The following is a 46,103-nucleotide window of genomic DNA, read 5'->3' as shown; positions in this document are numbered from 1 at the left end:
AAGCAGAGGCAAACTTCTACGCCGCTCTGGAAACTGAAGACATGGCCGCGTAACTCACCGAAATCAGCCTCCGGCAAACCCGGTGCGGTTCAGGCCACGATGCCGCCCGCGCCGATGTGTTCGACGACATCGAGCGCTTCTACAATCCGAAGCGACGCCAATCCAAGCCGGGCTGCCCAAGTCCTATGGCGTTCGAGGACCGAGCTATGCGAACCTAACCTGTTGTCCACGAAACCGCCAGCAGGCCAGCCACAGAACTCACACCGTGTTTGCGGCACACGTCGGCTGTTGCCATGTCGGCTTCCTCTTCCTTCAGAATACCGATGATCTGTTCTTCGCTGAACCTTGATCGCTTCATCGTCCGTCTCCTTGTTGGAGCGGACTCTACCTCAAACTGGAGGAGGATGCGGGGCTCAGGTCAGAAGCCTCGTTTTTCCGGAGAACCGGCAGGTTCAGTCAAGCGTTCCTCTTGGAACGCTGCACGAGCCTTGCGCTTGTCCAACTTCTTTCATTCCATCGCCCGGTGGTCGCGGCTCTGGAACACGGCAATCGCTAATGTCGCTAGTGTTCCACGCGGGACATAATCTCCCGAAGCCTAAATCTGGAGCGGGCGATGAGATTCGAACTCACGACCCTTACCTTGGCAAGGTAATGCTCTACCCCTGAGCTACGCCCGCATCCATTGGGTGAGCCGTGATTTATAAACTCCGTCGGGGGGCTGCAAGCGGAAAATTCCGCTTGCAGGAATTTTTGCGCGGGGTCCGACTTTGCGCGGGGTCCGACATGGTCGACTGACATGAACCATGGCAGGTCTGCCACCGTGCCCCCTATTCGAACTCGATCAGTAGATCCTTGGCGTCGATCTGGGCGCCCGGTGTGACGTGAACGGCCTTGACCGTGCCATCACGCTCGGCATGAAGGCCGGTTTCCATCTTCATTGCCTCGATGGTCAAAAGCAGGTCGCCCGTCTTGACCTCCTGGCCCACGCTGACCGCCACGGTGGCCACCGCGCCCGGCATAGGCGCGCCGACATGGGCGGGGTTGCCCAGTTCCACCTTGGGCCGCTTGGCGACAGTGGCCTTGGCCTTGCGGTCCGGTACACGGATCACCCGCGGCTGGCCGTTCAACTCGAAGAAGACGCGCACGTCGCCCTCTTCGGTGGTCTCGCCGATGGCCGACAGCCGGATCTCCAGCGTCTTGCCCGGGTCGATCTCGGCGGTGATCTCCTCGCCCGGCTCCATCCCGTAGAAGAAGGTGCGCGTGGGCAGGGTGCGAACCGGGCCATACATCTGGTGCCGCGCCGTGTAGTCGGTGAAGACCTTGGGATACATCAGGTATCCGTTCAGGTCCTCGTCGTCGAAGTCGAGATCCTCGAACTGCGCCTTCAGGTCGGCGCGCAGCTTGTCCAGATCGGCGGGCGGAACCTTGGCGCCGGGCCGTTCGGTCAGGGGTTTCTCGTCCTTCAGCACCTTCCTGACGATGGCCTCGGGGAAGCCGCCCGGCGGCTGGCCCAGATTGCCGCGCATCATGTCGATCACGGAATCGGGGAAGGCCACATCCTTGTCCGGATTCTCGACATCGGCGCGGCTCAGTCCTTGGCTGACCATCATCAGCGCCATGTCGCCCACCACCTTGGAACTGGGCGTGACCTTGACGATGTCGCCGAACATCCGGTTCACGTCGGCATAGGTCCGGGCAACCTCGGACCAGCGGTCTTCCAGCCCCAGGCTGCGGGCCTGCGCCTTGAGGTTGGTGAACTGGCCCCCCGGCATCTCGTGCAGGTAGACCTCGGAGGCGGGCGCCATCAGCCCCGATTCGAAGGCGGCGTATTGCGTGCGCACCTGGCCCCAGTAATCCGAGATCTCGCGCACCGCCTCGATCTCGATCCCGGTATCGCGCGGCGTATTGCGCAATGCCTCGACGATGGACCCCAGGCAGGGCTGCGAGGTGCCGCCCGAGAAAGCGTCCATCGCCGCGTCCACCGCATCCACGCCCGCCTCGGCCGCGGCCAGGATCGTGGCGCCCGCGATGCCGCTGGTGTCATGGGTGTGGAAATGGATCGGCAGCCCGATTTCCTCTTTCAGCGCCTTGAACAGCACCGTGGCGGATGCGGGTTTCAGCAGGCCCGCCATGTCCTTGAGGCCGAGGATATGGCAGCCCGCCGCCTTCAGCGCCCTGGCCATCTCGACGTAGTACTTGAGGTCGTATTTCGCCCGGTCCGGGTCGAGGATGTCGCCGGTATAGCAGATCGCGCCTTCCAGCACCTTGCCGCTGTCCAGCACCGCATCCATCGCGACGCGCATGTTCTCGACCCAGTTCAGGCTGTCGAACACGCGGAACACGTCGACGCCCGTTTCGGCGGCCTGTTTCACGAAGCTCTGCACCACGTTGTCGGGATAGGTGGTGTAGCCCACCCCGTTCGCGCCCCGCAGCAGCATCTGGGTCATCAGGTTGGGCATCCGCGCGCGGATGTCCCTGAGCCGCTGCCAGGGACATTCCTGCAGGAACCGGTAGGCCACGTCGAAGGTGGCGCCGCCCCAGCATTCCACGCTGAAGAGCTGCGGCAGGTTGTGGGCATAGGCGGGCGCGACGCGCACCATGTCGATCGACCGCATCCGGGTGGCTAGCAGCGACTGGTGGCCGTCGCGCATCGTCGTGTCGGTCAGCAACAGCCGTTTCTGCGCGGCCATCCAGTCGGCGACCGCCTGCGGCCCCTGTTCATCCAGGATCTGCCGCGTGCCGGGCAGGAAGCTTTCGTGCCGGTTCTCGGGCGGGCGGGGGGTGCGGATATCGGCGGGCGGGCGCGGGCGGCCCTCGGTCTCGGGGTTTCCGTTGACCGTGACATCGGCGACGAAGGTCAGAAGCCGCGTCGCGCGGTCGCGCCGCTTCTCGAACTGGAACAGCTCGGGCGTCTGGTCGATGAACTTGGTGTGGTACTCGTTGTTCAGGAAGGTCGGGTGCTTGAGCAGGTTCTCGACGAAGGCGATGTTGGTGCTGACCCCGCGGATGCGGAACTCGCGCAGCGCCCGGTCCATCCGCGCGATGGCGGCCTCGGGGGTGGGCGCCCAGGCGGTGACCTTTTCCAGCAGCGAATCATAATAGCGCGTGATGACCGCGCCGGAATAGGCCGTTCCGCCATCCAGCCGGATCCCCATGCCCGTCGCGCCCCGATAGGCGGTGATGCGGCCGTAATCGGGGATGAAGTTGTTCAGCGGATCCTCGGTTGTGATCCGGCATTGCAGCGCGTGGCCGGTCAGTTCCACGTCATACTGGCTGGCGATGCCGGTCGCCTCGACCAGGCTCTTGCCCTCGGCGATCAGGATCTGCGCGCGCACGATGTCGATGCCGGTCACCTCTTCGGTGACGGTGTGTTCGACCTGGATGCGGGGGTTCACCTCGATGAAGTAGAATTCGCCCGATTCCATGTCCATCAGGAACTCGACGGTGCCCGCGCATTCGTAGTTCACGGCTTCCGCGATCTTCTTGCCCAGATTGCACAGGTGTTCGCGCTGGGTGGGGGACAGGTAGGGGGCAGGGGCGCGTTCGACGACCTTCTGGTTGCGCCGCTGCACCGAACAGTCGCGCTCCCACAGGTGATAGATGTTGCCGTGCTGGTCGCCGAGGATCTGCACCTCGACATGACGGGCGCGCAGGATCATCTTTTCCAGATAGCCCTCGCCGTTGCCGAAGGCGGCCTCGGCCTCGCGCCGGCCCTCGCGCACCTTTTCCTCCAGTTCGTCCGGGCCGTTGATCGGGCGCATGCCGCGCCCGCCGCCGCCCCAACTGGCCTTGAGCATCAGCGGATAGCCGATCTCGGCGGCCTCGGCGCGGATCGCGTCCATGTCCTCGCCCAGCACCTCGGTCGCGGGGATCACCGGCACGCCTGCGGCAATCGCCACCTTGCGCGCCGAGGCCTTGTCGCCCAGCGCCCGCATGGTCTCGGCCTTCGGCCCGATGAAGGCGATGCCCGCCGCGTCGCAGGCCGCGACGAAGGCGGGATTCTCGGACAGCAGGCCATAGCCCGGGTGGATCGCGTCCGCGCCGCACATCTTCGCCACGCGGATGATCTCGTCGATGGCCAGATAGGCCTGCACGGGGCCCAGCCCCTCGCCGATCTTGTAGGCCTCGTCCGCCTTGAAGCGGTGCAGCCCCAGCTTGTCCTCCTCGGCATAGACCGCGACCGTGCGCTTGCCCATTTCATTGGCGGCACGCATGACGCGGATGGCGATTTCACCGCGGTTCGCGACGAGGATTTTCTTGAATTCGGTCAAGGGCAGGGCCTCCTTCGGGACGTCCTTGCTGCGCATGCGAGACGCGCGCCTGTGCTATCGGTATACGGTCGTGCGCCGGGCTGGCAAGTAGGAGCTTGGTCCAGGGCCGCCGTGTTTCGCGGCGAGGCTTGGGATTGCGCGCGCCACGAAACTCGGGGGCTGGTCCGCTTGGGACAATCTCGCAGGGCCTTTCGGGAACATTATGAGAACTCGCCTTTCCCTTCCTTCGTCCGCGCGCTAGGATCGCAGTATGGATCCCATCGACGACTCCGACGCCTTCGAGGCCGCCGCCCGAACGACGCTCAGCCAGCGCGCCCTGGCGGCGCGGCCTGCGCCCTATCTGGATGGCCTGAACCCCGCTCAGCGGCTGGCGGTGGAAACGCTGGACGGCCCGGTGCTGATGCTGGCGGGCGCGGGCACCGGAAAGACCCGCGCGCTGACCGCCCGGATCGCGCATCTGCTGAACACGGGCGCCGCCCGGCCGAACGAGATCCTCGCCGTCACCTTCACCAACAAGGCCGCCCGAGAGATGAAGGAGCGCGTCGGCCGTCTGATGGGCCACGCGGTCGAGGGCATGCCGTGGCTGGGCACCTTCCACGCGATCTGCGTGAAACTGCTGCGCCGCCATGCCGAACTGGCCGGGTTGAAATCGAATTTCACCATCCTGGATCGTGATGATCAGCTTCGTTTGATAAAGCAGGTTTTGACCGCCGAACAAATCGATCAGAAAAAATGGACTGATCGTTGGTTCGCTGGAAAAATAGAAGTCTACAAAAATGAAGCCAGAACGGCCGAGAGCGTCGGGCTTGGCGGCGGACAGACTGTGGATCGGATTCCGGATGCTGCTCGCGACCGAACGGGTTGCCAGAGGACAGTCGGGGACGTTTACGTCCAATACCAAGACCGCCTGCGCACCCTGAACGCCGTCGATTTCGGCGATCTCTTGCTGCACATGGTCACGATCTTCCAGACCCATGACGACGTGCTGGACCAATATCGCCGCTGGTTCCGCTATATCCTGGTGGACGAATACCAGGACACCAACGTCGCCCAGTACCTGTGGCTGCGCCTGCTGGCCGGGGGGCATCGCAACATCTGTTGCGTGGGCGACGACGACCAGTCGATCTATGGCTGGCGCGGCGCCGAGGTGGGCAATATCCTGCGCTTCGAAAAGGATTTCCCCGGCGCGCAGGTGATCCGGCTGGAACAGAACTACCGCTCGACCCCCCACATCCTCGCCGCCGCCTCCGGCCTGATTGCGGCCAACAAGGGCCGTCTGGGCAAGACGCTCTGGACCGAGGCCGATGAGGGCGAAAAGGTTCGCCTGATCGGCCACTGGGACGGCGAGGAAGAGGCCCGCTGGATCGGCGAGGAGGCCGAGGCGATGACGCGGGGCACCCGCGGGCTGCGCCCCTATTCCCTTGACGACATGGCGATCCTCGTGCGCGCCTCCCACCAGATGCGCGCCTTCGAGGACCGGTTCCTGACCATCGGCCTGCCCTATCGCGTGATCGGCGGCCCCCGCTTCTACGAGCGGATGGAGATCCGCGACGCGATGGCCTATTTCCGCCTCGCCGTCAGCCCCGCGGACGATCTGGCGTTCGAGCGGATCGTGAACACGCCGAAACGCGGCCTTGGCGACAAGGCGCAGCAGAGCATCCAGCAGATGGCGCGGGCCAACGACGTGTCGCTGGTCGAGGGCGCGCGGCTCTTGCTGGAAACGGGCGGCTTGGGCGGCAAGGGCGCCAAGGAACTGGCCAGCCTGTTGCAGGGCATCGGCCGCTGGCACGGTGCCGCGCTGGACGCCCGCGTGAACCATGTCGAACTGGCCGAACGCATCCTCGATGAGTCCGGCTACACCGCGCATTGGCAGAACGACAAGACGCCCGAGGGGCCGGGCCGGCTGGAAAACCTCAAGGAACTGGTCAAGGCGCTGGAGGAGTTCGAGAACCTGCAAGGCTTCCTCGAACATGTCGCCCTCATCATGGACAACGAGACCGAAGGTGAGGGCGCCAAGATCACCATCATGACGCTGCATGCCGCCAAAGGGCTGGAATTCCCCGTGGTCTTCCTGCCGGGATGGGAAGACGGGCTGTTCCCCTCGCAACGCTCGATGGACGAAAGCGGGTTGAAGGGGCTGGAGGAGGAGCGCCGCCTCGCCTATGTCGGCCTCACCCGCGCCGAGGAGTTGTGCACGATCTCCTTTGCCGCCAACCGCCGCGTCTACGGGCAATGGCAATCGCAAATGCCCTCGCGCTTCATCGACGAACTGCCCGAGGATCATGTCGAGGTGCTGACGCCCCCCGGCCTTTACGGCGGGGGCGCGGCGCCCGTGCGGTCCACCATCGAAGAGGCTGCCAGCCGCGCCGATGTCTACGCCTCGCCCGGATGGAAGCGGCTTCAGTCCCGCAGCCCCCAGCGCCCGATGGCCCAGCCGCGCGAAAGCCGCAGCCTCATCATCGACGCCGAGGCGGTGGCGGCCTTCGAGCCGGGCGACCGCGTCTTCCACCAGAAGTTCGGCTACGGCACGGTGACAGGGATTGAGAGCAACAAGCTCGATATCGTGTTCGACAAGGCGGGCGAAAAGAAGGTTGTGGCGCGATTTGTCGTGGGCTCCGACGACGTGCCGTTCTGAGATCGTGATCCCGGGCATGCGGCTGTGTCGGGAGAGGAGCAGGGCTCCTTCGCCCGTTTTCTGCTCTTTGCGTCGTGATGGAAACCCGTTGCGGTGCTATTCCCGATCGCGAGAAAAGCCCCGACCCAGAGGAGCCGTTCGACGCTGCCCTGCTGGTCCTGCGCGCGTTGCCTATGGCTCTCCCCGCGCGCTTTGGTCGGATTCCGAGGGCACAGTCCTCACCGGCGGATGGCCATATTCGGCCAGATTTGGTCGGGCGGCATTGCCCGGTTTAGTCCTGAATGCTGATCGACAAAAAAACGGCGACGCCAGGGAGGAGAGGCGTCGCCGTTCTCGTCAACGGCGGTGTCAGGGAGGAGGACAACACGCACCGTATCCGGTGGAACCCAAAGGCTCCTAAAGGGTGCGGCGGCACCAGGGAGGAGGAGGTGCCGCCGCCAGACAAGGAAACCCAGGGAGGAGGAGGGGTTTCCAAGTGCCGTTCGGCATGCCGGGCGCCTTGATCTGCCCGACCGCGACATGTGCCGCGCGCCGTTGAGATCAAAGATACGGCAATGCTGCGCATGCACAATAGTTCCCGGGTGAAATGCCGCCATGCAGAAAGTGCATAAGTTATGCTGACGTAATTCCGGGCATGCGCCCTCTCACTGCCGCGGAAATGGGCAGAACGTAAACGCCCTTGCTCTTCTGGTCCGTCCGGACAAGTTAAGGGGTGGGGGCGCCCCCCCCGAATGCCCGAAAGGAAGACAGCCATGCCCACCACGCGCGATGCCGTCCTCGAAACCCTGTCCCGAATCGTACTGCCCGATGGCGGCGATCTGGTCTCGCGTGACATGGTTCGCGCGCTGTCGGTCGAGGATGACACCGTGCGCTTCGTGATCGAAACGCACGATCCTGGCCGGGCCGCGGAACTGGAGCCGGTGCGCGCCGCCGCCCAGGCCGCCGTCGAGGCGCTGGCGGGGGTGACGCGCGCCTCGGTTGTGCTGACCGCCCATGGCCCCGCCCCCAAGGCCCCGTCCGGAGAGGGGCTTAAGATCGGCCGCCACCCGACACCGCAGGCGGGCCCGGAGAATCCGGCCGGAATCGACCGCATCCTTGCCGTCGGCTCGGGCAAGGGCGGCGTGGGCAAGTCCACCGTGGCCTCGAACCTCGCCGTGGCGCTGGCCCGGCGGGGGCGCCGGGTGGGGCTGCTGGATGCCGATATCTACGGTCCCTCGCAGCCGCGCATGATGGGCGTCACCCGCCGCGCCGCCTCGCCCGACGGCAAGACCATCGAGCCGGTGGTGGCCCATGGCGTCACCATGATGTCGATCGGCCTGATGCTGGACGAGGGGCAGGCGGTGGTCTGGCGCGGGCCGATGCTGATGGGGGCGTTGCAACAATTGCTGTCCCAGGTGAACTGGGGGCCGCTTGACGTGCTGGTGGTCGACCTGCCGCCGGGCACGGGCGACATTCAGCTGACGCTGTGCCAGCGCACGCGCCTGACCGGGGCCATCGTTGTCTCGACACCGCAGGATGTGGCGCTGATCGACGCGCGCAAGGCCATCGACATGTTCGGCAAGCTTGGCACCCCCGTCCTGGGCCTGATCGAGAACATGTCCACCTATGTCTGCCCCAATTGCGGGCACGAGGCGCATATCTTCGGCCATGGCGGCGTCGCCGCCGAGGCCGAGGCGCTGGGCGTTCCGCTGCTGGGGGCGCTGCCGCTGGCGCTGGATGTGCGGCTGGCGGGCGATGCGGGTCAGCCGGTGGCGCTGGGCGAGGGGCCGCAGGCCGAAGCCTATGCCCATATCGCCGCCCGTCTGGTCGGCGGCGGGATGGCCTGATCGGCCACGGGAATTCATGGGCGCGGCCCGCGTCGCGTCCGTTCTCACTGCGAATCACCCGCGCGTGAGGCTGCGTCAGGGGCGTTTTCGGGGCCAAATCCGGGCTGCGACCGCCTCTGGCGGCAGAACCGGGCAGATCTTTCGGGAAATCACGGGAAAAACCCTGCCAACTGGATACGCTACTGCATCTGGTGGGCGGCGCGCGTTCATTCGCTACATGATGCGGGTTTGTCGGCTGTTTTGCACCGAAATCCCACAGGGATGCGGGAAATCGGCCCGTCTGGTGCCGTGGATGGCCATAGAAAAACATTGAATACCATGAAGTGGCATAGTATGCCTGAAACATCCGATGAGGATGGGCAGACACAGGGGCATCAAGACCCCGCGAGGCACCAGGTTTCATACAGGCACCCAGCTTCATCGAAAAACACAGATCCGGCGCGCGGGCGAGCAGAACATCCCCCCAGGTGGCGCGCGCAGCCGGGCATCCCGAAGCGGGACGAGGGCGGCGGATCGGGCAGTGGCAGCAGCTCGGTCCGCCGTTTTCGTACCAGCCCGACGGTGAAGCGGAAGGAGCGGTCGTCCGGTGGCGCGCAGGTTCAGAGGCGAGAGCCGCCACAAGGTGGATGCGAAGGGCCGGGTGTCGATCCCGTCCACGTTCCGCCGCGTGCTCGAAGCCGGGGATCCCGACTGTACCGACGGCCAGCGTCCCCAGCTTGTCATCGTCTATGGCGACCATCGCCGCAAATACCTTGAATGCTACACGATGGAAGCGATGGAGGAGATCGACCGCAAGATCGCGGCCAAGCCGCGCGGCTCGATCGAGCGCCAGATCCTCGAGCTGACCTATAACGGCCAGTCCCACACCACCGAGGTCGACAATGACGGCCGACTGGTGCTGCCCCAGAAGCTGCGCGAAAAGATCGAACTGGGCGACGAGGCGTATTTCATCGGCCACGGCGACACGTTCCGTATCTGGAACCCCGATACCTTCGAGACCGAGGAAATGGCCAGGGCGCGCGCGCGGCTCGACGACCTGCCGCCCGATTTCGACGTCGCCTCGCTGCTCGACGGTTCGCTGGAGGGCTAGGGGATGGCCGCCGCGGAACGCCTTGACCCCTCCGAACCGCCCCACATCCCCGTCCTACTGCGGCCCCTGCTCGAAGCAGTCTCGCCAGTCGGGGGGGTGTGGCTTGACGGCACGTTCGGGGCGGGCGGCTATGCCCGCGGCCTGCTCGAGGCCGGGGCGGATCGCGTGATCGGGGTGGATCGCGACCCCAGCGTGTTCGAGATGGCGCAAGGATGGGCAGCGGAATATGGCGAGAGGCTACGGTTGGTGCAGGGCACGTTCTCGCGGCTTGATTCCTATTCGGACGGGCCGCTTGATGGAGTGGTGCTGGATCTCGGAGTCTCCTCGATGCAGCTTGACCGGGCCGAGCGGGGCTTTTCCTTCCAGAAGGACGGCCCGCTGGACATGCGGATGGGCGATAGCGGGCCTTCGGCGGCCGATCTGGTGAATTCCGCGCCCGAGGCGGCGTTGGCCGACATCCTGTTCCATTACGGCGAGGAACGTGCGTCCCGCCGAATCGCGCGGGCCATCGTCGCGGCCCGCGCCATTGCGCCTCTTGTCACCACCGCGCAACTGGCCGAGGTGATTGCCCGCTGCCTGCCACGAGCGCAGCCGGGCCAGATCCACCCCGCGACGCGCAGTTTTCAGGCAATCCGCATCGCGGTGAACGACGAACTGGGCGAACTGGTGGCGGGGCTAGAGGCGGCCGAACGCGCGCTGAAACCCGGCGGCAGGCTGGCGGTCGTGACCTTCCATTCGCTAGAGGATCGGATCGTCAAACGTTTCCTGCAATTGCGTGCGGGCCAGGCGGGCGGGGGCAGCCGTCACGCGCCCGAGATCCCGATCGAAGCGCCGAGGTTTCATATCCTGACCCGCAAGGCCGTCGGACCCGATGATGCGGAACTTGCCGCCAACCCGCGCGCGCGGTCGGCAAAGCTGCGCGTTGCCGAACGCACCGACGCGCCTGCGGGGCCTGTGGATCGCGCCCAACTGGGTTTGCCTGCGATCATGGAAGGGGCATAGATGCGCGGTCTTTTCTACGTTCTGACGGCGCTGGCGGTGATGGGGCTTGCCGTCTGGGCCTATCGCGAGAACTACGCCACCCAGCAGGTGATCGCCGAGGTCGAGCGGCTGAACCGCGATATCGGTCTGTTGCGTGAACGCCGCGCGATCCTGAATGCCGAATGGGCCTATCTGAACCGGCCCGACCGGTTGCGCGCGCTGGCCAATCTGAATTTCGAGAGGCTGGAACTGCTGCCGCTTGCGCCCGAGCAGTTCGCCGGGATCGACCAGGTTGCCTATCCGACCTTCGAACTGCCCGAGATCGTGATCCCGATCGAGCTTCTGGGCAGCCTTCTTGCCGATGAGGACCTGGAGTCTCAGCCATGATTCGCACGCCGCTGCGCCCGCTCGCCCGCATCCTCGAGGCCCGCGCCCGGGGCGAGAACCCCGCTGCCATCGAGCGCGAGAACCTGCGGTTGCGCCACGAAAGGATGCGCGACACCGCCCGCAGCCGCGCCGAGGGGCGGTTGTTGATGCTGGGCGTGATGTTCTGCGCGGCCTTCCTGGTGGTGGGCGTGCGCATGGGCACGCTTGCCGCCGCGGTTCCCTCAGAGCCGCGCGCCGCGGCCTCGGGCGCGGCCATCGTCGCGCAGCGCGCCGATATCGTGGACCGCAACGGCAATATCCTGGCCACCAACCTTGCCACACACGCGCTTTACGCCCAGCCACCCCACATGATCGAACCCGCCCGCGTCGCCCGGGAACTGGCGCAGATCTTCCCCGATCTCGACGAGCAACGCCTGCTTGCCGATTTCACCGGCGAGCGCAAGTTCCTGTGGATCAAGCGCCGCCTCAGCCCCGAGCAGATGCAGAAGGTGCATGACATCGGCGATCCCGGCCTGCTGTTCGGCCCGCGCGAGATGCGGCTTTACCCCAATGGTCGGCTGGCCGCGCATGTGCTGGGCGGGTCCGGCTTCGGGCGCGAGGGCGTATCCTCGGCCGAGGTGGTGGGGCGCGCGGGCGTCGAACAGGCCTTCGACGGCTGGCTGCGCGACCCGGCGAATGGCGGCGCGCCGCTGCGGCTGTCGCTCGATCTGACCGTGCAGGCTGCGGTCGAGCGTGTGCTGGCAGGCGGCATGCGGCTGATGAACGCCAAGGGCGCGACGGCGATCCTTATGGACGTGAATACGGGCGAGGTGATCTCGATGGTCTCGCTGCCCGATTTCGATCCCAACGAACGTCCGCGCCTTCCGACCCAGGGCGATCCGTCCGACAGCCCGCTGTTCAATCGCGCGGTGCAGGGGGTCTACGAGCTTGGCTCGACCTTCAAGACCTTTACCATCGCGCAGGCGCTGGAAGAGGGGATCGTCTCGCCGAAGACCGTTATCGACACAAAGGGGCCGATGGTCTGGGGCCGCTACCGCATCCGCGATTTCCGTAATTACGGCCCCGAACTGTCGGTGACCGACGTTCTGGTGAAAAGCTCGAATATCGGCACCGCGCGTCTTGCCCAGCGGATCGGCGCGGAACGACAGCGCGCCTTTCTTGACCGGCTCGGTTTTCTGGAGACGGTGCCGCTGGAACTGGTCGAGGCGCCGACCGGCAAGCCGCTCTTGCCGCCACGCTGGACCGATATCTCGATGCTGACGATATCCTATGGCCACGGGCTCTCGGCCAGCCCGATGCACCTGGCCGCGGGCTATGCGACGCTTGCCAATGGCGGCTTCCGGGTGACGCCGACGCTGCTTGCCGGTGGGGGGAAGCCGGGCGAGCGGGTGGTGTCCGCAGAGACATCCGCGGCGATCCGTTCGATGCTGCGCGAGGTCGTCTCTCACGGAACGGCGACCCTGGCCGATGTCGAGGGCTATTCGGTCGGCGGCAAGACCGGCACCGCGGACAAGCCCAAGCGCACCGGAGGCTATCACAAGGACAAGGTGCTTGCGACCTTCGCCGCCATCTTTCCGTCCGACGCGCCGCGCTATGTGCTGGTGGTCACGCTCGACGAGCCCGAAGACACCTCCGGCTCGGAGCCGCGCCGGACGGCAGGCTGGACCGCCGCGCCGGTTGCAGGCGAGATCATCCGTCGCGCGGCGCCTTTGCTGGGGCTGCGGCCGGAGATTGAAACGGCCCAGGGCTTCGGGGTAACACTGGCCGCGAATTGATGGGCGCGGGGATCATGGCGGACCGCTCGGAGAAATCGCTCGCCGCGCTCGGCCTCAGGGCAAGGGGCGGGCGCGAGGCGCGCATCGCGGGGCTTGCCATAGACAGCCGCGCGGTCCGCCCCGGCTTCCTGTTTGCGGCCTTCCCCGGCAGCCGCGCCCATGGCTCGGCCTTCATCCCGCAGGCGCTGGCCGGGGGAGCGGTGGCCATCCTGACCGATGCCGAAGGCGCCGGGATCGCGGCCGAGGCGCTGTCCGCCAGTCAGGCCGCGTTGATCGTGGCCGAAGACCCGCGCGCCGCCTTTGCCGGGGCAGCCGCGCTCTGGTTCGCGGCCCAGCCCGCCACCATGGCCGCGGTGACCGGGACCAATGGCAAGACCTCTGTCGCCCAGTTCACCCGCCAGATCTGGACGCTTTTGGGCCATCAGGCCGCAAGCCTCGGCACCACCGGGGTCGAGGGCGCGTTCCAGGCGCCACTTGCCCATACCACGCCCGACGCGCTGACGCTGCATCGCCTGCTGGCCGAGATGGCCGGGGCGGGGGTCAGCCATGCCGTGATGGAGGCGTCAAGCCATGGCCTTGCCCAGTCCCGGCTTGATGGCGTGGTGCTGCGCGCGGCGGGATTCACCAATTTCACCCAGGACCACCTCGATTACCACGAGACCTTCGACGCCTATTTCGCCGCCAAGGCGGGGCTCTTTGGCCGCGTGCTGCCCGAGGATGGCACGGCGGTTGTCAATATCGACGATCCCAAGGGCGCGTCCGTGACGGCCATCGCCGAGGCGCGCGGGCAGCAGGTGCTGACCGTCGGCTCCAACCCGGCCGCCGATTTGCGGATCGCCGCGCAACGCTTCGATGCGACGGGGCAGGAGGTGCGGCTCGACTGGCAGGGCCGGGCGCGGCAGGTGCGGCTTGGCCTGATCGGCGGGTTTCAGGCGCATAACGTCGCTCTCGCCGCAGGGCTGGCGATTGCCTGTGGCGACGAACCGGGCCAGGTCTTCGACACGTTGTCCGATCTTGTCGGCGTGCGCGGGCGGATGCAACTGGCGGCGCGGCGGGCGAACGGCGCGGCGGTCTTTGTCGATTATGCCCACACCCCCGACGCCATCGCCACCGCGCTCAAGGCGCTGCGCCCGCATGTGATGGGCCGCATCGTCATCGTCTTCGGCGCGGGCGGCGACCGCGACCGGGGCAAGCGCCCGCTGATGGGCGCGGCGGCGGCCGAACATTCCGATGTTGCATATGTGACAGACGACAACCCCAGATCCGAGGATCCCGCATTGATCCGTGCAGAAATACTGAAAGCTTGCCCCGACGCCATCGAGGTCGGCGACCGGGCCGAGGCGATCCTGCGCGGGGTCGATGCACTGGAACCGGGCGACGCGCTGCTGATCGCGGGCAAGGGGCATGAGACCGGCCAGATCGTCGGCGACGCCATCTTCCCCTTCGACGATGTCGAACAGGCCAGCGTCGCGGTCGCAGCACTTGACGGGCGGCTGGCATGAGTGCGCTCTGGACGGCTGCCGACGCCGCCGCCGCGACGGGCGGGCAGGCCACCTGCGACTGGCGTGCAACGGGCGTGTCGATCGACACCCGCAGCCTTGCCCCCGGCGATCTGTTCGTCGCGCTGACCGACCAGCGCGACGGGCATGATTTCGTTGCCGATGCGCTGGCACGGGGGGCGGCCGCGGCGATGGTGTCGCGCATCCCCCAGGGCCTTGCCCCCGACGCGCCGCTCCTGATCGTGCCCGATGTGCTGGAGGCGCTGGTCGCGCTGGGGCAGGCGGGGCGGGCGCGGGCGCGGGCGCGGGTCGTGGCGGTGACGGGCTCGGTCGGCAAGACCTCGACCAAGGAGATGCTGCGCGCCGTCCTTGCCGGGCAGGGCCGGGTTCACGCCGCCGAGGCGAGCTTCAACAACCATTGGGGCGTGCCGCTGACGCTGGCGCGGCTGCCCGCCGAGGCCAATTTCGCGGTGATCGAGATCGGCATGAACCATCCCGGCGAGATCGCGCCGCTGGCCCGCATGGCGCGGCCCCATGTTGCGCTGATCACCACGGTCGCCCCCGCCCATCTGGCCGCTTTCGACGATCTGGCAGGCATCGCGCGCGAGAAGGCGGCGATCTTCGAGGGGCTGGAGCCGGGCGGCATCGCGGTCTTTCCCGACGATCTGGACGTAAGCCCGATCCTGGAAAGCGCCGCCCGCTCCGTCGGAAAGCTCACCTTCGGCGCAACGAAATCTTCCGAATTCAGGCTGACGAAGGCGCAGCTTCATCCGGACTCGACGGTGGTCGAGGCAAAGGCGCAGGGCGAGAAGCTCTTGTTCAAGATCCGCGCGCCGGGTCGGCATTTCGCGATGAACGCGCTGGGCGTGCTGGCCGTGGCCGAGGCGCTGGGCATCGACCGCGCGGTGGCGGCCTGCGATCTGGGCAGCTGGCTGCCGCCCGGTGGGCGCGGCGCACGACACAGGATCGCGCTCGACCCGATTGACCGCGACATCGCGATCGAGGTGATCGACGACGCCTTCAACGCCAACCCCGCCTCGATGGCGGCCGCGCTCGAGGTGCTGGCCGCCGCCGCGCCGCGCGACGGGGTGGGGCGCGTGGCCCGGGGCCGCCGCATCGCGATCCTCGGCGACATGCTGGAGCTTGGCGAGCAGGAGCAGGCGCTGCATGCGGGCCTGGCCGATCTGCCCGCCATGGCCCGCGTCGATCTGGTGCATTGCGTCGGACCGCGAATGCGGGCGCTGTATTTTGCGTTGCCGTTGAAGCACCGCGGCCAATGGTTCGACGAGGCCGAACCGCTGGCGGCCAGGGTGCACGGGCTCGTCGATGCGGGCGATGTCGTGCTGGTCAAGGGCTCCAAGGGCAGCCATGTCTCGATCGTCGTTGACGCGCTGGGCAAACTGGGCCAAGCGGTCCGCGAAACCGACGAGGACCTTGAGTAATGCTGTTCTGGCTGGCCGATCTTTCCGACGGGGGCGGCGCGTTCAACCTCTTCCGCTACATCACCTTCCGTGCCGGCGCAGCCTTTTTCACCGCGCTGCTGTTCGGCTTCCTGTTCGGTCGGCCGCTGATCAACCTGTTGCGCAAGCGCCAGAGGAACGGCCAGCCGATCCGGGCGGACGGCCCGGCCAGCCATCTGGAAACCAAGGCCGGAACGCCGACGATGGGCGGCGTGCTGATCCTTGGCGGGCTGATCGTTTCGACGCTTCTGTGGGCGCGGCTCGACAATCCGTATATCTGGATGGTGCTGTTCGTGACCCTGTCCTTCGGCGCCATCGGCTTTGCCGACGACTATGCCAAGGTGTCGAAGAACAACGTCAAGGGCGTGCCCGGCCGGGTGCGCTTCGGGCTGGGGCTGCTGATCGCGGCGGTCGCCGGGTACTGGGCGGCGAGCGTGCATCCCGAGGCGCTGACCAACCAGCTTGCGGTGCCGGTCTTCAAGAACACGCTTTTCAATCTGGGTATCCTTTTCGTTCCCTTCGCGATGATCGTGATCGTGGGCGCGGCGAATGCGGTGAACCTGACCGACGGGCTGGACGGGCTGGCAATCATGCCGGTGATGATTGCCGCAGCCGCGCTGGGCGTGATTGCCTATGCCGTGGGCCGGGTCGATTTCACCACCTATCTGGATGTCCACTATGTGCCCGGCACCGGCGAGGTCCTGGTCTTTTGCGCCGGGCTCATCGGCGCGGGGCTGGGGTTCCTGTGGTATAATGCCCCACCGGCGGCAGTGTTCATGGGAGATACCGGCTCGCTGGCGCTGGGCGGCGCGCTGGGCGCGATCGCGGTCGCCACCAAGCACGAGATCGTTCTGGCCATTGTTGGCGGGCTTTTCGTGGTCGAGGCGCTGTCCGTCATCATCCAGGTCGCCTATTTCAAGACTACCGGAAAACGTGTGTTCCTTATGGCACCCATCCACCACCATTTCGAGAAGAAGGGATGGGCGGAACCGCAGATCGTGATACGGTTCTGGATCATCAGCCTGATCCTTGCGCTGATCGGGCTGGCGACCCTCAAGGTGCGTTGATGCCTTGAGGAACAGGAGGATGAGAGCATGGAATACAAGATCGTGGACGAAGTATTCGTCCAGGAAGTTCGTCCAAGCCCCAAACGCGACCGGCGTGCGTTCTGGGCTGCCCCCCGGCTTCACGCTGTAACCCCCGATGTTAGGCTTAGTCACTGGGACGGCGTACCGCCCTATGCGGTCGTGGCCTTCATCGGCTACCTGATCGCGCTGGTGGTGGTCTTCTCCAACCAGATCATGCCCTACTGCATCGAGAACTTTGCCAATCCGCAGAATTGCGCGCCGATCTTCGATCGCATCCTGCCGATCGCGCTGGCTGCGATCGTGGTTGCCCCGGCGATCAGCGGCGCGGTGCGGCGGATGGGCGGCAACCGCACGGCGGGCTTCCTGTTCGCGCTGACCGCCGTTGCGATGCCGCCGCTGATGCTGGGCTGGCACTACCTGGTCTGAGGATCGGACGGCCCCGGCTTCCCTTCGTCTCGGTCTCTGGTAGTCTTTCCGGGGTTTGAGCGAGGGGTCTGGTCGTGCAGGAGCTTCTGGACTGGTGGCAGGCACTCGTCGGCCTTGTGGCCGTTATCGGGGTGGCGATAACGTGGCTTCAGGTCCGCAGGCCGCGCGTGGATACGACCAACGTGGCGTCTAACGCGCGGCGGGTCAGGCAGACCGGTGGGCCGGGCGTCACCCGGAACGAGGCCACCAGCAGCGAAGACGTGGACCAGTCGGGCTGAATGGTCGGGGGCCGCACGCATAACAGGGTCGAGGGATCGACCGGCGTCCAGCAGGCCGGGCGCGACATTCACGGCATCTCGGCCGCCGAGCATCGGCAGATGCTGCGCGAGGCGCTCGACGCTCTGCGTGACGACCTCGAAGCGAAATTCGCCGAGACCCGCCGGGCCGACGCCGCCGAGCACCGGCTTGCGATTGCCGAACTCCAGATCAGGATCGCCGAATACCAACGCCGCCTCGCCGACCCCGAAGCGTCCTTTGCCGAGTATCAGGCCAGGATCGCCGAACTCGAAAGGCTGCTCGCGGACGCCACGATCGGGATCGGCGAGAACCGCATCCGCGACGCGCAGGCCGCGCTGGAGGCGGGCGATTTCTCCAAGGCCGACGCCATCTTCGCCGAGGTCGAGGCGAAGGAGCTAAACGCCGTCAAGCGCGCCGCCGAGGCGGCCTTCGGCCGCGGCCTGATCGCCGAGGAACAGGTGCGCTGGCCAGAGGCCGCCGACCATTTCGCCAAGGCAGCCCGGCTTGAACCGACCTTTGTGACTCTGCTGAAGGCGGGTCATTTGCTCTGGCGGGCAGGGCGGCACCGTGAAGCGATCCGCCTCAATGAAGATCTTCTCGACCTCAGCCGCATTGAATTTGGTCCAGTGGATCCCCGAACTGCCACGGCCATGAACAACCTTGCTTCAAGTTTGCATGGCGCAGGCGAGTTCACTCTGGCTGAAACGCTTTGCCGTGAGGCGTTGGCGATCAGGGGAGATGCTCTGGGCAAGGCGCATCCGGATTATGCCACAACTCTATCCAACCTTGCCGGGGTACTCCAGTCAACCGAACGGTTCATTGAAGCAGAGTCTCTTCTTCGAAAGGTGCTGACAATCCGAGAGAAGGTTCTGGGCGAGACGCATCCGGACTATGCCGTGTCGCTCAACAACCTCGCCGGGTTGCTTCACGAAACCGGGCGCTTCGCAGAGGCGGAACCGTTGCTCTGGGAGTCGCTTGCGATCCGGGAGCAGGCTCTGGGCAAGGCGCATCCGGATTATGCCCTATCTCTCAATAACATCGCTGGGTTGCTCTATGAAACCCGGCGGTTCCAGGAAGCCGAGCCGTTCCTCCGAGAGGCGCTGGCGGTTACGTCGCGGGCGCTGGGCAAGGCCCATCCGAGATATGCGTGCTGTCTCAACAACCTCGCCGAGGTGCTCGACAATACTGACCGTTCCGACGAGGCCGAACCGTTTTTCCGCGAAGCACTGGAAGTCGTCGAGGCTGCCCTCGGCTCTGACCATCCGACCAGCCGGATCGCGCGCGATAAGCTGAACGCTTTCCTTGCCAGTCGCCCCAAAGGCTGAGCCTGCTTGCGCCTGCAAGCGGGCGGGGGCATCGTCGGCGCGCTTGTCTGACGGGGTGAGGCATGATTCCGGTACGCGGGTTTGACGGGGCGCGGGTCGCCGTTCTGGGGCTGGGGCGGTCGGGCCTGTCGGCGGCGCGGGCGCTGCGGGCGGGCGGGGCCGAGGTGCTGGTCTGGGACGACAACGAGGCCGCCCGCGCCGCCGCCATGGCCGAGGGGTTCGCCCCCGTCGACCTGACGCGTGCGGGCGCCCTGGAGGGTGCCGCCGCGCTGATCCTGAGCCCGGGTATCCCCCACCTCTACCCCCTGCCCAACCCCGTTGTCGCTGCCGCCTGGGCGGTCGGGGTGCCGGTCGACAACGATATCGGGCTGTTCTTCCGCTCGCTTGCCACCGAGGATTGGGAAGGGTTCGACAGCCCGCCCCGCGTGATCGCGGTGACCGGATCGAACGGCAAGTCCACCACCTCGGCGCTGATCCATCATGTGCTGAGCGCGGCGGGCCGCGACAGCCAACTTGCGGGCAATATCGGACGCGGCGTGCTGGATATCGACCCGCCGGGCGAGGGCGGGGTGGTGGTGCTGGAACTGTCCTCCTACCAGACCGAACTGGCCCGCGCGCTAACCCCCGATATCGCGGTCTTCACCAACCTTTCGCCCGACCATCTGGACCGCCATGGCGGGCCGGGGGGGTATTTTGCCGCCAAGCGGCGCCTGTTCGCCGAGGGCGGGCCGGACCGGGCGATCATCGGCGTGGACGAGGACGAGGGGCGGTTTCTGGCAAACCAGATGGCCGAGGGGGCTGCGGATGACCGGGTGATCCGCATCTCGGCGGCGAGCAAGCTGACCGGGCCGGGCTGGTCGGTCTTTGCGCGCAAGGGGTTTCTGGCGGAATGGCGCAAGGGCCGACAGGTGGCCAGCATCGACCTGCGCGTCATCCCCGGCCTGCCCGGCGCGCATAACCACCAGAACGCCTGCGCGGCCTATGCCGCCGCCCGCTGCCTTGGCATCGCGCCAAGGGAGATCGAGCGCGCCTTTCACGACTTCGCGGGTCTGCCGCATCGCAGCCAGCTTGTGGCCGAGGTGGGGGGCGTGCGTTTCGTCAACGACTCCAAGGCCACCAATGCCGCCTCGGCCGCGCGTGCGCTGGCCGCCTTTGGGCGTATCCGCTGGATCTGTGGCGGGCTCGAGAAAGAGGGCGGGCTGGCCGAGCTTGTCCCCCATCTGGGCAATGTCGCCAAGGCCTATGTGATCGGGCGTGAGGCGGCGGCCTTTGCGCTGCATCTGCGCGACATCCCGCACGAAATCTGCACCACGATGAAGGCTGCCGTCGCCCGCGCCGCCGCCGAGGCCGAACCGGGCGATGTCGTCCTGCTTGCGCCCGCTGCGGCCAGTTTCGACCAGTATGACAATTTCGAACGCCGCGGCGAGGATTTCGTCGCCGAACTGGACCGCTTGCTTGAAGCGCGGGGCCGCGCGGGATCGTGAGATGCGCGCGCGGCCCCCTGCGCCTATGATCTCGGAAAAGGAGATCCGCAATGAACCGACGCAGCATCCTTCTGGGCGGCGCAGCAGTTGCGCTGACATCCCGCGCCGCTCGCGCCAGCATGTTCGAGATCACCCGAAGCGAGGCCGAATGGCGCGCGATGCTCGATGATCTGGAATACCGCGTGATGCGGCAGGAGGGCACCGAACGCGCCTTCACCAGCCCGCTCAACGACGAGAAACGCCCCGGTCTCTATCACTGCCGGGGATGCGAATTGCCGCTCTATGACGCCGCGACCAAGTTCGACAGCGGCACCGGCTGGCCCAGCTTCTGGCAGGCGTTGCCCGACGCGGTCGGAACCAAGCCTGATCGCAAGTTCCTCATGCTGCGCACCGAGGTTCATTGCCGCCGCTGCGGCAGCCATCTGGGCCATATCTTCGACGATGGCCCGCCCCCCACCGACAAGCGCCACTGCATCAACGGCGTAAGCCTGCTGTTCCGCCCCGCAGAAGGCGCCTGAGCCCGCGCGGTCGGCTATGCGACGCGGAACAGCGTCAACCCTTCGAGCACGGCATGGGCGGTGCGCACCGCACGGTTGAGATAGGCGCGGATCCGCGGATCGCCGGGCGCAAGGCGCGGCATCGTCCAGCCGACCGAGGCCAGCGTGCGCAACATCACGAAGACCGGCAGCATCGCAAGATCCTGCTCGGTCAGCGGGCGCAGCGTGGCGTAGCCCTCGATCAGCCCCGTCGCGATCGCGTCCAGCGCAGGCTCCTCGAGGTTTTGCGCCAGCGCCGTGCCCAAATCGTACAACCGGAAACCGAAACCGCTGTCGTCGAAGTCGATCAGCCTTGCATGGTGGCCGTCATGCAGGATGTTCTCGCGCAACAGGTCGGCATGGATCAGCCCCTGATCGGCGCCGCGGGCGGCATAGTGCGACAACCGCTCGCGGGCATAGCGGCGGGCCTCTTGCAGCAGGATCGCCTCGGCCTCGCTGGCGGCGGGGTGGTCCCAGAACCGGCTCCAGAAGGGCGCGGGCCCCAGCAGGCCGTCAATGTCCCAATGGGGTCGGCTGAACCAGAGCGGCAGCGTGATCCGGTCGGTGGCGACATGCAGTTGCGCGACGGCCCGGCCGACGCTGGCATAGCGGCGCATCTGCTCGTCGGGCGTGCCGTCAAGCGGCTCGCCGCCCGTGCCGATGGGCTGTCCCTCGACCCAGCTCAGCACCGAGGCGATGCGCCCGTCGGCAAGCTGCGCCATCAGCGCGCCATCCACCGTGCGCTGGGGCCGCGGCACGCCCAGCCCGACCTCGGCCAGCGCATCCATCCACCACAGTTCCGAGCGGATCGCCTCTTCGGTCTGATAGCTGCGGCGGTGCAGCCGCAGCACACCCCGGCAGGCATCGGGCAGGTTCACCGCAAAGACCGCGTTCTCGCGATGCGAGATCGGGCGCGGATCGGCGCAGCCGGTCCAGTGGCCCGTGGCCTCTCGGGCCAGCGTCAGGACTTCGGCATCGTTCATGCGGGTTCCTCCGTCCGTGCCAGCAGATCGTCGAGCGTCTCGACGAGAAGATCGGCATTCTCGCGCGAAAAGGGCAAGGGGGGGCGGATCTTCAGCGTGTTCATGTACCGCCCGATGCGGCCGGTCAGGATACCGCGCAGGCGCAGCCCCTCGACCAGCCGTTCGGCGAAACCGGTGGCGGGGGAGCCGTCCGGGTGGACGAATTCGGCCCCCAGGAACAGCCCCGCGCCGCGCACCTCTGCCAGAAGCGGATGGCGCAGCGCGCGTAGCCGGGACAGCAGATGCGCCCCGACATCGCGCGCATTCGCGACCAGCCCTTCCTCCTCCAGCACATCAAGCGTGGCCAGCGCCGCCGCAGACGAGACCGGGTTGCCGCCGAAGGTGTTGAAATAGCCGAAGGCGGTGCGGAAATCGGCCATGATGTCGGGCCGCGTCACCACCGCGCCGACCGGGTGGCCGTTTGCCATCGGCTTGCCCAGCGTCACCACATCGGGCGCAAACCCCAGAAGCTCATGGCCCCAGAACGCATCGCCCAGCCGCCCGAACCCCGGCTGCACCTCGTCGGCCAGGATCAGCCCCCCCGCGCGCCGGATCACCGCGACCGTGGGATCCAGAAACCCGCGGGGCAGCGTCGGGAACCCCTCGTTCGCGAAGAACGGACACAGCATGAACCCGGCAAAGCCCTGGCCCGTCTCCTCCAGCTCGGCGATGGCACGGGCGACGTTGGCGGCAAAGGCAGCGGCCTGCGCTTCGGGGTTGCCGCCCAGCGGGGTCAGGCTTTCGGGGGCGGGGACAAGGCGGACATGGGCGGGGTAGCCGCCGATGGGCGGGCGGCGCGTCGAGAGCTGGCTGACCGCGGCGGTGTTGCCGTGATAGGTGTTGTCGGTCGCGATCAGCCCGCGCGCGCCGGTCGCCGCCTGCGCCATGCGCAGCGCAACGTCATTCGCCTCGGACCCGGTGCAGACCATGATCGCCTGGCTCAGCCCATGGCCCAGCGTCGCAGTCAGCCGCTCGATATAGTCCAGGATGGCGCTGTGCAGATAGCGCGTATGGGTGTTCAGCGTGGCCGCCTGCCGGGCGATGGCCTCGACCACGCGCGGGTGGCAATGGCCCACATGGGGAACGTTGTTATAGGCGTCGAGATAGCGCCGCCCCTCGGCATCCCAGAGCCAGACGCCAGCCCCCCGCACCAGATGGACCGGCTCGGCATGAAAGGTGGGCACACTCGGCCCCATCAGCCGGGCGCGGCGCTCGATCAGGGTTTCGCTCATGGCCTCCTCACCCGGCTTGCACCCCAGTCTGGAACCCGGCCGCGGGCCTTGCAAGAGCGAGTTCAGCCGAAACCGGGCGCCAGCCGGATTTCTCCGGTCACGATCCCGCGCCAGTTCCGGATCGGCCCGCCCAGCCGCCGAAGTGCCGCCGGGTGGGCGGGGTCAAGCACGCCCAGCCGGATCAGGAGTCCCGCGATGGCGGCCTCGGCGGCGCGGGTGGCGCCGTCCTCGATCTTGACCGCGATGCCAAGGTCCCGCTCTGGCAGGATCGCGACAAAGACCCCCTCGGCCCCGGTCTTGACCGCAACGCGGCCATCCATGGCGCGCATCAACTCCGTGCAGGCCCGCCCCTCGCCCGCCACCAGATCGGGATGGGCCAGCATCGCCCCTGTCAGCCGCGCGGCGGCGCGGGCGCGGGGTGTGGCGGCATCGGGCCGGGCGGTTGCAAAGAATGCCATGGCGCGGGCAAGGCCGTGCATGGTCGTCGCGAAATTGGGGGCGGAACAACCGTCGATCCCGAAGCGCGGACTTGCCTGCCCCGTCACGTCCTCGAACGCGGCGCGGATGGCGCGTTGCACCGGATGGTCGGGGTTGTTGTAATCGCCCCCAGCCCCCAGATGGCGCGCCAGCGTCAGGAACCCCGCATGCTTGCCCGAGCAGTTGTTGTGCAATTGGTTTGGCGCCTCGTTCGCGATCAGCATCCGCTTGCGTTCCGCGCTGTCGCGGCTGGGCTGCGCGCCGCAAAGCAGATCGGCCTCGGACAGGCCCAACCGGTCAAGCCAGGCGGCGACAAGCGCCACATGAACCGGCGCCCCTTCGTGCGAGGCGCAGGCTAGCGCCAGGTCCGCATCGTCCAGCCTCGCTGCCTCGGCCGCGCCGCTTTCGACCAGCGGCAGCGCTTGGATCATCTTGACCGAGGAGCGCGGATAGATCACCGCGCCCGGATCGCCCCAGGCGGCGATTGCGCCCGAGCCGTCGCAGATCACCGCATGCCCGCGATGGCGCGATTCGACCATATCGCCGCGCCAGAGCTCGACCAGTGCGACCGTCTCGGCCATGATCCGCCTCCCCTTCAAGCCCACGCGAATTTGTGCGATGAGGGATTTCACATCCCTGCGCGGCTACGGTAGGTTGCGCAGATCGAGTTGCAAACCGTCCCGCCACAGGAAATCCGGCCGAGCGAGGGGCCGATCCGGCGGACAGCGAGGCAAGCACGGCTGGAGGCCTGTATCGACGATGAACTCCCTCATGCGAACGGCCCTTGCGGGCGGAATGATGGCGATCTGGGCATTGGCCGCCCAGGCGCAGCAGGAATCGACCAACAATGTCGCGGTCAAGACCGACTGGAACGTCTTCGTCGAGACGAACCCGCGCGAATGCTGGGGCGTCTCGCCGCCGAAGGAGACGGTGAACACTCGCGACGGTCGGGTGGTCGCGGTGAACCGGGGCGAGATCCTTCTGTTCGTGACCTTCCGTCCCGGCGCAGGCGCGGCGGGTGAGGTATCGTTCACCGGTGGATACCCGTTTGCCGATGGCTCGACCGTTTCGGTCCAGATTGGCAACGAGACCTACGAACTGTTTACCGAGAACCAGTGGGCCTGGCCTGCCTCGAAGGAGAACGATGCCCGGCTGCTGGCCGCGATGAAACGCGGGGCCGAGGCGGTGGTGACCGGACGATCCTCGCGCGGGACGCAGACCAAGGACACCTTCTCGCTGATGGGCTTTACCGCCGCGATGGAGGAGGCCGAGCGCCGCTGCGCCGGCAACTGACCCCGGCCCGGGGCCGGTGACGGACATCCCGCATGCGGCTGCCGCCTGCGGGATGTTTCATTTTGCGGGCCGATCCCATATAAGGAGCGCCCACCCGAAGGAGACGCGCCAGATGACCGCGAGCCCGCCGATCACGCCCGAGGTGCTGCCGATTCCGCGCAAGCCGCCCGAGGCCGCGCGCCTGAACCTGGTGGGCCTGACCCGGCCCCAGCTGCGGGCCGCCCTTGTCGCGGCGGGCACGCCCGAAGCGCAGGCGAAGATGCGCGAGAACCAGCTTTGGCAATGGATCTACCACAAGGGCGTGCGCAGCTTCGACGCGATGACCAACCTTGCCAAGGACTACCGCGCGCTGCTGGCCGGGCATTTCACGATCGAACTGCCGGAAATGGTTGCGCGCACCGTCTCGGCTGACGGCACGCGGAAATACCTGGTCCGCATCGCGGGCGGCCACGAGGTCGAGGTGGTCTATATCCCCGAGGACGGGCGCGGCACGCTCTGCATTTCGTCCCAGGTGGGCTGCACGCTGACCTGCACCTTCTGCCATACCGGCACGCAACGGCTGGTGCGCAACCTGACCGCGGCCGAGATCGTCGGCCAGATCATGCTGGCCCGCGACGATCTGGGCGAATGGCCGGCGCAGGGTCGTGCGCCCAAGGACGAGACGCGGCTGATCTCGAACCTCGTGCTGATGGGGATGGGCGAGCCGCTTTACAATTTCGATGCGGTCCGCGACGCGATGAAGATCGCGATGGATAACGAGGGCATTTCTCTGAGCCGCCGCCGGATCACGCTGTCGACCAGCGGCATCGTGCCCGAGATCGCGCGCGCGGGCACCGAGATCGGCTGCATGCTGGCGGTGTCGCTGCATGCCACCACCGACGAATTGCGCAACCAGCTGGTTCCGATCAACCGGAAATATCCGCTGACGCAACTGCTCGACGCGCTGCGCGCCTATCCGAAACTGTCGAATTCCGAGCGGATCACCTTTGAATACGTGATGCTCAAGGGCGTGAACGACAGCGACGCGGATGCGCGTCGGCTGGTCAGGCTGATTGCCGGGATCCCCGCCAAGATCAACCTGATACCGTTCAACGAATGGCCCGGCGCACCCTATCAGCGGTCCGCCTGGGAGCGGATCGAGGCCTTTGCCGACATCGTGCACAAGGCGGGCTATGCCAGCCCCATCCGCACGCCGCGCGGCGAGGATATCATGGCAGCCTGCGGGCAGTTGAAATCCGCCACCGAGCGCGCGCGGAAAAGCCGCTTCGAGATCGCCGCCGAGGCCGGCCTGCCCCAGCCCGAACGCGTCGTGCGCCGCCCGGACGCGCCCGACCTGCACTGACCCCGTCCCGAAAGCCCGGGGCACTCCCGCCCCCGGGCCGCCCGGGGCTTGCGCCCCGCTTGCCCGGCGTTGGGCGTGGCGCGGCCTTGCGGCCGCGCGGGGGTATTTGGGCCAAGAAGAAGGGTGCGGTCAGCCCTTCGAGGTCCAGCGCTCGATCACGGCAAGCGCCTCCTCGGCGGTTTCGACGAAGGTGAAGAGGTCCAGATCGGCGCGCGAGATCGTGCCCGCCTCGGCCAGGGCCTCCCAGTTGATGACCTTTTCCCAGAATGCCCGGCCGAACAGCAGGAAGGGCACCGGGTCCATCCGCTCGGTCTGGATCAGCGTCAGCGCCTCGAACATCTCGTCCAGCGTGCCGAATCCGCCGGGGAAGATCGCGATGGCGGCGGCGCGCAGAAGGAAATGCATCTTGCGGATGCCGAAATAGTGGAAGTTGAAGCACAGATCGGGGGTGATGTAGGGATTTGGCGCCTGTTCGTGCGGCAGCACGATATTGAGCCCGATCGACACGCCGCCCGCCTCGGCCGCCCCGCGATTGCCCGCCTCCATGATGCCGGGGCCGCCGCCGGTGACGATGACGTGATGCTTGCCGTTGCGCTGGCTCTTCTCGGTGATCAGCCGGGCGAATTTCCGCGCCTCGTCATAATAGCGCGTGTAGTCGGCCAGCGTTTCGGTCGCGGCCTCGCCCCGGCGCGCGGGCTCGGGGATGCGGGCCGAGCCGAACAGAACGATGGTGCTGTCGATGCCGAATTCCTTCATCACCAGTTCGGGCTTCATCAGTTCCAGTTGCAGCCGCACCGGGCGCAGTTCGTCGCGCCACAGGAATTCGGGATCGGCAAAGGCAAGCCGATAGGCCGGGGCGCGGGTCTGCGGGGTATCGGGGACCTCGCGGATGGCTTCGACATCCTCCTGGGCGTCGCGGAACGGGCGTCGGGTGTCGTTATGCATGAACCTCTCGTCGGGCTTGGATTGCGCCGGGCAAGTCTAGCCTCTATAGCCTGATGTCCAGTTAAACCATCCATCTTTCCGGGGGAATTCCATGTCCGACGTCCAGCTCGAAGCCGCCATCGAAGCCGCATGGGAAGCGCGCGACACGATTACCCCCGCCACCAGGGGCGAGGTTCGCGACGCTGTCGAGGCGACGCTGCATGCGCTGGACCAGGGCACGCTGCGGGTGGCCGTGCGCCAGGCGGACGGGCGCTGGCATGTCAACCAATGGGCCAAGAAGGCGGTGCTGCTGGGCTTCCGGTTGCAGGACATGGGCGTGCAGACCGGCGGGCCGCAGGGCGGCACCTGGTGGGACAAGGTCGACAGCAAGTTCGCCCATTGGGGCGAGGCGCAGTGGAAGGCCGCGGGCTTTCGCGCGGTACCGAACTGCGTGGTGCGCCGCTCGGCCCATATTGGCAAGGGCGTGGTGCTGATGCCCTGTTTCGTCAATCTCGGGGCCTATGTGGACGAGGGCACGATGGTCGACACCTGGGCGACGGTCGGATCCTGCGCGCAGATCGGCAAGAACGTGCACCTGTCGGGCGGCGTGGGCATCGGCGGCGTGCTGGAGCCGATGCAGGCCGGCCCCACCATCATCGAGGACAACTGCTTCATCGGCGCCCGCTCCGAGGTGGTCGAGGGCTGCATCGTGCGCGAGGGCTCGGTGCTCGGCATGGGCGTGTTCATCGGCAAGTCGACCAGGATCGTCGACCGCGAAACCGGCGAGGTGATGTATGGCGAGGTGCCGCCCTATTCGGTGGTCGTGGCGGGGTCCATGCCGTCGAAGGGCGGCGTGAACCTCTACTGCGCGGTGATCGTGAAACGGGTCGACGCACAGACCCGGTCCAAGACCGGCATCAACGAGTTGTTGCGTGACTGACGGACCGGACAACGCGCTGAACGTCGCCACGAGACATTTCGACTACTTCTGGGGGGAGTGTCAGCGGCTCGGTCGCGTCTACTGGACGCTTCATGAACTCTACTTTGGCGAACCGGAGACTTCGGTCCCCCTATTGAACAAGCTTGCCCCGGGTCTGTTCTCCGAGATGCTCGACGTTTACAGCGAGCGTCTTCATCTCGGCATTGCCCGGTTGACCGATGGGAAAGAAACACGCACCAAGAGTGGGCCGCGCCGGAACTTATCCGCTCATGGGGTTGTCGCGGCATTTCAAGATGCAGGTCTGCCCGCCGAGGCAGAGGGACACTTGGCCGATATGTTGTCCCGGTTTCGGAAAGACCAAGACCTGGAAATCCTGCGCCACTGGCATATCGCGCATCTGGATGCCGAGGTTATCATTAACGGCCGACCTCTATCAGTCCCTTCACTCAATTCGCTGAATGACTTTTTCGCAGTGCTTCAGCAGTTTATCGAAACAGCGAGCGAATCCCTTGGCCGCCCTGTCACAGAGGCCGTCTTTCTGGTGAATGTCACCGGGTATAGCGAAAGGCTGCTGAATTGGCTCAACGCTCTCGACTTCGCCAATGCATCGGATGAGGCCATTCGCTTCATGAATCGAAACACCTTGCCGCCTTGCTTCCGTCCCAGTCGAAAGATCAACTTGCCTCCACGGGGTGGCCGATAGGTTTAGCGCCTGACTATTGGTTGTTTCCCGAAGCCGGTTCTTGAAAAGGTTCGCCTGTGACCGAAAAACCGAAGAAGCCGCACCACGTCTATACCCTGCTCGTCGAGGTCGGGCGCAAGCCTGACGACGGGCTGCCCGAGGGCGCCACGGGGGCGGGGCTGATGTGTTATGCCTCGGGCGTGGACGAGGCCGAGGCGGTGCGCGAAACCGTTACCGTGCTGAAGCAGGCCGGGCTCGCGCCGCTGGATGTCACGGGCTACGGCACCGCCGAGGAGCGGCGCGCGCAGGGCCATGAGATCGACGCCGAGGAAGCCGCTCTGATGGACCGGGCGCTGGCCGAGAACGCGGTGATCGTGGCGCAGATGGAGCCGTTCTTCGACGGTGACGAGGACGACTGACCCTCAGCCGCCGGGGCGCAGCCGGAAGATCATGTAGCGGTTGTCGCGGCAGAACGCCTTGGCCGTGCGTTCGCGCCCCATCAGCCGGGCGGCCAGTCTTTCGCGGCGGCGCGCGTTCAGCACAAGGCCCAGCGCGCGGTGCATCAGCCATCGCCCGCGCGGGCGTTTCGCGGCCAGTTCTGCGTCGATCCGCGTGATGGCATGGCCGAACACGTTGAACAGCGCCTGTTCCAGCTCGATCGAGGGGGCGACGGCCTCGGTGATGTCCTCCTCGGCCAGCGGCACGAGGCCGCGCGCCGCCAGCTCCGTGCGCATCAGGGCCAGCCGGTGCCCGCCGCCCGCGGCGCGGATCCGGCCACCGCCCTGGAAACCGTCCGATCGGAAACAGTCCGCGATCAGGATCTCGCCGCCGGGCACCAGAAGGCCGGCGGCCTTGTCGAGCGCCAGCGCGCAGGGGATGTACTGGAAGCTTTCCGAGAACAGGCACAGATCGAAGCGCGGGGCCGAGGCGAAATCCTGGAACGGCATCTCGTGCACCTTGGCCGCGGGCGCGTTGGCGCGGCAGCGGCTGGCGAGGAAGGCGCTGGGCACCACGATCTCGACCTCGTGGCCCAGCGCGATCAGTTTCGCAGCCGTTTCGCCCGCCCCGCCGCCGATATCGAGAATCCTCAGCCGCCCTTGGGGCAGGTACGAGAACAGCCGTTCGGTATAGGCCGCCTGTGCCCGGCCCAGATTGGCCGCTGTCACGTCAAGGCCGGTCCACAGCCCGTAATGCAGGTTCTCGGCCCCGGTCAGCCAGCGGATGAAGGCAAGGCCCGCATCAAGCCCCACCGCGCGGGTGTCGATCTTCCCGGTCATGCGTCCCCTCGGTTTGGTCGCCGCTTCGATGCGCGATTTCGGTCCTGGGGGCAAGCTCGGGTTCAGCCTATCCGCCCGGAAAGCTCGGCAACGACGCGCTCGTAGACCGCGCGCTTGAAGGGCACGATGCTGGCCGCCAGTTGGGCGGGGTCGAGCCAGGCCCATTCCGAGAACTCGGGATGCTCGGTCGCGATGTCGATCTGGTCGTCGGTGCCGAGAAAGCGCATCAGGAACCAGAGCTGCCTCTGGCCGCGATAGCGCCCCTTCCAGATCTTGCCCATCAACTCGGGCGGCAGGTCGTACTGCACCCAGTCGGCGGTGTGGTCGATCACCTCGACCAGATCGGGCGTCACCCCGGTTTCCTCGAACAGTTCGCGCAGCGCCGCCGCCAGCGGGTCCTCGTCCGCGTCGATGCCGCCCTGGGGCATCTGCCAGGCAGGTTCGGGCCAGTCCTTGCGCTGACCGACGAAGACGCGGCCCTCGGCATTCACCAGCATGACGCCGACGCAGGGGCGATAGGGCAGCTTCTCGATTTCTTCGGGGCTCAGCATGGGCATGGCGGGCCGGCGCATGGTCCGGCCCTGTCCTTTCTAGTCGTTCGGGCCAAGCGCCGAGAGGCCCTTGAGGATGTCGATCGCATAGGCGAGCTGGTAATCCTCCTCGCGCAGCTTGGCGGCGGCCTCGGCCTTCTGCAACTCTTCCTCGGCCTGGCGGCGTTCATCCTCGGTCATGCTGTCATTGCCGAGCGCGCCGCGCAGATCAGCCTCGGACCGGCTGGGGCGGCCATTGGGCGTCTCTTCCTCGGCAACCGGGCTGCGCGGGGGCTGGGCCACGACGATGTCGGGCGACACGCCGAGCGCCTGGATCGACCGGCCCGAGGGGGTGTAGTAGCGCGAGGTCGTCAGCCGCATCGCGCTATTGCCCTTCAGCGGCATCACCGTCTGGACCGAGCCCTTGCCGAAGCTCTTGGTGCCGACCACGATGGCGCGGCGATGATCCTTGAGCGCACCGGCCACGATCTCGGAGGCCGAGGCCGAACCGCCATTGATCAGCACCACGATCGGCTTGCCGCCGGTGATGTCGCCCTTGGTGGCGTTGAAGCGGTCGCTGTCCTGCGGGTTGCGGCCACGGGTCGAGACGATCTCGCCCGCATCGAGGAAGGCGTCGGACACCTTGATCGCCTGCGGCAGCAGCCCGCCCGGGTTGTTGCGCAGATCCAGCACGACGCCTTTGACATTCTCGATGCCGCCCAGTTCCTCGACCGACTTCTGCCACTCGGCTTCGAGATTGGTATAGGTCTGGTCGTTAAAGGTGGTCACGCGCAGCACCACCGTATCCCCCTGAACGCGCGAGCGCACCGCCGTCAGCTTGATCGTGTCACGGATGATGGTGACGTCGAAAGGTTCGGTCGCCGGGCGGACCACGGTGATAACGATCTCGCTTCCCACGGGGCCGCGCATCATCTCGACCGCCTGGTCCAGGGTCAGGCCCAGCACGCTTTCGCCGTCGACATGGGTGATGAAATCGCCCGCCTCGATCCCGGCCTCGTCGGCAGGCGTGCCGTCGATCGGCGAGACCACCTTGACGAAACCGTCCTCCTGCGTGACTTCGATGCCCAGCCCCCCGAACTCGCCCCGGGTCTGCACCTGCATGTCGTCGAAATCCTTGGGCGGCAGGTAGCCCGAATGCGGGTCGAGCGAGGTCAGCATTCCGTTGATCGCGGCCTCGATCAGCTTGGACTCGTCCACCTCCTCGACATATTGCGCGCGGATGCGTTCGAACACATCGCCGAAAAGGTCGAGCTGTTCGTAGACCGAACTCTTGCGGGCGGCCTCTTGCGCGAGCAGCGGACCGGCCACCTGTGTGGCCAGGACCGCCCCGGCAATGGTGCCGCCCAGCGCGGCCAACGCGAATTTCTTCATGGCGTCCTCAATCCTTGTCGTGCGTGAACCACGGTTCGGGGTCCACCGGGCGTCCGCCCTGTCTCAGTTCCATATAAAGCGTTTCCGTGCGCAAATCGCCATCACGATTTGAGGCGCCATCCAGAAACGCCGCCGTCCGCGGATCGGCGCCGCCCATCAGTCCCACCGGGCGGCCCGCCGATAGTACCTCGCCCTCGGCTCCGTAGACCTCGGCCAACCCCGCCAGAACCATCAGATAGCCCTCGGCGGGTTCCAGTACGATCACGTTTCCGTAGTCGAGCAGCGGCCCGCGATAGCGGATCGTCGCCGGGACCGGCGTCGTGACAAGCGCCAGCGGGCGGGTTGCCAGCACCAGACCAGGGCGCGACACGTCGGCCGCGTCGGATTCGTCGAAGCGGCGCAGGATGGTCGCCTCGACCGGCAGCGCCAGTCGCCCTCGCAGGGCCGCGAAATCCCCGGGCAGGCTGTTTTCGGGCGCGGTCGGTCCTTCCGTTTGGGCCAGCCCCGCCGCAAAGCCGTCTAGCGTGTCGCTGGCCTCGATCAGGTCGCGCAGCCGGTCGGGATCGGCGGCGAAGCGGCGCGGCAGGTCGCGGCGCTCGGACATCGCCTGGCTGAGTTCCGTGCGCGCCCGCTGTGCCCCGGCCAGCCCCTCGGCCAGCGTCTGGGCGGCGCTTTCCTGAAGCGCGCGCATCAACGCGATTTCCTCAAGCCGGGTGCGCAGGGCGTCCGCCTCGGCCTTAAGAACGGGTGTGACCTCGCCCAGCATCATGCCTGCGCGCGCGGTGCCGAGCGGCCCGGCAGGATGCAGCAAGAGCGTCTCGGGGCTTTGCGGCATGCCCGACAGCGCGCCCAGCAACTGCGCGATCTCGGCCCGGCGGGCGTCGAGCACCAGCGCGATGGCCTGCTCGCGGATCGCCGCACGCCGCATCCCCTCGCGCAGCGCGGCCAACCCGTCCTCATAGGCGCGGATCGTCTCGCTGAGTGCCGCGACCCGGTCGCGCGCGCCCTCTGCGTCCTGAAGCGACCGCGCCGCCGCGCGCAGCGCCTCGGCAGCGGCGCGCGCGGTTTCGGCAGGGGCGCTCTGGGCGGCGGCAGGCGCGGCGCCCGCCAGCGCAAGGATCACAAGGAGGGCGCGCGCGCGTCTCACGTCTCGATCAGGCTGGAGCCGGTCATCTCGGGCGGTTTCGGCAGGCCCATCAGGTCCAGCACCGTGGGCGCCAGATCGGCCAGCCGCCCCTCGCGCAGACGCGCGCCTTCTGGGCCGCCCACAAGGATCACGGGCACCGGGTTCAGCGTATGCGCGGTATGCGGCCCGCCGGTCTCGGGATCGCGCATCATCTCGCAATTGCCGTGATCGGCGGTGACGATCATCGCGCCGCCCGCCTGCTCCAGCGCCGCGATGGCCCGGCCAAGGCCGTGATCGACCGCCTCGCAGGCCCGGATCGCGGCGTCCAGAATGCCGGTATGTCCGACCATGTCGGGATTCGCGTAGTTCACCACGATCAGATCGTAGCCCTTGCCGATGGCCGCGACCAGCGCATCGGTGACGGCCTCGGCGCTCATCTCGGGTTGCAGATCATAGGTTGCCACCTGCGGCGAGGGTGGCATGAAGCGGTCCTCGCCCGGCTCGGGCACTTCCTTGCCGCCGTTCAGGAAGAAGGTGACATGGGGGTATTTCTCGGTTTCGGCCAGGCGGAACTGGCGCAGCCCGTGCCGGGCCACCCAAGCGCCCAGCGTGTTGACGATCTCGCGGGCGGGGAAGACCGTGGTCATCCAGTCGTTATGCGCGTCGGAATATTCCACCATGCCGAGGATCGCGGAAAGCCGCGGACGGCGGCCCGTCTCGAAGGCGTCGAAGCCCGGATCGGCAAAGGCGCGCAGGATCTCGCGGGCGCGGTCGGCACGGAAATTCAGGCAGAACAGCCCGTTGCCATCCGTGATTCCGGGCGCATCGGCGATCACGGTGGGTTCGATGAACTCGTCTGTCTCGCCCCGATCATAGGCAGCGGTGACCGCGGCCTCGGGCGTGTCCGCCGCCTCGCCCAGCCCGCTTGCCATGGCGTGATAGGCCAGTTGCACCCGGCCCCAGCGGTTGTCGCGGTCCATCGCGTAATAGCGGCCGATCACGCTGGCGACATGGGCGCCCTCGGGCAGGCCCGAAACCAGCTCGGCGATGAAGCGGTCGGCGGATTTCGGGGTCACATCGCGCCCGTCGGTCAACGCGTGGATCGCGACCGGAACGCCCGCCGCAGTGATCGCGCGCGCGGCGGCGAGGATGTGGCGGATATGGCCATGCACGCCGCCATCCGACACAAGCCCGATCAGATGCGCGGTGCCACCGGCCGCCTTGACCCGCGCGATGAAGTCGCGCAGCGCCGCATTCTCGAAAAAGCTGCCATCCTCGATGGCAAGGTCGATCTGGCCCAGATCCATCGCCACCACGCGCCCTGCGCCGATATTGGTATGCCCCACCTCGGAATTGCCCATCTGCCCCGACGGCAGCCCGGCATCGGGGCCGTGGGTGATCAGCCGCGCATGCGGGCAGGTCGCCATCAGCCGGTCGAAATTGGGCGTGGCGGCCAGTTCGGGGGCGTTGTCCTTGCGCGTGGGGCCGATGCCCCAGCCATCGAGGATGCACAGGATCACGGGTTTCGGCGCGGTCATGGGCAGGGGCCTTTCACGGTTCGGCCCCTTCTAGGCGCGGAGGCGGGGAAGGACAACCGGAGCCGCGAGGGGTGCGGCCCTCTGTGCCGACTCCATTCGTGGGGCGCTCCGCGGGGGATATTTCTGGCCAGAAGAAGCTCAGATTCGGTGATAGGGGGTGCCTGCGAGGATCTGGGCGGCGCGGTAGAGCTGTTCGGCCAGCATCGCGCGGGCCAGCATGTGCGGCCAGACCATCGGCCCGAAGGACAGCGCGGTGTCGGCCCGGGCGCGCAGGGCGGGGTCTAGCCCGTCGGCGCCGCCGATCAGGAAGGCGGCGGCGGAGCGGCCCGAATCGCGCCAGCGGGCCAGGAGCGCGGCGAAATCCGGCGAGGACAGCATCTGGCCGCGTTCGTCGAGCGCGCAGAGCGCCGCGCCCTCGGGCAGCGCGCGGGCCAGAAGCGCCGCCTCGGCGGCGGGGCCGCCGCCCTTGCGGTCCTCGATTTCAACGACGGTCAGCGGGCCGAGGCCCAGCGCGCGGCCGGTCCGGTCGAACCGGGCCGCGTAATCGTCGACCAGCGCGCGCTCGGGGCCGGAGCGCAGCCGGCCCACCGCGCAGAGATGGAGTCGCATTCAGGCCCGTGCGGCGGGCACGCCTGCGGGCAGCCACATCTTCTCGAGCTGGTAGAACTCGCGCACTTCGGGGCGGAAGACATGGACGATCACGTCGCCGGTGTCGATCAGGACCCAGTCGCCCTGGTCCTTGCCCTCGAGCTTGGAGTTGCGGCCGAGATCCTGCTTGAGCCGGTCCTTGAGCTTTTCCGAGATCGCGGCGACCTGGCGGGTGGAGCGGCCCGAACAGATCACCATGTAATCGGCGATGCTCGACTTGCCGCGCAGGTCGATCGTGATCACGTCTTCGGCCTTGTCGTCGGAAAGGGAGGCGAGGATATGGTCCAGCAGTTCTTCGCTCGACATATCGGGAACCCGGCCGGTCATGGCGGGATTCGGCGCGGCCGCCTCGCGGGCCGCTTCGAGATGGTGGGACAGGACATCGTCCTCCTACGCTGCGCGCCGTCCATGCCCCGGCGCCGGGCCTGACGCCAATCTAGCATCGGAAAGGTGAAATCTCAATGATCGCCGCATGTCGCAGGCCCTATCGGGCAAGCACCAGCCCGATTTCGTTGCGTCGGCTCCAGGGCGGCGTGAACGGACCGTCGTAGAACATCAGCCGCGGCGCACCCACGGTCGCGAGTCCCCGTTCGGCCGCATGGGCGCGCAGGGCCGCCTCGGCGGAGGAAAGCCGTGCCGGGGTCGGGCGGCCGGAAAACCGGGTGACGAGCATGCGCTCGGCGGGCAGGCGGCGCAGCGCCACATGGGCGCTTTCGGGGGCGGGCAGGCTGTCGATATTCGCGCCCTCGGGCATGAAGAAGCGCAGCGTCCAGCCCCGGTCGGTCCGGGTCTGGTCGACCGGAACGGTCATGGCGATCTTGCCCTGCGCGGCGTTCTCGCCGTTGATGTAGTCGAAGAGTTCGACGAAGCCGCGTCTCGCGGCGGCGGGGCGCTCGCCTTGGACGGTCACCTCGGCCACCGTGCGGGGCGGGTAGCTTCGGATCTCGATCCCATCCGCTTCCTGTTCGACGGTATGGGGCACCTCGGGCGTGCCGCGCCAGGTCTCGGCCAGACCGGCAACCGGGGCCGCGGCGACAGCGAGGGCAAAGAGCAGCGGGCGCATCGGCGGGTCTCCATCCTTGTCGTGCCAAGATGGGCGCGGCCGGGGTTCCGCGCAAGGCGGGCCTGCCCTTGATCGGCGGCGCGGAACGGCGTATCTGGTCGGGCATGAAACGCATCTTCGACATGGACGACCGCGCGCGCCTGCCCTGGCGGTTCTATGGCGCGGCCCATTCCGTTCTGGCCCGCCCCTGAGCCGGGCCGTCATCCCGTTTCGCCATTTCCGAACGAATAGCCGCGGAGAGTTCCATGACCGGCAAGACGCTTTACGACAAGATCTGGGATGCCCACCTGGTCGACCAGGCCGAGGACGGCACCTGCCTTCTCTATATCGACCGTCACCTCGTGCATGAGGTGACGAGCCCGCAGGCCTTCGAGGGGCTGCGCATGTCGGGCCGCAAGGTGCATGCGCCCGACAAGACCATCGCGGTGCCCGACCATAACGTGCCCACCACCGAGGGCCGCGAGAACACCGCCAACATGACCGAGGAAAGCCGCATCCAGGTCGAGGCGCTGGACCGCAACGCGCGCGAATTCGGCATCCATTACTACCCCGTGACCGACATCCGGCAGGGCATCGTCCATATCGTCGGCCCGGAACAGGGCTGGACGCTGCCGGGCATGACCGTGGTCTGTGGCGACAGCCACACCGCCACCCATGGCGCCTTTGGCGCGCTGGCGCATGGCATCGGCACCTCCGAGGTGGAACACGTCCTGGCCACCCAGACGCTGATCCAGAAGAAATCCAAGAACATGAAGGTCGAGATCACCGGGAAATTGCTGCCGGGCGTTACGGCCAAGGACATCACGCTGGCGGTGATCGGCCTGACCGGCACGGCGGGCGGCACGGGCTATGTGATCGAGTATTGCGGGCAGGCGATCCGCGATCTGTCGATGGAAGGCCGGATGACGGTCTGCAACATGGCGATCGAGGGCGGCGCGCGGGCGGGGCTGATCGCGCCCGACGAAAAGACCTTTGCCTATGTGATGGGCCGCCCGCATGCGCCCAAGGGCGCGCAATGGGAAGCGGCGCTGTCGTGGTGGAAGACGCTTTACTCCGACGATGACGCGCATTGGGACAAGGTGGTGACGATCCGCGCCGAGGATATCGCCCCCGTCGTGACCTGGGGCACCTCGCCCGAGGACGTGCTGCCGATCACCGGCCAGGTGCCGAACCCTTCGGAGTTCCAGGGCGGCAAGGTCGAGGCCGCGCGCCGCTCGCTCGACTACATGGGCCTGACGCCGGGGATGAAGCTGACCGATATCAAGGTGGATGCCGTCTTCATCGGGTCCTGCACCAATGGCCGGATCGAGGATCTGCGCGCCGCGGCCGACATCCTGCGCGGCCGAAAGCTGGCCCCGGGCGTGCGCGGCATGGTGGTGCCGGGCTCGGGTCTGGTGCGCGCGCAGGCCGAGGAGGAGGGGCTGGATACCGTCTTCAAGGAGGCCGGTTTCGAATGGCGCCTTGCGGGCTGTTCGATGTGCCTCGGCATGAACCCCGACCAGCTTGCCCCCGGCGAGCGCTGCGCCGCCACCTCGAACCGCAATTTCGAGGGCCGCATGGGCCGCGGCGGCCGCACCCACCTGATGAGCCCGGTCATGGCGGCCGCAGCGGCGGTGACCGGCCATCTGACGGATGTGCGTGAATTCGTGGCGGAAACGGTCTGATGCGGGTCCAGTCGATCAGGGTGAAGAACTTCAAGGCGTTGCGGGATGTCGATATCCGCGACATGCCGGGGTTTGTAGTCTTTGTCGGTGCCAACGGTACCGGCAAGTCCACCTTGATCGACGTTTTCAGTTTCCTCAAGGATTGCCTTAAGGACAATGCCCGCGCCGCCTTCGACCGGCGCGGGGGCTTTCGCCAGGTTCGTTCAAGCGGGGCTGGAGAGGCCGAGACGATCCTGATCGAGCTCAAGATCGATCTGGATTTCCGCAGCGAGGACAAGCGTCGCATAGTTACCTACGCGGTCGAGTTCGCCGCGGATGGTCCGAAGGTCGTGGTCGAGCGCGAGCTTCTGCACTGGAAACGCGGCAGTTACGGTCGGCCGTTCCACTTCATCGACTTCCATCGCGGGCAAGGCGTTGCCATTGCCGAGAGCTTCGATGCCTTCGACACCGAGGTGAAGGATGCCGACCTTATGCGCGAGGAACAGGCGCTGGACCGGCCCGACCTTCTGGCCCTCAAGGGACTTGGCCAGTTCCGCCGGTTCGATGCAGCAAGCCAGTTGCGAGACCTGATAGAGAACTGGACGGTCAGCGATTTCCATATCACCGAGGCCCGACGCGAGCCGGATGTGGCGCCCGCCGAGCATCTCAGCCCCTCTGGGGACAACCTGGCGCTCTACGCCCAGTATTTGCGTGAGTATCACTCCGGGGTTTACGCCGAGATCGTGCAGGCCATGGCCGAGCGCGTGCCCGGAATTGGAGACGTAGTCCCTGAGTCCACGGGCGATGGACGAGTGCTTCTGCGTTTCAGGGACCAGAGCTTCGCGGACGGGTTCATCGCCCGCCTTGTCTCGCACGGAACGATCAAGATGTTTGCCTATCTGGCTCTGCTCCACGATCCCGACCCGCATCCGCTCTTGTGTATTGAAGAGCCTGAGAACCAACTCTACCCCAGCCTGATGGGGCTTCTGGCTGAGGAATTCGCTGCCTATGCCGAACGGCGGCGAGGAGCGGCACAGGTCTTCGTGACCACGCATTCGCCGGACTTCCTGAACGCGGTTCCGCTCGGGTCGATCTACTGGCTGCGCAAGGACGGCGGTTACACGCAAGTTCAGCGCGCGGCCGACGATCCACAACTCGTCGATTTCGTCCAAGAGGGCGACAAGCCGGGATGGCTCTGGCGGCAGGGTCTGTTCAAGGGTGCCAATCCCTGATGCTCGTGATCCTGACGGAAGAGGAGTCGATGGAGATCACCCTGCGCGACATCTTGCCGCGCCTGGGAGTAGTCGAGTTCCAGATCATCACCTTCCAAGGGGTCGGCGATCTGGAGGCATCGCTTACAGCAAAGATCAAAGCTTGGCGCGATCCCTCTGCCCGGTTTCTTGTCATCCGCGACAACGACAACGGCGATTGCGGGACCCGAAAGCAGCGTTTGCTAAAAAAGATCGCGGCCGCCGGAGGCGCGAGACCTGCAAAGATACGCCTCGTCATGCAGGAGCTCGAAGCATGGTTTCTGGCCGATCCGGAGGCGCTCGAGAATGCCGGCTACCTCAAACCCGGCAGCCGACCCGCTCTTCTGCGCGACCCGGAAAGCCATGCAAGGCCGGTCGATGCCCTTCGGAAACTTGACCCTGCATACCAAAAGGGACTTGGCGCGCGCCGGATCGCCCCGCATCTCAACCCCGACCGCAACACTGCCGCAAGCTTTCACGCCACAATCCAGGCTATCCGCGACCTGACCGCAGCCTAAGGAGACGCAACCATGGACAAGTTCGAGAAACTCACCGGCATCGCCGCGCCGCTGCCCTTGGTCAATGTCGACACCGACATGATCATCCCCAAGCAGTTCCTCAAGACGATCAAGCGCACGGGGCTGGGGGTGAACCTTTTCGACGAGATGCGCTATGACGAACAGGGCAACGAGATCGCGGATTTCGTGCTGAACCAGCCCGCCTACCGGCAGGCGGAAATCCTGATCGCGGGCGACAATTTCGGCTGCGGCTCGTCGCGCGAACATGCGCCCTGGGCGATCAGGGATTTCGGCATCCGCTGCATCGTGGCGCCCGGCTTTGCCGATATCTTCTTCAACAACTGCTTCAAGAACGGCATCCTTCCGGTGGTCCTGCCGCAGGAGCAGGTCGACGTCCTGATGAAGGATGCCGAGAAGGGGGCGAATGCGCGGATGATCGTCGATCTGGAAACCCAGACGATCACCACGTCGGACGGGGTCGAGATCGGTTTCGAGGTCGATCCGTTCCGCAAGCATTGCCTGCTCGAAGGGCTGGACGATATCGGCCTGACGCTGGAAAAGGCCCCCGCCATCGCCGGGTTCGAGGCGCGGATGGCGCAGGAACGGCCCTGGATCTGAGCATGACCCCGGCCGCCCTGCTTCGGGTGGCGGCCGGGCTGGCCTTGGCGCTGTGGCTCGCTGCCGGGATGGCGGCAGCGGCCGATCTGCGCGTCGCGGCCTATAGCTCGGGGCTTGCGCGCAAGGGGCCGGGGCTGTTGCTGGCCGATATCGCGGGCGGCAAGGACCCGCAGGTTGCCGCGGTGGTCGAGGTGATCGCCGCCACGCGCCCCGACATCCTGCTCCTGCTCGATTTCGACTATGACATGGACCTGCTGGCCATGCGGGCGCTGGCCGACCGGCTGCGCGCGCGCGATCTGGATTATCCGCATCTTTTCGCGCTGAAGCCCAATACCGGCATGCGCAGCGGGCTCGATCTGGATGGCGACGGGCGGCGGGGCGGGCCGCGCGATGCGCAGGGGTTCGGCTATTTCCCCGGACAGGGCGGCATGGCGCTGTTCTCGCGCTACCCGGTCGAGGCCGGGCGCGTGCGCGAATTCTCGGACCTTCTGTGGCGCGATCTGCCCGGCGCGACGCTGCCCGTGGTCGATGGCCAGCCCTTCCCCTCGACCGAGGTGCAGGCGGTGCAGCGGCTTTCGACCACCGGGCATTGGGACGTGCCGGTGCGGGTGGGCGGGACGGTGCTGCACCTGTTCGCCTTTCACGCCACGCCGCCCGTTTTCGACGGGGCCGAGGATCGCAACGGGCTGCGCAATCGCGACGAGTTGCGGCTGTGGACGCTGTATCTCGACGGCGCGCTGCCCGGCGCCCCCCCGCCCGATGCGCCTTTCGTGGTGCTGGGCGATGCCAATCTCGACCCCCATGACGGCGATGGCCGGTCCGAGGCGATGCGCGCGTTCCTTGCCGATCCGCGGCTGACCGACCCCATGCCCCGGTCCGAGGGCGCCTTGCGGGCGGCGGCGGTTCAGGGCGGCGTCAACGCGACCCACCGCGGCGATCCCGCGCTGGATACCGCCGATTGGGACGATACCCCGCCCGATGGCCCCGGCAATCTGCGGGTGGATTACGTTCTGCCCTCGGCCGATCTGACCGTGACCGGGGCCGGGGTATTCTGGCCCGCCGAGGGGCCGATGGCAGGCACCGTCGCGGCAGCCTCGCGCCACCGGCTGGTCTGGGTCGACCTCCGCCTGCCTTGACCCGGCAAGGGCCAGCGGCTACGCCGCATCCCGACCCTTCAGGACAAGGACAGGCCCACATGACGAACACCCTTCTGATCCTGCCCGGCGACGGCATCGGCCCCGAGGTGATGGCCGAGGTCACGCGCATCATCGACTGGTTCGGCGCGCGTCGCGGGCTGAAATTCGACGTTTCCGAGGATCTGGTGGGCGGCGCGGCCTATGACGTGCATGGCGTGCCGCTGGCGGATGCCACGATGGCCAGGGCGCAAGAGGTGGACGCGGTGCTGCTGGGTGCCGTGGGCGGGCCGAAATACGACGCGCTCGATTTCAGCGTGAAACCCGAACGGGGCCTGTTGCGCCTGCGCAAGGAGATGGACCTGTTCGCCAACCTGCGTCCCGCGCAATGCTTCGACGCGCTGGCGGATTTCTCGTCGCTGAAACGCGACGTGGTCTCGGGGCTGGACATCATGATCGTGCGGGAACTGACCTCGGGCGTCTATTTCGGCGAACCGCGCGGCATCTTCGAGGAGAAAGACGAACGGGTGGGCATCAACACCCAGCGCTACACCGAGTCGGAAATCGACCGGGTGGCGCGCGCGGCGTTCGAACTCGCACGCAAGCGGGGCAACAAGGTCTGCTCGATGGAGAAGGCCAACGTGATGGAATCGGGCATCCTGTGGCGCGAGGTGGTGCAGCGCGTCCACGATGCGGATTACCCGGATGTCGAGCTTTCCCACATGTATGCCGACGCGGGCGGCATGCAGCTTTGCCGTTGGCCCAAGCAGTTCGACGTGATCGTGACCGACAACCTGTTCGGCGACCTGCTGTCCGATGTTGCCGCGATGCTGACCGGCTCGCTGGGGATGCTGCCCTCGGCCTCGCTGGGGGCACCGATGGCGAATGGCCGACCCAAGGCGCTGTACGAGCCGGTGCATGGCAGCGCGCCCGACATCGCGGGTCAGGGCAAGGCCAACCCCTGCGCCTGCATCCTCAGCTTTGCCATGGCGCTGCGTTATTCCTTCGATCGGGGCGACGAGGCGACCCGGTTGGAACGGGCCGTGGAAAAAGTGCTGGCGGATGGCGTGCGCACCGCCGACCTGATGCAGGCCGAGGGCGCCACCCCGGTCAGCACAAGCGGCATGGGCGACGCGATCCTGGCTGCGCTTGACGCGAGCCTGTAGAAGGTTGCTGGAGAAGGCGGCTCCCACCGAGATTGCGTAACTGGCCCCCCCTTTCCATGACGAATGGGTGCGATGACTGGCAGATCGCACGGGGCAAGCGGAGTGCGCTTCGGGCTGGAGGCGCGCATTGCGTCGTGGCACCCGTCGCGCGAGATCAAGCGGGTGGTGAATGTCGCCTGGCCGCCTTGGCTGCCGAGTTCGAGTCGCTTCACACCGGTTCGGCTCGCCTCTCGAATCCGCCAGAGATGCCGAGCCGGGCCAGCGTGATCCGGCTCGTGCTCACGTTTCGTTCCGAGTGGCAGCTTGTGGAGCGGGTGTACCTGTACACGCTCTTCCGCGGAGTCTCGGGGCGACCATCCGTGTGGGTGCCGATCTTGTTTGCCAAGATCAGAGTCCGGCGTTTGACCTCCGGGATACCGCGCAGTCGTTGTCGGATGCGCGTTTATCGGTTATCAGCCCGCTCGCAAAGGCGTGGGCGTCGATGAAGCGTCTCCAGCCGAGGGCCGAGCGGTTCAGGTCATAATGTCCACGAAACGGGCTGCAGACCATTGCGGCGTATTGATCGCGTCACCGACCGCTGCAAGGGTCGGACGCATGACTGAAAGGAGACGCCCATGACCCGTCCGCTGTCCGATCTGATCGCCCAGGGCCGGGGATTGGCCCCCGCCGATCTGGTTCTGCAAGGTGGCGTCGTGTTCGACCTTGTGACCGGCGACATGATCCCGGGCGATGTGGCGATCTGCAGCGAAACCATCGTCGGGATCGGGGCGGCCTATGAGGGGCGGCAGGTGATCGACGTTTCCGGCCTGACGCTGGTGCCGGGCTTCATCGACACGCATCTGCATATCGAAAGCAGCCTTGTCACGCCCTTCGAATTCGATCGCTGCGTCTGCCCCCGCGGCGTGACCACCGCGATCTGCGACCCGCATGAAATCGCGAACGTGATCGGCCTGCCGGGGATAGACTATTTCCTCGAGGCCGCTGCGCGCACGGTGATGGACATTCGCGTGAACCTGTCCTCCTGCGTGCCCTCGACCGAGATGGAGACGGCGGGCGCGCGGATCGGGGCCGACGACCTCGCCCCGCTCATGGACCACCCCCGGGTGATCGGGCTGGCCGAGATGATGAACTATCCGGGCGTCCTGGCGGGCGATCCGGAAGTTCTTGCCAAGCTTGAGGCGTTCCGGGGCCGCCATATCGACGGGCACGCGCCGCTTCTGTCGGGGCGCGATCTGAACGGCTATGTCGCCGCCGGTATCCGCACCGAGCACGAGGCGACCAGCGCCGAGGAAGCGCGCGAGAAGTTGCAGCGCGGCCTGCGCGTGCTGATCCGCGAAGGCTCGGTCAGCAAGGACATGGCGGCGTTGCGCCCGCTGCTGACCGAGCGCACCGCGCCCTATATGTGCCTGTGCACCGATGACCGGAACCCGCTGGACATCGCCGAATACGGCCATCTCGACCACATGATCCGCTGGATGATCGGGCAGGGCAGCGATCCGCTGGTGGTCTATCGCGCGGCCACGCTGTCGGCGGCCGAGGCGTTCGGGCTGAAGGATCGCGGACTGCTGGCGCCGGGGCGGCGGGCCGATATCGTGGCGTTGGGCGACCTCGCGGAATGCCGGGCGGACCTGGTGATCGCGGGCGGGCGCGTGGTCGATGACGCGGCCTTCGACGCGCGCGACGAGATCGCGCCGGTCGGGCGCTGCTCTGTCCGGGCGCCCGCGGTCACGCCCGAGAGCTTTCGCGCCGCGGCGAACACGGCCGAGACCCATGTGATCGGCATCATCGAGGGCAAGATCCTGACCGAGCATCTGCTCGAACAGATCATCCCCGAAGATGGCGAGAAACGCGCCGATCCAGCGCGCGGGCTGGCCAAGATCGCGGTGGTCGAACGGCACGGCCGCAACGGCAATATCGCGGTCGGATTCGTCCGCGGATTCGGAATGACCGAGGGCGCCATCGCCTCGACCGTCTGCCATGACCATCACAATATCGTCGTGGTCGGCATGTCGGACGAGGACATGGCGCGCGCGGTCAGGCGGCTGACCGAGATCGAGGGCGGATTCGTCGTGGCGGGGCAGGGGACGATTCTGGCCGAACTGGCGCTGCCGGTGGCGGGGTTGATGAGCCTTGAACCCTTCGAGATCGTCGAGGCGCGGCTGGACCATCTGCGTTCGGCAGCGCGGTCGCTGGGCGTGACGCTGGAGGAGCCGTTCCTGCAACTGGCCTTCCTGTGTCTGCCGGTGATTCCCTCGTTGAAGATCACCGATCGCGGGATGGTGGACGTGGACCGCTTCGAGATCCTCGGCTGAGGCGGGGCAGGAGGCGCGGGGCCCGATTTTCCGGTCGCGAGGCGCTTGACGCCGCCGGTAGGGCCGCCTAAAAGGCACCTCACGCCGGGCAAGCCCGGACGGCGCTGCGGTTGTAGCTCAGTTGGTTAGAGTACCGGCCTGTCACGCCGGGGGTCGCGGGTTCGAGCCCCGTCAACCGCGCCATCGCCCGTCCGATCCGCTCGCGCGAAATGCGCGGTTGTAGCTCAGTTGGTTAGAGTACCGGCCTGTCACGCCGGGGGTCGCGGGTTCGAGCCCCGTCAACCGCGCCAATCCTCCCCTGGATATTGCCAATAGGGCATAAGATTGCACGAAACGCCGTTTTCATTGCACACCCCTGTCAAGGCTTTTCTCGATCTGGAGCGCGCGAGGAGCCAGCCGACCGCTCAAGCTTCAGACTTCAATGTATAATTTCCTGTGGGCAGTGCGTATGCGCCTACTTCGGTCTGTTTATCCCGGCCTTGGCTTGAGTCGGGCTGATCAAAGCGGGAACGCCCTCTCCACCTCCTCGCGCAGGTAGAGATGCCCGAAAACCCTGCCTCCGGACGAGAACGGCTGGATGCCGCTTTTCCTCAGCCGGGCAAGAATCATCCTCCGGTGTTCTCCCGTTACCTCTGCCAGGATCTTCAGTGTCACGAACCGCCGTTGAAATCCGGCGCCCCGCAGTTCGACAGCAAATCGGCTGATTTGAGTACCTGCCAATGTTCGGCATCATTGGTCTTGCCCCCGTTTCACCGGACACTCAGGCGGTTGCGGTTTGAGCTGCGATGACCTCGCGGGGCGCGCGCATTTTCAGCCCTGAGTGCGGGTGGTTTTCGTTGTAGTCCTCGATCCAGCCTCCGATCAATCCGAGAACGGTCTGTGCATCCGGCAACGGCG

Annotated in this window: 42 protein-coding genes, 3 tRNA genes and 1 pseudogene; 29 read left to right on the top strand and 17 right to left on the bottom strand. The window is 66.8% G+C overall.

Translation table 11 applies throughout. The annotated features are described in order from the left end of the window. Positions 1-253 precede the first annotated feature (253 nt). The 3 genes and pseudogenes from EV216_RS15410 to EV216_RS15400 all read right to left on the bottom strand — a co-directional run. A pseudogene (locus EV216_RS15410) lies at positions 254-358 on the bottom strand (transposase); the annotation flags it as partial. Between the two features lie 244 nt (positions 359-602). Continuing rightward, positions 603-677 (bottom strand) — tRNA-Gly (locus EV216_RS15405). Between the two features lie 150 nt (positions 678-827). Continuing rightward, positions 828-4,271 (bottom strand): pyruvate carboxylase, encoded by a 3,444-nt coding sequence (locus EV216_RS15400; RefSeq protein WP_132696421.1) that lies wholly within the window; start codon positions 4,269-4,271, stop codon positions 828-830. A gap of 250 nt (positions 4,272-4,521) precedes the next feature. Here EV216_RS15400 and EV216_RS15395 point away from each other — a divergent pair, with 250 nt between their 5' ends. From EV216_RS15395 to msrB, 14 genes are all read left to right on the top strand, one after another. Then, on the top strand, positions 4,522-6,906 hold the full coding sequence (locus EV216_RS15395) for an ATP-dependent helicase (RefSeq protein WP_132696420.1): 2,385 nt from the start codon (positions 4,522-4,524) through the stop codon (positions 6,904-6,906). A 752-nt stretch (positions 6,907-7,658) separates the two neighbouring features. Next, a complete protein-coding gene (locus tag EV216_RS15385; protein WP_132696418.1) occupies positions 7,659-8,732 on the top strand; it encodes an Mrp/NBP35 family ATP-binding protein in 1,074 nt (357 codons plus the stop codon). Positions 8,733-9,318: 586 nt separating this feature from the next. Continuing rightward, positions 9,319-9,822, top strand: a complete 504-nt coding sequence (gene mraZ / locus EV216_RS15380; RefSeq protein ID WP_132696417.1) for a division/cell wall cluster transcriptional repressor MraZ — start codon at positions 9,319-9,321, stop codon at positions 9,820-9,822. A gap of 3 nt (positions 9,823-9,825) precedes the next feature. Continuing rightward, a complete protein-coding gene (gene rsmH, locus EV216_RS15375; RefSeq protein ID WP_132696416.1) occupies positions 9,826-10,824 on the top strand; it encodes a 16S rRNA (cytosine(1402)-N(4))-methyltransferase RsmH in 999 nt (332 codons plus the stop codon). Next, positions 10,825-11,190: a cell division protein FtsL gene (gene ftsL / locus EV216_RS15370; RefSeq protein ID WP_132696415.1), complete on the top strand. Its 366-nt coding sequence runs from the start codon at positions 10,825-10,827 to the stop codon at positions 11,188-11,190. Beyond that, positions 11,187-12,965 (top strand): peptidoglycan D,D-transpeptidase FtsI family protein, encoded by a 1,779-nt coding sequence (locus EV216_RS15365; RefSeq protein ID WP_132696414.1) that lies wholly within the window; start codon positions 11,187-11,189, stop codon positions 12,963-12,965. The genes ftsL and EV216_RS15365 overlap by 4 nt, the downstream gene beginning before the upstream one ends. A 14-nt stretch (positions 12,966-12,979) precedes the next feature. Further along, positions 12,980-14,467: a UDP-N-acetylmuramoyl-L-alanyl-D-glutamate--2,6-diaminopimelate ligase gene (locus EV216_RS15360; protein ID WP_132696413.1), complete on the top strand. Its 1,488-nt coding sequence runs from the start codon at positions 12,980-12,982 to the stop codon at positions 14,465-14,467. Beyond that, positions 14,464-15,906, top strand: coding sequence for a UDP-N-acetylmuramoyl-tripeptide--D-alanyl-D-alanine ligase (locus EV216_RS15355; RefSeq protein WP_132696412.1), 1,443 nt, complete (start codon positions 14,464-14,466; stop codon positions 15,904-15,906). Before EV216_RS15360 ends, EV216_RS15355 begins: the two co-directional genes overlap by 4 nt. Then, the gene (mraY, locus tag EV216_RS15350; protein WP_132696411.1) at positions 15,906-16,991 is read left to right on the top strand and encodes a phospho-N-acetylmuramoyl-pentapeptide-transferase; all 1,086 of its coding nucleotides are present in this window, start codon (positions 15,906-15,908) and stop codon (positions 16,989-16,991) included. The genes EV216_RS15355 and mraY overlap by 1 nt, the downstream gene beginning before the upstream one ends. A gap of 27 nt (positions 16,992-17,018) precedes the next feature. Then, entirely contained in the window at positions 17,019-17,438 is a 420-nt protein-coding gene (locus EV216_RS15345) for a hypothetical protein (protein ID WP_132696410.1), read from the top strand. A 74-nt stretch (positions 17,439-17,512) separates the two neighbouring features. Then, a complete protein-coding gene (locus tag EV216_RS15340; protein WP_132696409.1) occupies positions 17,513-17,716 on the top strand; it encodes a hypothetical protein in 204 nt (67 codons plus the stop codon). Continuing rightward, complete coding sequence (locus EV216_RS15335; protein ID WP_132696408.1) at positions 17,717-19,060, top strand: tetratricopeptide repeat protein; 1,344 nt, start codon at positions 17,717-17,719, stop codon at positions 19,058-19,060. It abuts the gene before it with no gap. 62 nt (positions 19,061-19,122) lie between these two features. Further along, on the top strand, positions 19,123-20,544 hold the full coding sequence (murD, locus tag EV216_RS15330) for a UDP-N-acetylmuramoyl-L-alanine--D-glutamate ligase (protein WP_132696407.1): 1,422 nt from the start codon (positions 19,123-19,125) through the stop codon (positions 20,542-20,544). Between the two features lie 50 nt (positions 20,545-20,594). Further along, on the top strand, positions 20,595-21,062 hold the full coding sequence (msrB, locus tag EV216_RS15325; RefSeq protein ID WP_132696406.1) for a peptide-methionine (R)-S-oxide reductase MsrB: 468 nt from the start codon (positions 20,595-20,597) through the stop codon (positions 21,060-21,062). Positions 21,063-21,076: 14 nt separating this feature from the next. Here the strand turns inward: msrB and EV216_RS15320 are convergent, their stop codons facing one another. The 3 genes from EV216_RS15320 to EV216_RS15310 all read right to left on the bottom strand — a co-directional run bounded on the left by EV216_RS15320 (position 21,077) and on the right by EV216_RS15310 (position 24,392). Next, positions 21,077-22,063, bottom strand: coding sequence for a phosphotransferase enzyme family protein (locus tag EV216_RS15320; RefSeq protein WP_132696405.1), 987 nt, complete (start codon positions 22,061-22,063; stop codon positions 21,077-21,079). Further along, positions 22,060-23,334, bottom strand: a complete 1,275-nt coding sequence (locus EV216_RS15315) for an aspartate aminotransferase family protein (RefSeq protein ID WP_132696404.1) — start codon at positions 23,332-23,334, stop codon at positions 22,060-22,062. Before EV216_RS15315 ends, EV216_RS15320 begins: the two co-directional genes overlap by 4 nt. A gap of 62 nt (positions 23,335-23,396) precedes the next feature. Continuing rightward, positions 23,397-24,392, bottom strand: coding sequence for an asparaginase (locus tag EV216_RS15310; protein WP_132696403.1), 996 nt, complete (start codon positions 24,390-24,392; stop codon positions 23,397-23,399). 190 nt (positions 24,393-24,582) lie between these two features. Here EV216_RS15310 and EV216_RS15305 point away from each other — a divergent pair, with 190 nt between their 5' ends. Together EV216_RS15305 and rlmN are read left to right on the top strand one after the other, a co-directional pair. Beyond that, positions 24,583-25,104 (top strand): invasion associated locus B family protein, encoded by a 522-nt coding sequence (locus tag EV216_RS15305; RefSeq protein ID WP_132696402.1) that lies wholly within the window; start codon positions 24,583-24,585, stop codon positions 25,102-25,104. A 112-nt stretch (positions 25,105-25,216) separates the two neighbouring features. Further along, positions 25,217-26,446 (top strand): dual-specificity RNA methyltransferase RlmN, encoded by a 1,230-nt coding sequence (gene rlmN, locus EV216_RS15300; protein WP_132696401.1) that lies wholly within the window; start codon positions 25,217-25,219, stop codon positions 26,444-26,446. Positions 26,447-26,575: 129 nt separating this feature from the next. On the opposite strand, the gene EV216_RS15295 is transcribed toward rlmN, so the two are convergent. After that, positions 26,576-27,391, bottom strand: a complete 816-nt coding sequence (locus EV216_RS15295; RefSeq protein ID WP_132696400.1) for an LOG family protein — start codon at positions 27,389-27,391, stop codon at positions 26,576-26,578. Between the two features lie 91 nt (positions 27,392-27,482). Here EV216_RS15295 and dapD point away from each other — a divergent pair, with 91 nt between their 5' ends. From dapD to EV216_RS15280, 3 genes are read left to right on the top strand one after another with little or no spacing between them, the layout of a single operon-like run. Beyond that, positions 27,483-28,310: a 2,3,4,5-tetrahydropyridine-2,6-dicarboxylate N-succinyltransferase gene (dapD, locus tag EV216_RS15290; protein WP_132696399.1), complete on the top strand. Its 828-nt coding sequence runs from the start codon at positions 27,483-27,485 to the stop codon at positions 28,308-28,310. Further along, entirely contained in the window at positions 28,303-29,013 is a 711-nt protein-coding gene (locus tag EV216_RS15285) for an AbiU2 domain-containing protein (RefSeq protein WP_132696398.1), read from the top strand. The genes dapD and EV216_RS15285 overlap by 8 nt, the downstream gene beginning before the upstream one ends. A 56-nt stretch (positions 29,014-29,069) precedes the next feature. After that, positions 29,070-29,411 (top strand): hypothetical protein, encoded by a 342-nt coding sequence (locus EV216_RS15280; protein ID WP_132696397.1) that lies wholly within the window; start codon positions 29,070-29,072, stop codon positions 29,409-29,411. 3 nt (positions 29,412-29,414) lie between these two features. On the opposite strand, the gene EV216_RS15275 is transcribed toward EV216_RS15280, so the two are convergent. The 8 genes from EV216_RS15275 to EV216_RS18370 all read right to left on the bottom strand — a co-directional run bounded on the left by EV216_RS15275 (position 29,415) and on the right by EV216_RS18370 (position 36,566). Further along, positions 29,415-30,269 (bottom strand): class I SAM-dependent methyltransferase, encoded by an 855-nt coding sequence (locus EV216_RS15275; protein ID WP_132696396.1) that lies wholly within the window; start codon positions 30,267-30,269, stop codon positions 29,415-29,417. Positions 30,270-30,331: 62 nt separating this feature from the next. Then, the gene (locus tag EV216_RS15270; protein ID WP_132696424.1) at positions 30,332-30,817 is read right to left on the bottom strand and encodes an RNA pyrophosphohydrolase; all 486 of its coding nucleotides are present in this window, start codon (positions 30,815-30,817) and stop codon (positions 30,332-30,334) included. 42 nt (positions 30,818-30,859) lie between these two features. Further along, positions 30,860-32,191, bottom strand: a complete 1,332-nt coding sequence (locus EV216_RS15265) for a S41 family peptidase (RefSeq protein WP_132696395.1) — start codon at positions 32,189-32,191, stop codon at positions 30,860-30,862. 7 nt (positions 32,192-32,198) lie between these two features. Next, entirely contained in the window at positions 32,199-33,338 is a 1,140-nt protein-coding gene (locus EV216_RS15260; protein WP_132696394.1) for a murein hydrolase activator EnvC family protein, read from the bottom strand. Further along, a complete protein-coding gene (gpmI, locus tag EV216_RS15255; RefSeq protein ID WP_132696393.1) occupies positions 33,335-34,855 on the bottom strand; it encodes a 2,3-bisphosphoglycerate-independent phosphoglycerate mutase in 1,521 nt (506 codons plus the stop codon). Before gpmI ends, EV216_RS15260 begins: the two co-directional genes overlap by 4 nt. 138 nt (positions 34,856-34,993) lie before the next feature. Beyond that, positions 34,994-35,464: a 23S rRNA (pseudouridine(1915)-N(3))-methyltransferase RlmH gene (gene rlmH, locus EV216_RS15250; RefSeq protein WP_132696392.1), complete on the bottom strand. Its 471-nt coding sequence runs from the start codon at positions 35,462-35,464 to the stop codon at positions 34,994-34,996. Beyond that, positions 35,465-35,830, bottom strand: a complete 366-nt coding sequence (gene rsfS / locus EV216_RS15245) for a ribosome silencing factor (RefSeq protein ID WP_132696391.1) — start codon at positions 35,828-35,830, stop codon at positions 35,465-35,467. 157 nt (positions 35,831-35,987) lie between these two features. Beyond that, entirely contained in the window at positions 35,988-36,566 is a 579-nt protein-coding gene (locus EV216_RS18370) for an SOUL family heme-binding protein (protein WP_165899286.1), read from the bottom strand. 29 nt (positions 36,567-36,595) lie between these two features. On the opposite strand from EV216_RS18370, the gene EV216_RS18365 reads away from it, so the two are divergent. The 10 genes from EV216_RS18365 to EV216_RS15195 all read left to right on the top strand — a co-directional run bounded on the left by EV216_RS18365 (position 36,596) and on the right by EV216_RS15195 (position 45,496). Next, entirely contained in the window at positions 36,596-36,757 is a 162-nt protein-coding gene (locus tag EV216_RS18365; protein ID WP_165899281.1) for a hypothetical protein, read from the top strand. 54 nt (positions 36,758-36,811) lie between these two features. Continuing rightward, on the top strand, positions 36,812-38,230 hold the full coding sequence (gene leuC, locus EV216_RS15235; RefSeq protein ID WP_132696390.1) for a 3-isopropylmalate dehydratase large subunit: 1,419 nt from the start codon (positions 36,812-36,814) through the stop codon (positions 38,228-38,230). Continuing rightward, a complete protein-coding gene (locus EV216_RS15230) occupies positions 38,230-39,441 on the top strand; it encodes an AAA family ATPase (protein WP_132696389.1) in 1,212 nt (403 codons plus the stop codon). The genes leuC and EV216_RS15230 overlap by 1 nt, the downstream gene beginning before the upstream one ends. Then, positions 39,441-39,977, top strand: coding sequence for a DUF4276 family protein (locus EV216_RS15225; protein WP_165899285.1), 537 nt, complete (start codon positions 39,441-39,443; stop codon positions 39,975-39,977). Before EV216_RS15230 ends, EV216_RS15225 begins: the two co-directional genes overlap by 1 nt. A 12-nt stretch (positions 39,978-39,989) precedes the next feature. Then, complete coding sequence (gene leuD, locus EV216_RS15220; protein WP_132696387.1) at positions 39,990-40,595, top strand: 3-isopropylmalate dehydratase small subunit; 606 nt, start codon at positions 39,990-39,992, stop codon at positions 40,593-40,595. Positions 40,596-40,597: 2 nt separating this feature from the next. Next, the gene (locus tag EV216_RS15215; RefSeq protein WP_132696386.1) at positions 40,598-41,731 is read left to right on the top strand and encodes an endonuclease/exonuclease/phosphatase family protein; all 1,134 of its coding nucleotides are present in this window, start codon (positions 40,598-40,600) and stop codon (positions 41,729-41,731) included. 59 nt (positions 41,732-41,790) lie between these two features. Then, a complete protein-coding gene (gene leuB / locus EV216_RS15210; RefSeq protein WP_132696385.1) occupies positions 41,791-42,894 on the top strand; it encodes a 3-isopropylmalate dehydrogenase in 1,104 nt (367 codons plus the stop codon). 614 nt (positions 42,895-43,508) lie between these two features. Beyond that, a complete protein-coding gene (gene ade / locus EV216_RS15205; RefSeq protein ID WP_165899284.1) occupies positions 43,509-45,206 on the top strand; it encodes an adenine deaminase in 1,698 nt (565 codons plus the stop codon). Between the two features lie 106 nt (positions 45,207-45,312). Next, a tRNA-Asp gene (locus EV216_RS15200) sits at positions 45,313-45,389 on the top strand. 30 nt (positions 45,390-45,419) lie between these two features. Next, positions 45,420-45,496, top strand: a tRNA-Asp gene (locus EV216_RS15195). Between the two features lie 208 nt (positions 45,497-45,704). Here the strand turns inward: EV216_RS15195 and EV216_RS18360 are convergent. Both EV216_RS18360 and EV216_RS15190 read right to left on the bottom strand, forming a co-directional pair. Then, the gene (locus EV216_RS18360) at positions 45,705-45,860 is read right to left on the bottom strand and encodes a hypothetical protein (protein WP_165899283.1); all 156 of its coding nucleotides are present in this window, start codon (positions 45,858-45,860) and stop codon (positions 45,705-45,707) included. A 106-nt stretch (positions 45,861-45,966) separates the two neighbouring features. Then, positions 45,967-46,103, bottom strand: a 137-nt coding sequence (locus tag EV216_RS15190; protein WP_165899282.1) for an integrase core domain-containing protein, incomplete at its 5' end; no start/stop codon positions are given.

Origin of the sequence: Rhodovulum steppense (assembly GCF_004339675.1) — a bacterium.
In the GTDB taxonomy this organism is placed as follows: Bacteria; Pseudomonadota; Alphaproteobacteria; order Rhodobacterales; family Rhodobacteraceae; genus Rhodovulum; species Rhodovulum steppense.
The sequence above is the reverse complement of the archived record's forward strand: the minus strand, read 5'-3'. Positions and strand labels throughout refer to the sequence as shown.

Excerpts from the sequence above, each read along its gene's own strand:
- EV216_RS15395 (WP_132696420.1), top strand. The coding sequence starts at position 4,522 with ATGGATCCCATCGACGACTCCGACGCCTTCGAGGCCGCCGCCCGAACG.
- EV216_RS15385 (WP_132696418.1), top strand. The coding sequence starts at position 7,659 with ATGCCCACCACGCGCGATGCCGTCCTCGAAACCCTGTCCCGAATCGTA.
- rsmH (WP_132696416.1), top strand. The coding sequence starts at position 9,826 with ATGGCCGCCGCGGAACGCCTTGACCCCTCCGAACCGCCCCACATCCCC.
- ftsL (WP_132696415.1), top strand. The coding sequence starts at position 10,825 with ATGCGCGGTCTTTTCTACGTTCTGACGGCGCTGGCGGTGATGGGGCTT.
- EV216_RS15365 (WP_132696414.1), top strand. The coding sequence starts at position 11,187 with ATGATTCGCACGCCGCTGCGCCCGCTCGCCCGCATCCTCGAGGCCCGC.
- EV216_RS15360 (WP_132696413.1), top strand. The coding sequence starts at position 12,980 with ATGGCGGACCGCTCGGAGAAATCGCTCGCCGCGCTCGGCCTCAGGGCA.
- EV216_RS15355 (WP_132696412.1), top strand. The coding sequence starts at position 14,464 with ATGAGTGCGCTCTGGACGGCTGCCGACGCCGCCGCCGCGACGGGCGGG.
- mraY (WP_132696411.1), top strand. The coding sequence starts at position 15,906 with ATGCTGTTCTGGCTGGCCGATCTTTCCGACGGGGGCGGCGCGTTCAAC.
- EV216_RS15345 (WP_132696410.1), top strand. The coding sequence starts at position 17,019 with ATGGAATACAAGATCGTGGACGAAGTATTCGTCCAGGAAGTTCGTCCA.
- EV216_RS15335 (WP_132696408.1), top strand. The coding sequence starts at position 17,717 with ATGGTCGGGGGCCGCACGCATAACAGGGTCGAGGGATCGACCGGCGTC.
- murD (WP_132696407.1), top strand. The coding sequence starts at position 19,123 with ATGATTCCGGTACGCGGGTTTGACGGGGCGCGGGTCGCCGTTCTGGGG.
- msrB (WP_132696406.1), top strand. The coding sequence starts at position 20,595 with ATGAACCGACGCAGCATCCTTCTGGGCGGCGCAGCAGTTGCGCTGACA.
- EV216_RS15320 (WP_132696405.1), bottom strand. The coding sequence starts at position 22,063 with ATGAACGATGCCGAAGTCCTGACGCTGGCCCGAGAGGCCACGGGCCAC.
- EV216_RS15315 (WP_132696404.1), bottom strand. The coding sequence starts at position 23,334 with ATGAGCGAAACCCTGATCGAGCGCCGCGCCCGGCTGATGGGGCCGAGT.
- EV216_RS15310 (WP_132696403.1), bottom strand. The coding sequence starts at position 24,392 with ATGGCCGAGACGGTCGCACTGGTCGAGCTCTGGCGCGGCGATATGGTC.
- EV216_RS15305 (WP_132696402.1), top strand. The coding sequence starts at position 24,583 with ATGCGAACGGCCCTTGCGGGCGGAATGATGGCGATCTGGGCATTGGCC.
- rlmN (WP_132696401.1), top strand. The coding sequence starts at position 25,217 with ATGACCGCGAGCCCGCCGATCACGCCCGAGGTGCTGCCGATTCCGCGC.
- EV216_RS15295 (WP_132696400.1), bottom strand. The coding sequence starts at position 27,391 with ATGCATAACGACACCCGACGCCCGTTCCGCGACGCCCAGGAGGATGTC.
- dapD (WP_132696399.1), top strand. The coding sequence starts at position 27,483 with ATGTCCGACGTCCAGCTCGAAGCCGCCATCGAAGCCGCATGGGAAGCG.
- EV216_RS15275 (WP_132696396.1), bottom strand. The coding sequence starts at position 30,269 with ATGACCGGGAAGATCGACACCCGCGCGGTGGGGCTTGATGCGGGCCTT.
- EV216_RS15265 (WP_132696395.1), bottom strand. The coding sequence starts at position 32,191 with ATGAAGAAATTCGCGTTGGCCGCGCTGGGCGGCACCATTGCCGGGGCG.
- gpmI (WP_132696393.1), bottom strand. The coding sequence starts at position 34,855 with ATGACCGCGCCGAAACCCGTGATCCTGTGCATCCTCGATGGCTGGGGC.
- rlmH (WP_132696392.1), bottom strand. The coding sequence starts at position 35,464 with ATGCGACTCCATCTCTGCGCGGTGGGCCGGCTGCGCTCCGGCCCCGAG.
- rsfS (WP_132696391.1), bottom strand. The coding sequence starts at position 35,830 with ATGACCGGCCGGGTTCCCGATATGTCGAGCGAAGAACTGCTGGACCAT.
- EV216_RS18370 (WP_165899286.1), bottom strand. The coding sequence starts at position 36,566 with ATGCGCCCGCTGCTCTTTGCCCTCGCTGTCGCCGCGGCCCCGGTTGCC.
- EV216_RS18365 (WP_165899281.1), top strand. The coding sequence starts at position 36,596 with ATGGGCGCGGCCGGGGTTCCGCGCAAGGCGGGCCTGCCCTTGATCGGC.
- leuC (WP_132696390.1), top strand. The coding sequence starts at position 36,812 with ATGACCGGCAAGACGCTTTACGACAAGATCTGGGATGCCCACCTGGTC.
- EV216_RS15230 (WP_132696389.1), top strand. The coding sequence starts at position 38,230 with ATGCGGGTCCAGTCGATCAGGGTGAAGAACTTCAAGGCGTTGCGGGAT.
- EV216_RS15225 (WP_165899285.1), top strand. The coding sequence starts at position 39,441 with ATGCTCGTGATCCTGACGGAAGAGGAGTCGATGGAGATCACCCTGCGC.
- leuD (WP_132696387.1), top strand. The coding sequence starts at position 39,990 with ATGGACAAGTTCGAGAAACTCACCGGCATCGCCGCGCCGCTGCCCTTG.
- EV216_RS15215 (WP_132696386.1), top strand. The coding sequence starts at position 40,598 with ATGACCCCGGCCGCCCTGCTTCGGGTGGCGGCCGGGCTGGCCTTGGCG.
- leuB (WP_132696385.1), top strand. The coding sequence starts at position 41,791 with ATGACGAACACCCTTCTGATCCTGCCCGGCGACGGCATCGGCCCCGAG.
- ade (WP_165899284.1), top strand. The coding sequence starts at position 43,509 with ATGACCCGTCCGCTGTCCGATCTGATCGCCCAGGGCCGGGGATTGGCC.